This window comes from Microbacterium sp. MYb66 (genome assembly GCF_002979435.1).
Lineage (GTDB): Bacteria > Actinomycetota > Actinomycetes > Actinomycetales > Microbacteriaceae > Microbacterium.
In genome coordinates, this window is sequence record NZ_PCOV01000014.1 from 1 (window position 1) to 52,566 (window position 52,566).

Here is a 52,566-nt window from a genome sequence, read left to right on the forward strand (position 1 = left end):
TTGAGTTCTCAAGGATCGGATGCTCCCACGACCCAGCCATCACAGCCAGGCCCGCAGGGCAACTTCTCTATCTTACCCACCCTGTCTCGCTTGTCAAATCGGCGCGCGGCGCAGATCATGGATCCGCTGCGCAGCTGATGACAGCCGCAGAAGGGGTGGATCTCCCATCCTAGACGCAAGCATCTGATCTCTCAAGTGAGAGTGGATCGGGAGTGGTTCTCCGCTTGAGGGGGGTGAAGCTCTTGGCTCCTCCGCTTCCCTGTGGGGCGAACAAGTAATAAGTTACGCGGATCCCGGGGTTCTGGCAAATCGAGCCACACCACCCGGGCGTGTCGTCTGGGGTGCCCACGCGGTTTCCTCCGGATCAGGAGTGATTTCCTTCGGTCGAGGCCGTACGGAGTACGATCGCGCCATGCCCACACCCCCCGCGCCGCGGCACTCCTCCCGTGCGTCCGCACCCCGCCATGACAGGGACGACGCACGGGCGCGCGCCGCGACGGAACTGCTCGCACGCGTGCGGCGGGAGCTCGGCATGGGGTCGGATGACGACATCTCCGAGCCGACGCGACCATCCGCCGTCCCGCTGCCCTCGCGTCTCTCCGTCGGCGAACTCGCTTGGGCGAGCGTCGGCGCCGCGATGCTCGCCGCGGGCCGCTCCCCCGCGGACATCGATCCGCAGCGGGTCGCGACCGCCTACCGGAGCGACCGAGTTCTCACCATCGACGGTGCCACTCCCCCGGTGTGGTCGCCGTACTCCGGATTCTGGAGCACGAGCGACGGTTGGATCCGAACGCACGGCAACTATCCGCATCATGCGGCCGGACTCCGCAGGGGCCTTCGGCTGCACGATGACGCCGGTGCCGATGCCGTCGCATCCGCACTCGCCGAGCGCCCCGCCGCGGACGCCGTCTCCGACATCTCGACGGCCGGCGGCCTCGCCGTCCCGGTGTCCTCCGAGGCACCGGAGCTGGATCGTTCCCTGCGGCAGAGTCCGCTCGTCGACGTGCGCCGGGTCGAGGCCCCCGCGGATCCTCGTGCCCGGCCGTCTCATCATCGGCCTCCGGCGCAACTTCCGCTTCGGGGCATCCGCATCCTCGACCTCACCAGGGTCATCGCCGGTCCCGTCTGCACCCGCACGCTGGCACTGCTCGGTGCCGACGTGCTGCGTATCGACCCGCCGCAGCTTCCGGAGCCGGAGTGGCAGCACCTCGACACCGGGCACGGGAAGCGATCCGCGGTGATGGATGCTCGCACCGCACGACTGCACGAGCTGCTCGCGGAGGCGGACGCCGTGGTGCTGGGATACCGACCCGCCGCACTCATCCGCCTGGGGCTGGATCCGGACGTGCTCGTGCACCGGTATCCGGGCCTGGTCGTCGCCCAGCTCAGCGCCTGGGGCGCGGAGCACCCCGATCGCGCGGGATTCGACAGCCTCGTGCAGGCGGAGTCCGGGATCGCGCTCGTCGAGTCGTCGGACGGCGTGCGTCCGGGAGCACTGCCGGCGCAGGCCCTCGATCACAGTGCCGGGTACCTTCTCGCCGCCGCGGTCACCACGGTGCTGGAGCGCCGTGCCCGAGAGGGCGGGAGCTGGCGCGTCCGCGCATCGCTCCGACGCGTCGCCGCCGAGCTGCTCGGGATGCCGCGACGGCGAGAACCTCAGGTGCCGACCGAGTTCGACCCTGCGCCCCACGTCGCGCGGTTCGACGTCGACGGGCGGTCTCTCGTGACCTCTCGTCCCGCGCTGGCCGGCTTCGAGTTCGACGCGCCTCACACCTGGGGCTCTGATCAGCCCGTCTGGTGACGACGGCCCCGCACCGCCAGCACGATGCAGAGCGCGAAGGTGACGGCGCCCCAGAGCGCGCAGGCCGGGGGGAGCACACGATAGGCGAGATGCTGGACGGTGAACTCCGCGTCGAGGGGGCCGAACGCGATGATCCCCCAGACGAGCGCAGCGACCAGAATCACCGGAAGCGACACCCACCACGCGATGCGCACTCCCTGCGGCAGCGACTGCGTGGCGTCGGTCCGTGCTTCCCTCCGACGCAGCCAGAGCAGTGCCCAGACGCCGATGATGAGGAGGCCGATCACACTCGACCCGTGCTGGAGCCATTTGAATCCGGGCAGCGGACCCCACATCGCGTCGAGACCGGGGAGCAGCTCCACGCCGGCACGCCCCTCATGCGTGAAGAGATCCCAGAGGATGTGCGAGGCCACGCCGATCAGGAACGACACCGCGAGGAGCACCGGATACCAGCGCTTCTCCCCCACGCCGACGGCTCTTCCCGCAGCCTCGGCGCCGCCCGCACTCCAGTCCGTGGGAAGACGTCGCGCCAGCCACAGCGGAGCGAGTTCAGGAACCGCCGGGCGCAGCACGACCCGCCAGATCAGGAACAGCACGAAGGCGATCACCGCCGTCCACACCACATTGCCGAACGTGTGGGTGAACGAGTAGTCCAGCCCCACGCCCCGGACGAACAGCGGCAGGTCCGGCGTCATGGCGCCGATCGCGATCGCCGCCGGCACCAACGGCGTCCGGATGAACGGCAGCGCGACGAGGGCGTGACTCGGAGTGAAGGGCATTCGTCTCTGCTATCCGAAGGCCGATGACTCAGCCGAGGAAGACGCCGGCGAGGGTCTTCTTGCCGCGGCGGAGAACGGACACTCCCCCAGGCAGAGTTCCCTGGACCGTGGCCGCCTCATCTTCCACACGGACGCCGTCGAGTGAGACACCGCCCTGAGCGAGGGCACGCCTCGCCTCGGACAGGCTCGCCACGAGCCCGGTCGAGACCAGTGCCTCGAGCACCGGGGTCCCGGCGGCGGCCGTCGCGTTCGGAAGCTCCTCCAACGCGGTGCGGAGCGTGTCGGCATCGAGCGCGGTCAGGTCGCCCTGCCCGAACAGCGCCTCGGATGCCGCGATCACCGACGCCGTCGCATCGATGCCGTGCACCGTCGCGACGACCTCGAGCGCGAGTCGCTTCTGCGCGGCGCGACGGAACGGCTCCGTCGCCACGAGCTCGGCGTACTCCTCGATCTCGGACCTGCTGAGGAAGGTGAAGACCTTCAGGCGGTCGATGACGTCGGCATCCGTCGTGCTGAGCCAGAACTGGTACATCCGGTACGGGCTGCACATCTCGGCATCGAGCCAGATGGCGTTGCCCTCGCTCTTGCCGAACTTGGTGCCGTCGCTGTTGGTGATCAGCGGGGTGCCGATGGCGTGCACCGACGCTCCCTCGGCCCGCCGGATCAGGTCCGTGCCACTGGTGAGGTTGCCCCACTGGTCGGATCCGCCCGTCTGCAGCACGCAGTCGTACTGGCGGTACAACTCGAGGAAGTCCATCCCCTGCAGGATCTGGTAGCTGAACTCGGTGTAGCTGATGCCCTCGTCGGAGTTCAGCCGCGCGGCGACCGCATCCTTCTTCAGCATCGTGCCGACACGGAAGTACTTGCCGATCTCACGAAGGAAGTCGATCGCGCTCAGCGGCGCGGTCCAGTCGAGGTTGTTCACGATGCGTGCCGCGTTGTCGCCCTCGAAGCTGAGGTACCGCTCGACCTGGGTGCGCAGGCGACCCACCCAGTCCTCGACGGTCTCCCGGGTGTTCAGCGTGCGTTCGGCCGTGGGCCGGGGGTCGCCGATGAGTCCGGTCGATCCGCCGACGAGTCCGAGCGGCTTGTGGCCGGCCAGCTGGATACGGCGCAGAGTCAGCAGCTGCACGAGGTTGCCGAGGTGCAGGCTCGCTGCCGTCGGATCGAACCCGCAGTAATACGTGATGGGGTCTCCCGCGAGCAGGGCGCGCAGCGCCTCCTGGTCGGTGGACACATGGACCAGTCCACGCCACACGAGTTCGTCCCACACGTTCTCGAACGTGGGGTCGATCGCCTGGGGTGCGGTCGTCAGAGCGGGAGTTGACACGCGCTCCAGGCTATCAGCGCAGCGCACCGCCGAATCGCCTCACACGGGCCCGTCGAGGAGAGTGATCTCGTCGTCGGAAAGGGCGATCGATGCGGCGTCCATCGCGACATCCAGCTGATCGAGCTTGCTGCCGCCGAGGATGGGGCGGATGCCGCGCGCGAGCTGCCACGCCAGCACGACCTGCCCTCGTCCGAGCCCCCGCGCCGCCGCGATCTCGTCCAGCACCGCGAGCCGATGTGCGGTGCCGGGGTGGTCGTACACCTCGGGCACGGGCTTCGCCGGGTTGTCGTAGGCGCCGGAGAGCAGCGGGGTGTACGCCCAGATCTCGATGCCGTTCGCCAGGGCGAAGTCCCGCTGCTCGTCGCTCAGCACGCCGAAGGGATGCGCGACCCCGGGAGGAAGCGTCCCCGGTCGCGTGCGCAGGTACGTGCTGTTCAACTGGAACGCGTCGATGGGTACGCTTCCGATGGATCTCGCGTGCGCACGGGCGCGCTCGATGCGCCAGGCCGGGTGGTTCGAGGCGCCGACGCGGGTCACCGTGGCGTCCGCGGTGAGCGCCGCGAGGGCGTCCACCGTGTCCTCGATCGCGACCGTCCGATCCTCCTGGTGCAGCCAGAGCAGGTCGATCCTGTCGACGCCCAGGCGCTCGAGGCTCCCTTCGACGGCAGTGCGGATCGCACGAGGAGAGAGCCCTGCCCGGTGCTCGGGCCACGACCCGGGCCAGAGGGGCTCGGCACCGACCTTGGTCGAGATGCGGACCTGCGCACGAGCATGCGGTCGCGCCGCGAGCCAGCGTCCGAGCACCTCCTCGGACGCTCCTCCCTGCCCTGTCTCGCTCGTCCAGAAGCTGTAGCAGTCGGCGGTGTCGATCCAGATGCCGCCGCGGTCGACGAAGCGGTCGAGCAGGGCGAAGGAGGTCTCCTCGTCGACGAGCGTGCCGAAGGACATCGCTCCGAGGACGAGCGGGGATGCAGGGGTGTTCCGGTTGGTCATGACCTCACTGTGCAACCTGGAGCGCGCTCCAGGTCAAGTCCTATGCTCGGATCATGACCACGTACACGCCGGCGGAGGCCGCCGCTCGCTCCGGATTCAGCATCGACACGCTCCGGTACTACGAGCGCGAGGGCATCCTGCCCGCGGTGTCTCGTACAGCCGGCGGGCATCGCGCGTACACCGATACCGAGCTCGGACTCCTGGAGTTCCTCAAGTGCCTCCGCGAGACCGGCATGCCGGTGGAACGACTGCGCCGCTACGGCCAGCTCTGCCAGCGCGAAGACACGATCCCGGAGCGGATAGCGCTTCTCGAGGAGCACGCGGTGACGGTCGAGAAGCAGCTCGCCGACGTTCTCGCGCAGCAGCGTCGTCTCGTGGAGAAGCTGGACTGGTATCGGTCGTCGGACTGAACCGCCGTCAGCTGTGCGCTGCCCACCACACGAGGAAGGCGGCGCCGAGGGCGATGACCCAGCTGACGAGGCTGCCCACGAGGAAGTACTCGGCTCTGGCGCCGGTCTCGCCGTCACGGGAGATCTCCGGGAAGCGGACGATTCCCTTCGCCGCCAGCATCGCCGCGAGGATCGGGTATGCCGCGGCGAGCGTGAGGATCAGCACGAGGATGCGTTCCAGCGGGCCGATCAGTCGTCCGCCCTGGAAACCGGCCCGCGGATCAGGGGCGGTCGCCACCAGGCGCGGCTGATCTGCGGTCGGTTCGGCGGAGGCCTGACGCGCCTCCATGTCGACGGGTGTGGTCTCGGCGGCGGATGCGGTGCGTGATTCGGCGATCTGCTCCACAGGGCGCCAGGTATGTTCACCGTCGAGAGCGGCGCGCACCACGAGGTTCGCGGACTCGAGCAGGAACGCCGACACCCCGAGCACCAGCATCGCCAGGTCGAACGTGACCTCGCCGAACGGCGAACGCAACTGCCACACCTCGCCGATGAGCCCGGCCTGGGCGCGTGCGCCCATCGAGATCACGGCTCCGACGACGACGAGAGCGAGGATGACGGCGGGCCAGAAGCCCGCGCGTGACGACCGTCCGTCGGGCATGCACCAGATCCAGAGCGCTCCGGACACGAGCGCGGCGATCATCGGCAGAAGCGCGTCGCTGACGCTGCCGAGCAGCAGCAGCACGACGGCCGCGGCCAGGTATCCGATCCAACGCCGGGGGGCGAACTGCCGCACGAGGTCTGCGGCTCCGATGGCGAGCAGGATGAATCCGGCGACGATCATGCCAGCTCTCCTCTCAGAGCGGCGAGTCCTTCGATGAGCGCGGCGGATCCGGCGCGTCGCAGCGATTTCGAGACGCTCGGCTGCGAGATGCCCTCCTGCGCCGCGAGCTCCTGTTGCGAACGGCCGACCAGGCGCCCGTAGGTGAGTCGCCGCTCGCGCGCACTCATCGCACCCACGAGCTCGTCACGCGCGAGCAGGTAGGCATTGGAGACCGCGATCGTCGACGCCATGACCTCATCCTGCCCCGGGGCTCCGACAATCCAGGTGCGCGTTCGCGGCACGGCGCGCTGCTCACGGGAGTGCACCGTCTCGATCGCGGCCCGCGCGGCGTACCATCCCGGCCCGTCGGCGAGCTCGCCGTGCACGGAGGCGACGGCGCGCACCTCGCCCACGCCGATGCCGAATCGGAAGGCGATCCCGTCGGGCAGTCCCAGTTGGATCAGGAAGAGCGAACTGAGCGCATCGCCGAGCTCTCGGTAGACGCCCTGCTGCTCGTCCCCTACCGTGGGCGTCAACGGTTGCGCCGCCAGCGGGAGGTCGGTCTCCGCCTGCGCGATGGTCTCGTCCAGTACGCGCTGCGCTGCACCGCGGTCGCCGAGTTCACGGGAGCCCACGATGTCTGCGATCACAGCGATGACCATGCGATAACCTTATCACGAATATTCTTAGTTATATGCACTATTTGGTTATGGATTGGAAACATGCCTGATTCGAGCATCCTTGCCTGGTCCGAGGGAACCTGGACCCACGCCCCCGCCGCCGTGAACGACGCCGAGCACCTCGACGTCACCGCCGTCGAAGGCAGCGACGCCTGGCGGCACACCGCCTACGGGTTCGTGCACGACACCGAACACGCCCTGCTCGCACCCCTCGCCGTCGGCGAGGCGATGGAGGTGTCGTTCCGGGCGCCGTGGGACGGCCAGTTCGACCAGGCGGGGATCTTCGTGCGGATCGACGATGAGCACTGGGTGAAGACCGGCGTCGAGTTCGCCGACGACCATCTCGGGCTCGGCGCCGTGGTCACCGCCGGAGGGTCGGACTGGTCGGTCGGCTTCGTCGACGACTGGCACGACCGCGAGATCACGGTCAGGGTGAGCCGGTGGTCGGACGCCGTGATCGTGCGGGCGCGCGCCGACGACGAGCCGTGGCGGCTCGTGCGCGTCGCTCCGTTCGACGGCCACGCTGCGGCATCCGCCGGCCCGTTCCTCGCGGCACCGACGCGTGCGGGTCTGACCGTGCGGTTCACCCGGTGGGCGCGGTCCGCGGCCGACGCCGAACTGCACTGAGCCCTGCTCAGCACAGACGAAGGAGGGACGGGCCCGCGGGCCCGTCCCTCCTTCGATAGCACCGACTACAGGCCGAGAGCGTGCGCGGCGGCCTGAGCGCGCGCGACGAGTTCCGCCCGTTGCTCGGCGACCCGTACCGGGGCGGTCCCGCCGACACCGGTCCGGGAGGCGACAGAGCCCTCGATCGTGAGGACCTCGCGCACCTCCGGCACGAGATGCGGCGACACGGACTGCAGCAGCTGATCGGACGCGTCCTCCAGCCCGATGCCCTGTTCTTCACACGCGCGCACCAGCGCACCGGAGATCTCGTGGGCGTCCCGGAACGGCACCCGCCGCTTCACCAGCCACTCAGCGACATCGGTCGCGAGCGAGAAGCCCTGCGGCGCCAGCGCCGCCATCCGCTCGGTGTCGAAACGCAGTGTCGCGATCATGCCGGCGAACGCCGGGAGCACGACCTCGAGGGTCTGCACCGAGTCGAAGACCGGCTCTTTGTCCTCCTGCAGGTCGCGGTTGTATGCGAGCGGGAGCCCTTTGAGCGTCGCGAGGAGACCGGACAGGTTGCCGATGAGACGCCCCGACTTGCCTCGTGCGAGCTCCGCGATGTCCGGGTTCTTCTTCTGCGGCATGATGCTCGACCCGGTCGAATACCCGTCGTCGAGCGTGACGAAGCCGAACTCGCGCGTGTTCCAGAGGATGATCTCCTCGGACAGCCGCGACAGGTCGACGCCGGTCATGGCCGCGATGAACGCGAACTCCGCCACGACATCCCGCGCGGCCGTGCCGTCGAGCGAGTTCTCGGCGGGGCGGTCGAGTCCGAGCTCGGTCGCCACGAGCGCGGGGTCGAGACCGAGGGTGGAGCCGGCCAGTGCTCCCCCGCCGTACGGCGAGACCCCGGCCCGACGACGCCAGTCCACGAGACGCTCGAGCTCGCGCACCAGCGGCCAGCCGTGCGCCTGCAGGTGGTGGGCGAGCAGCACCGGCTGGGCGTGCTGCAGGTGCGTGCGCCCGGGGAGGATCGCATCAGGGTGCGCCTCGGCCTGGGCGACCAGCGCGTCGACGACCCGCAGGATGTCGCGGGCGATCACTCGCGCGTGGTCGATCAGGTACATGCGCACCAGAGTGGCGATCTGATCGTTCCGGCTGCGGCCGGCGCGCAGACGGCCCCCCAGCTCCGGTCCGAGCTCCGCGATCAGCGCCTGCTCGAGTGCGCCGTGCACGTCTTCGTCGGTCGGCACGGGGCGGAGGGTGCCGTCGGCCACGCGGCGGGCGACGGCGTCGAGTCCCTCGTGCATCCGCCGCGCTTCATCCGCCTCGAGATACCCCGCCGCCGCCAGCGCTGTGGCATGTGCATGCGAGCCGGCGATGTCGTAGGGAGCGAGGATCCAGTCGAAGTGGGTCGATCGGCTGAGCTCGACCAGCTCGGGCGACGGGCCGGTGGCGAAGCGCGCGCCCCAGAGCGCGCCTTCGTTGGTGCCTTCGTGCGTCGCGTCCGACATCATGCGTCCTTCTTGCCGAGGAGCCACACCAGCAGGGCCTTCTGCGCGTGCAGACGGTTCTCCGCCTCGTCCCAGACCACGCTCTGCGGACCGTCGATGACCGAGGAGTCGACCTCGTAGCCACGATCTGCGGGGAGGCAGTGGATGAAGATCGCCTCCGAGTCGGCGAGCGTCATCGTCTCCGGCGTCACCTTGTAGCCGCCCAGGTCGCGGATGCGCGCGAGCTTCTCCTCCTCCTTGCCCATCGACACCCAGGTGTCGGTGACCACGACGTCCGCGCCGGCTGCGGCCTCGACCGGGTCGGTGTACAGCGCGATCGACCCACCGGTCTCGGCGGCGCGACGATCCGCGGCCTCGATGACGTCCGCACGCGGCGCGTAGTCCGCCGGGGAGGCGATGCGCACATGCATTCCGGCGGTGACGCAGGCGAGCGCGTACGAGTGGGCCATGTTGCTCTGCCCGTCGCCGAAGAACGTGAGCGTGAGTCCCTTGAGGTCGCCCTTGTGCTCGCGGATCGTGAGCAGGTCGGCCAGCAGCTGGCACGGGTGGAAGTCGTCCGACAGGGCGTTGATCACGGGGACCCGGGTGCCCGCGGCCATCTCCTCGAGGCCCGACTGCGCGTACGTGCGCCACACGATGGCCGCGACCTGACGCTCGAGCACCCGTGCGGTGTCGGAGGGGGTCTCCTTGCCGCCGAGCTGGCTGTTCGCCGTCGAGATGATCAGAGGGGAACCACCGAGGTCGGCGATGCCCACCGCGAAGGAGACCCGGGTGCGCGTCGAGGACTTGTCGAAGATCACGGCGACGGTCTGCGGGCCGGCGAGGCTCTTGTCGGCCCAGCGGTCCTTCTTCAGCTCGAGGGCGAGATCGAGGATCTCGGCCTGCTCGGCGGGCGTCAGATCGTCGTCGCGCAGCAGGTGGCGGGTCATGCGGGTACCTTTCCGGAAGCAGAGGCCTGGACGTCGGCGAGGGATGCCGTGAACAGCTCGCGGAACTCCGCGAGCTCGGCGTCGCCGATGGTGAGCGCAGGTGCGATGCGCACCGTCTCGGGGTTTGCGGCATTGACGATGAGACCGCGCTCCTGGGCGGCCGCCACGACGTCTCCGGCGACCGGAGCGGACAGCGCCACGCCGACGAGAAGTCCGCGCCCGCGCACGCCGACGATCAGCGGGGAGTCGATGTCGAGGAGGATCTCGCGCAGCTCGGCACCACGTCGAGCAGCGTTCTCGACGAGGCCGGCGCTCTCGATCTCGGCGAGCACCGCATCGGCGACGGCCGTCGCCAGCGGGTTCCCGCCGAACGTGGAGCCGTGCGATCCAGGGGTGAAGAGGGAACTGGCCGCCCCGTAGGTGACGAGCGCGCCGATCGGGAATCCGCCGCCGATGCCCTTCGCCAGCGTGATGGCATCGGGCGTGATGCCCTCGTGACTGAAACCGAACCACTGGCCGGTACGACCGGCCCCGGTCTGGATCTCGTCCACGATCAGGAGCGCGCCATGGGTGAGGGTCAGCGAGCGAGCGGCCGCGAGGTACCCCTCGGGCAGCTCGACGACGCCGGCCTCGCCCTGGATAGGTTCGACGATCACGGCGGCCACGCGGTCGTCGATCGCTGCTTCGAGTGCCTCGATCGTGGCCGGGATGTGCTCGACACCGGCCGGCATCGGCTCGAACGGGGCGCGCATCGATGCCTTGGCGGTCATCGCGAGGGACCCCATCGTGCGGCCGTGGAAGCCGTTCTCGAGCGCGAGGATCCGCGGGCGCTCCGCGCCACCGTGCAGGCGGGCGAGCTTGAAGGCGGCCTCGTTGGCCTCGGCGCCGGAGTTCGAGAAGAACACCCGCCCGTCGATGCCGGCGCCGGCGAGGCGCTTGAGGCGTGCGGCGAGCGCGAGCTGGGGAGGCGTCGCGAAGTAGTTCGACACGTGGGCGAGCGTCGCCGCCTGCGTCGAGACCGCCGTGACGAATGCGGGATGCGCGTGACCGAGGGAGGTCACCGCGATGCCGGCGAGGAAGTCGAGGTGGCGTCGGCCGTCGGCATCCCACAGGTACGAGCCTTCACCGCGGACCAGCATCGCCAGCCGGTCCCCCGCGTTGAGCACCAGATCGCGTGCCGCATCGTCCTGCCAGACGGTCATGCCGTCACCTCCGTCTTTCCCAGAACCACTTCGGTTCCGATTCCCTTGCTGGTGAAAAGCTCGACGAGCACCGAGTGCGGCACCCGCCCGTCGATGATCGCGGCGGCGTCCACGCCGCCCTCGACCGCATCGAGGCAGGCGCGCATCTTCGGGATCATCCCTGACTCGAGCTTCGGCAGCATCCGGATGAGGTCCTCGGAGGTCAGATGCGAGACGAGCGAATCACGATTGGGCCAGTCGGCATAGAGCCCCGGCACATCCGTGAGGATCACGAGTTTGCGCGCGTTCAGCGACACGGCGAGGGCCGCGGCCGCAGCATCCGCGTTGACGTTCAGCGACTGACCGGGGTGGTCGAGGTCGGGCGCGATGCTCGACACGACCGGGATGCGACCGGCCGCGAGGTGGTCGAGCACCGGGGTCGGATCGACCTCGACGACATCGCCGACGCGACCGAGATCGACCTCTTCGCCGTCGATGACGACGCCGCGGCGGCGTCCGCCGAAGAGCCCGGCGTCCTCCCCGCTGAGACCTGTGGCTATCGGACCGTGCGAGTTGATCTTGGTCACGAGCTGCGGGTTGACCTGGCCGGTGAGCACCATGCGCACGACACTGATCGCCTCGGTGTTGGTGACGCGATAGCCGCCCTTGAACTCGCTGGGGATCTCGAGACGCTGCAGCATGTTCGAGATCTGGGGCCCTCCACCGTGGACGACCACCGGAAGCACTCCGACATAGCGGAGGTAGGCGATGTCCTGCGCGAAGGCATCCTGCAGCTCCTCCGACACCATCGCGTTCCCGCCGTACTTGATGACGACGATCTGGTCGCGGAACTTCTTCAGCCACGGCAGGGACTCGATGAGCGTGGTGGCCTTCTGCGCGGCGACTTCGGCCGGGGTGTCCTGGATGTCGGTCATGAGGCGTAGGCGCTGTTCTCGTGCACGTAATCGTGGGTGAGGTCGTTGGTGAGGACGGTCGCAGTCGATTCCCCGACCTTCAGGTCGATCACGAGGTGTGTGGCGCGCGGGGTGAGATCGACCTCTTCGCGAGGGCGGTCGGGGCCGCCTTCGGTGCAGACCCGGACGCCGTTCATCCAGACGTCCACGTCGTACGGGTCGAACTGCGCGGTGGTCGTGCCGATCGCCGCCAGCACCCGACCCCAGTTCGGGTCGTTGCCGAAGATCGCGGCCTTGAACAGGTTGTTGCGCGCGACGGAGCGGCCGACCTCGACCGCCTCCTGCTCGGACACCGCGTGCAGCACTTCGATCGTGATGTCGTGGCTCGCACCCTCGGCATCACCCTGGAGCTTGACCGCGAGCTGCTGGCAGAGCTCGGTGAGAGCAGCGGCGAAGTCGTCGAGGTCGGGCACGACCTCGGATGCGCCGTTGGCGAGAAGCGTGACCTGGTCGTTGGTCGACATGCAGCCGTCGGAGTCGAGACGATCGAACGTCTGCCCCGTCGCCCTGCGCAGCGCCTCATCGGCCTGCAGCGGCTCGAGCACGGCATCGGTCGTGATCACCACGAGCATCGTGGCGAGTCCCGGTGCGAGCATCCCCGCGCCCTTCGCCATGCCGCCGATCGTCCAGCCGTCACGGCTGATGACAGCCGTCTTCGCCACGGTGTCGGTGGTCATGATGGCCTGCGCCGCGTCCTCGCCGCCGGCGGCGCTGAGTTCGGCGATCGCCTGCTCGGTACCGCTGAGCACCCGCGCGCGGAACGTCTCGTCGCCGGTGCCGATGAGCCCCGTCGAGCAGATCAGCACGTCGCCGGCGCTGACCCCGAGGAGCTCGGCGGCCTTCTCGGCAGTCTGGTGCGTCGTCTGGAAGCCGAAGCTCCCGGTGAAGCAGTTCGCCCCACCGGAGTTGAGCACGACGGCCTCGACCACGCGATCGGCGACGGCCTGCTGCGACCAGATGATCGGGTTGGCTTTGGCGCGGTTGCTCGTGAAGACCGCAGCACCGACCTTGCGAGGTCCGCGGTTCACGACGACGGCGACATCGAGCTTTCCGGTGGACTTGAGTCCGGCGGCGACACCGGCCGCCTCGAATCCTGCGGGGGCGGTGACGCTCACGGCGCGACTCCGTTCAGTGAGAGGGCGCGGGCCTCGGGCAGCCCCAGCGCGATGTTCATGGATTGGATGGCTGCTCCCGCGGTGCCCTTGACGAGGTTGTCGACCGCGGCGACCACGGTCACACGGTTCGCGGCCCGGTCGATCGCCAGCCCGATCAGCGCGGTGTTGGCGCCCAGCACATCGGCTGTGCGCGGGAAGCGTCCCTCCGGCAGCAGCTGCACGAAGGTCTCATCGCCGTACGCGCCCTGCCACGCGTCGCGGATCTGCGCGTCGGTGGCACCCTCGACGATCGGGGCGGTCGAGGTGGCGAGGATCCCCCGCGACATCGGGACCAGAACCGGAGTGAAGGAGATCCGGATGCTGTCGGCATCCGCACCCGAAGCCGCGGCGAGCGCCTGACGGATCTCGGGGATGTGCCGGTGGGTCCCGCCGACGGCATAGGGGTTCGCCGTGCCGAGAATCTCGCTGCCGAGCAGATTGGTCTTGAGGCTCTTGCCCGCGCCGGACGGACCGACCGCGAGCACCGAGACAATGTCGGACGGGTCGATCACGCCGGCAGCGACGCCGGGAGCGAGGCTCAGGCTCACGGTCGAGGCGTTGCAACCGGGAGCGGCGATGCGGGTCGCACCCCTCAGCTGCTCGCGCTGCTTGCCGTTCCCGACCAGCAGCTCCGGGACGCCGTACGTCCACGGTTCGTGGAACCCGCCGCCGTAGAACGCATCCCACGCCGATGCCGAGGTGAGCCGATGGTCGGCACCCGCGTCGATCACGAGCGGAACGTCGCCCAGGGCGTCGGTGTACTGGCCTGACTGCCCATGAGGGAGCGCGAGGAACACGATGTCGTGGCCGGAGAGGATCGCGGGTGTCGTGTCCTGCAGGGTGAGATGCGCGAGTGAACGCAGATGCGGCTGGTGATCGACGAGAGGCTGCCCGGCGTTCGAATGCGCCGTCACGGTGCGGATCTCGATGTCGGGATGATCGGCCAGGAGGCGGAGGATCTCGCCGCCTGCGTAGCCGGATGCGCCGGAGACGGCGACGGAATACGTCATGCTTCTACCTTAACGGTCGGGCCCTCGAGGAAATCGGGACCGGGGACGGGGCCGGAGGCGGCGACACCGGCACTCGACCGCCGTGCGTGCACAGGCAGGAGGGCGGGGTCGCCTACAGTCGGCGGCCGCGGCGTCGGCGCACAGCGATGACGCTCGGAGCGAGCGTCGAAGAAGCGGTGGCGGCCGAAGGCATGACGTGACAGTAGCGCGGCCGCCACCGCATCCGCAAATCCGACGTTCATCCGCCGGGATGCGCCTCCGAGGGAGCGGCGAAGAAGGCGAGCTCGTGCGCGCTCGAGGTCTCGAACGCTCTCCGCATCCGCTCCCTGGTGCCGGCATCCGCCGCCGCCGCAGCCTCGGCTGCATAGCTGATCGCCGTCCTGGTGGCCTCGTCGAACGCCGGGTCGGCATATGTCGCGAGCCACGAGGCATAGGGATGCTGCGGGTCGCGCGCATGCGCACCGAACTCCCCCGCGTGCAGGCGTCGACCGAGGTCGGTGTAGAGCCAGAAGCACGGGAGGACGGCGGCGACGATCTCCGCATAGTCGCCGCCGAACGCGACGGAGCGCAGGTGATCGAGGTAGGCCGTGGTCGCGGGTCCCGGCTCGGCCGAGAACGTCGCGGTGCTCACCCCTTGCGAAGGGGTCAGCCAGGAGGCGTGCAGCTCGAGTTCACCGACGATGGAGCCGTGTGCAGACTCCGCCCAGAACGCCTGCTCACCCGATGTGGGCGCGAGCCGGGCTGCTTCGGCGAGAACGCGCGCGTACTCGCGCAGGTACAGCGCGTCCTGGGCGAGGTAGGACAGGAACGGCGCGCGCTCCAGCGTGCCGTCTGCGAGCTCCTGGATGAACGGCAGATCGTCGATCCCGGCGCGGATCCCGGCGATGCGCTGCCACCAGTCGGCGGTGATGTCGGGCGCTCCGGGTCGCGGCGTGGTGCCGCCGCGCTCCCACAGGCCGGCGAAATGGCTGATCGGGCCATGCCCCTGTCCCACGCGCAGGGATTCCCCCTCCCGCAACGACTCGCGGAGCCAGGTGCGGGCCGCGCGGACAGCATCCCCGGGCTCCTCGCCCCGCGCCAGCAGGGTGGCGAGGGCGGATGACAGCGAACAGCCGGTGCCGTGCGTGTTGTCCGTCGCGATGCGGGGTCCGGAGAACTCCTCCCGCCGTCCACGACGCCCGTCGAGCAGGGCGTCCGGAGCCTCGTCGCCGGTGAGGTGGCCGCCTTTGACGAGCACGGCGGCACCGATCTGCACCGACAGCTCCTCAGCAACGGAGATCGCGTCTTCCCAGTCGCTGATCTCTCGATTCGACAGCACCGCGAGTTCGGCGAGATTCGGCGTGATCAGGGTCGCGCGGTCGAGCAGGTCGTGCAGCGCCCGTTCGGCATCCCGATCCAGCAGCCGATCGCCGGACGTGGCCACCATGACCGGATCGAGCACGACGACGGGCGGTCGGACGTGGTCGAGCCACGCGCCCACCGTGCGGATGACCTCGGCATCGGCCAGCATCCCGATCTTCACCGCGTCGACCACGATGTCGTCCGAGATCGCGTCCAGCTGCGCACGGAGGAACTCCGCGGGCGGCACGTGCACGGCGCGTACACCCTGTGTGTTCTGCGCGGTCAGGGCGGTGAGGACGGCCATGCCGTAGCCGCCGTTCGCCGCGATGGATTTGAGGTCGGCCTGGATGCCGGCACCGCCCGACGGGTCGCTGCCGGCGATGGTGAGCACCCGGGGCACGGCGCGGGCGAGCCACCGGCGTCGGAAAGCACCGGCGGTCGCTGCGGGGTCGGCGGCGGCGCACAGCACCGAGACGACGGCGAGTCCGACCGCACCGGCATCGCGCAGCTCTTCGGTGTCGTCGATGCCGACTCCGCCGATCGCCACGCACGGGAGCGGGCTGCTCGCCACGAACGCGGCGAAGCCGTCGATGCCGAGCGGTTCCGGATGGTCGGGCTTGGTGGCGGTGGGGCGGATCACGCCGACACCCAAATAGTCGACGGTGCCGGCAGGAAGGGCCCGCAGCGCCTCGAGATGCGCGGGCGTATTGGCCGTGAGGCCGATCAGCGCGTCGGGGCCGAGCGCAGCCCGCGCGCGCAGCACCGACGCATCACCCTGTCCCAGATGCACTCCATCCACGCGCGCTCCGCGTCCGCGAGCGGCGACAGCGGCCTCCAGCCGATCGTTCACGACGAGGAGCGCGCGGCCGTCGATCGCTTCCGACAGGGCGACGAGCTGCTCGACGGTCTCGGCATCGGTCGCTTCCTTGTCACGGAGCTGCACGATGCGAACGCCACCGTCCACGGCCTGCCGGACGGTCTCGACGACGCCGCGCTCTCCGCAGAGCTCCGCGTCCGTGACGAGGTACAGGGAGAGGTCGGCGTTCACAGCGCGCCCTCCTCGACCCGGGCGCGGGCGATGGGCGCGTCCGCTCGAACCGCGGCGAGCGCGTCCAACAGTGCGACGGCGAAGCTGCCGGGGCCGGCCGAGGCCTCGGCAGCCTGCTCGGCCGCGATCGTGTAGACGAGGCTGGCGGAGGCGACGGCGGTGAGCGCGTCGTGCCCCGTCACGCTGGCAGCCCCGAGGAAGGCGGCCATCACGGCACCGAGTGCGCATCCCCCGCCGGTGACGCGGGTGAGGAGCTCATGGCCGTTCGCCAGGCGGAGCACCCGCTCGCCGTCGGTGATGAGGTCGATCGGACCGGACACGGCGACCACGGCACCCGTCCGACGCGCGAGCGTGGCCGCGGCATCCGCGGCGGCATCGGTGCTGTCCGTGGCATCGACGCCACGACCGCCGACGCTGAGTCCGGCGAGCGCGAGGATCTCCGAGGCGTTGCCGCGGATCGCCGTCGGTCGGAGCGCCACCAGCTCGTGGGCGAGGGCGGTGCGCACGGGGAGCGCGCCGATGGCGACCGGATCGAGCACCCACGGCGTACCGGATGCCGTGGCGCCGGCGACCGCCTCGAGACTCGCCGCCCGCTGTTCAGGTGTCGGCGTGCCCAGGTTGATCAGCAGCCCCGAGGCGACTCCGGCGAACATCTCGGCCTCGCCGACGATGTCGACCATGGCGGGAGCGGCCCCGACCGCGAGCAGCACGTTGGCCGTGAATCCCGTGACGACGGCGTTGGTGATGCAGTGCGTGAGCGGTGGCGCCTCGCGCACCACCCCCAGCAGGGTCGCGGCGGAGACCGCGAGGTCGATGGTGGAATCAGGACGCAGAAGATCGCTCATCGCGACATCCCTTCGCTAGTACGAACTAGATCAGGTTCGACGGGTCTGTTCTCAGCCGCGGATGCGGCACCCCGTGTCACTGCTCGAAGTCTACCGATCGGCCAGGAGAGCCAGCTCCTCCGCACGCGTCAGGCCGGCGCGACGCTCGCGGTCCACACCGCGCTCCCGCTCATCGGCGACGACGCGCTCGATCGTGCCGGTGAGGGAGCCGAGCCGCCCTCGGCTCGCGAGGAAGGCCCGGTTCGAGCGCGTCATGAACCCGGTCATCTCCGGCGGGAGCCACATCGGCAGCGACCGCGGCCCCGCCCAGTACTCGACCCCGTGGGCGACGAGCCACTCCTCCTCCGCGACGACAGCGTCGCCGGTATGTCCTGCCGCGTCGCGGACCGCGTGCAGCACATCGATGAGGGGATACTCATCGCCGATCGCGTTGACCGCACCTCCCCGAGTCGCCGTGACGACGAAGGACGCGAGGTCGTCGACATCGATGACCTGCGCGCTCCTTCCGCCGACCGGCGGCAGCAGTACGGACTCGGCACCCGCCCGGGCAAACGCCGCCGCCCAATAGCCGAACCGGTCGCTGGGGTCTCCGTCGCCGACGATGAGGCCAGGACGCACGACGAAGGCGCGGTCTCCCAGAGCCGTCACAGCGTCCTCCGCGGCTGCCTTCTGCGCGCCGTAGTCGTACTCGTCGCCGGGCCCGGCCGGCGGGTGCCGCGGTGCGGACTCGTCCGCTCCGACCGTCTCGTCGTCGGCGTACACAGACATCGAGGAGACGTACGTCCAGCGGGCGACACGATTGCCGAGCGTGGCGACGGCGGCCGCGACATGCGCAGCCCGGGAGGAGATGTCGACGACGTGGTCCCAGTCGCGCCGCGCGAGCTCGCTGTACGCCTCAGCGTGGTCGCGATCACCGCGCACGAGCACGGCCCCCTCCGGAGCCGGGCGCTCACCGCGGGCGAGGCACGTCACCGTCGCTCCGGCGTCCAGCCATCTCCGGGCGATCCGCCCGGAGAGCCACCCTGTTCCGCCGAGGATCAGCACATCCGTCATGGCTTCCATGTCACCAGGAACCGCTGACTCGCGGAAGCACTTCCGCTCAGAGCAGATCGTGCTTGCTGGCGAGCTGATCAAGGCCCGCCAGCACCGGAACGGTCCACGTGGGGTCGGGCCGCCAGCGCACCCACTCGGAGTCGAACGGCCAGTCGTCGGCCTCGAACGACGCGATCGCCGCATCCGCATGCCGCTCGATCTGGGCCGCCTGCTCGGGACTGAGCCGGCCCTGCTCGATCGCGGCGATGAGCTCGTCCTCGTCCTTGAGGTGGATGCCGCCCTCCGGATCGATCTCGACGTCGAGGATGTGGTCGGAGGAGAAGGTGTCGTGATCCGTACGCAGATGCGCGTTCTCGAGGTTCACGTACCATCCGGCGAACGCCCAGGCCGCGGCGGCGGTGTCGCTCCAGAAGAGCCGGACCGACCACGGCAGTCCGGCGGGCGCGATGCACAGCACCCCGTTGCCTCGCCAGGGCTCGACGATGCGTGTCCGCGGTTCGAGCCAACGCCGGGCGAGCGGTACCTCGCGCACGCGCTGTCCGTCCAGAGCCCCAGGCGCCTCCTGCAATGTTCCGGGGGCGAGCCATGCCACGAGTCCTCGCTCGTCGTCACGCACCACGCGCATCGGAGAGATCCTGGACGGCTCCCCCGGCTGCCATCCCGGCTTCCGGTAGTGCCAGTCGATCTGCGCACCGACGTCGAGGAACGGCCCCTCTCCGAGCGGTCGCGCGTCGTCCGGGACGGCGGCCTGAGTGCTCTGGGGGAGGATGCTCATCCCGCCACGCTACTCCGGCGCCGTCCCGGATCGTCCGAGGACGGACACGGTTTCGTACGATGTCCTTCTCAGTCGCGCAGCGCGGCTCCGAAGCGCTCCGTTGCCACCGCGACACCGGCGAGCTTCGCCTCGGTGGCCTCCGCTGCCGTGAGCGTGCGGTCATCGGCGCGGAACCGCAGTGCGAACGTCAGGCTCTTGGATCCCTCCGGCACGCCCTCTCCGCGGTAGTCGTCCACGAGACGCACCGACTCGAGCAGCGCACCGGCGCCTTCGGCGAGGGCCGCCTGCACATCGGCGGCGGGAACCTCTGCCGGCAGCATGAGTGAGACGTCCTGTGTGGCGGCGGGGAAGGTCGACAGTGAGGCGGCGACGACACGACCGCCGGCGAACGACAGGATGCGGTCGAGGTCGAGCTCGAACACGGTCGCACGGCCCGGGAGGTCTGCTCCCTCGGCCACGGCGGGATGCAGCTCGCCGACGTAGCCGACCTCGTGTCCGGCGACCCGCAGCGATCCGGTGCGGCCCGGATGCAGGGCAGCGCGCTCGGCCTGGACCACATCGATGTCGACGCCCGCGGCAGCCGCGATCACGCGGACGGCATCCAGCGCCTCGACCAGGCCGGCGGCCTCTGCGGGACGGCCGGGCTGGCGGGGTGCGACGTGGCCGGTGAGCAGCGCCGAGATGAACCGGTTCTGAGGCGGGATCGAGGCGTTCAACGCGGCGAGCGTCTCGTCGGAAGGACGCTCGCCCAGCGGCGGCACCTCCTCCGTGCCGTACTCCACGCCCTGCTCCGGCAGGAAGACGACGCCGGTCTCGAAGATCGCGAGATCCGTCAGACCGCGCGAGATGTTCCGGTGCGCGGTCTGGAGCAGTCCCGGGATCAGCGATCGACGCAGGTACGGAGCCTGTCCGTCGAGCGGATTCGCCAGGCGGATGCTGGGCAGGTGCTCGCCGGATGCCGAACCGTGCAGATCGTTCTGGACGTCCGTGGTGAACGGGAAGGACGGCGTCTCGACGAGCCCCGCAGCGGCCAGCGCATCGGCCACACGGCGGCGACCCTGCTGGTGCTCGGTGAGACCACGGCCGGACGGGGGCGTCGGCAGGACGGACGGGATGCGGTCGAGTCCGTGGATGCGGGCGACCTCCTCGGCGAGCGTCCACTTGTCGGTGAGGTCGGGGCGCCAGGTCGGCGGGATCACGGTCCAGCCGGATCCCCCTTCGGAAGCGGCGACTTCGGCGCCGATGGTGGTCAGCGCGCCGGTGATCTCGTCATCGGTGTAGTCGACGCCGATGAGCCCCTGCACGAAGCCCGCAGGCAGCTCGATCTCGCCGACGAAGACCTCGGTGAACAGCGCACCGCCCTCTTCCGTGAGCGTGCCACCGGCGAGCTCGACCATGAGGTCGGCGGCGCGGCGCGCGGCCACGAACGGGATCAGCGGGTCGACGCCGCGCTCGAAGCGCTTGGACGCCTCGCTGGGCAGCTTGTGCCGGCGCGCCGAACGGGCGATGGTCGTCGGGTCGAAGCTCGCGGCCTCGATGAGCACGTTCCGCGTGGTGTCGCTCATCTCGGTCGTGCCACCGCCCATGACGCCGGCGAGGCCGATGGGACCGGACTCGTCCGTGATGAGGAGGTCTTCGATGTGCAGCGCTCGCTCCACGCCGTCGAGTGTCGTCATCTTCTCGCCGGGCGTGGCCCGACGAACCGTGATTCCCCCGGCGAGCTTGTCGAGGTCGTAGCCGTGCAGCGGCTGCCCCAGCTCGAGCATGACGTAGTTGGTGATGTCGATGAGCACGCCCAGGGGGCGCATGCCGGCGAGGCTGAGCCGCGCGATCATCCACGGCGGCGTGGGACGTGAGGGGTCCACGCCCCGGACGACGCGGGTGACGAACTCGCTTGCTCCGACGCGGCCACGCACGGGGGCGATGTCGTCCACCACGGTGGTGTGACCGGTTCCCGGCTGGAGTTCGGCGAAGTCGCGCTCTGCGGGGTCGCGGAAGGCCGCCCCCGTGGCGTGCGCGTACTCGCGGGCGACACCGCGCAGGGAGAACGCGTAGCCGCGGTCGGGCGTGACGTTGATCTCCACCGCGACGTCGTCCAGGCCCAGCAGCGCGATCGCGTCGGTGCCGACGGGCGCGTCGATGCCGAGGTCGGACAGCACGACGATGCCGTTGTGCTCGTCGCCCAGGCCGAGTTCACGCGCGGAGGCGATCATCCCGTCCGAGACGTGTCCGTAGGTCTTGCGGGCGGCGATCGGGAACGGGCCGGGCAGCACGGCGCCGGGCAGCGTCACGACGACCTTGTCACCGACGACGAAGTTGTGCGCACCGCAGACGATCCCCCGCACGCCGCCGTTCGCCTCACCCACATCCACCTGGCACCAGTTGATGGTCTTGCCGTTGGACTGCGGCTCGGCCTCGATCGAGACGACCTGTCCGACGACCACGGGACCCGTGATCTCGAAGCGGTGCACGTCCTCCTCTTCGAAGCCGACGGTCACCAGCGCCGCGAGGACATCCTCGGGCGTGGCATCCGCTGCCAGATCGACGTACTCACGCAACCACGAAAGCGGGACGCGCATCACACCACCATCCCGAACTGCTCGCTGAAACGGACATCGCCCTCGGCCATGTCGCGCATGTCCTGCACATCGCTGCGGAACATCAGGCCCCGCTCGATGCCCATGCCGAACGCGAAGCCGCTGTACACCTCGGGGTCGATCCCGGCGGCGCGCAGCACGTTCGGGTTGACCATGCCGCATCCACCCCACTCGATCCAGCGCGCGCCGCCCTTGAAGGTCGGGTGCCACAGATCGAGCTCGGCGGAGGGCTCGGTGAAGGGGAAGTAGTTGGTGCGGAAGCGCGTCTCGGCCTCGGGCCCGAAGAGCTGCTTCGCGAAGTGGTCGAGCGTGCCCTTGAGGTGCGCCATCGTGATGCCCTTGTCGATCACGAGGCCCTCGAACTGCGTGAACACCGGCAGATGCGTGGCGTCGAACTCATCGGTGCGGTACACGCGCCCGGGGCAGAGCACGTAGATCGGCACCTCGCGGTCGAGCATCGAGCGCACCTGGACCGGGCTCGTGTGCGTGCGCATCACGAGGTGGCGCGAGGGCGGGTCGACGTAGAACGTGTCCTGCTCCTGGCGGGCGGGGTGGTCGACATCGAAGTTCAGCGCATCGAAGTTGAACCACTCGTGCTCGAGCTCCGGCCCCTCCGCGATCTCCCAGCCCATGCCGACGAAGATGTCGCAGACCTGGTCCTGGAGGAGCGTGAGCGGGTGCCGGGCGCCGACCCGCGTGCGCGACGGGACCGCGGTGATGTCGACCCGCTCGGCTTCCAGGCGCGCGGCGACCTCGGCGGCGGCGAGCTCGGCCTCCTTCGCGGCGAGAGCCTGGGCCACCTGCCCCCTGCCCTGGCCCACGAGCTTGCCGAAGGCGGCCTTGTTCTCGGGGGCGACCTGTCGCATCGAGGCGTTCAGGACCGCGAGCGGCGATCCGTCGGCGACGTGGGCGGCACGGGCCGCTTTCAGCTCGGCGGTGTCGGCGGCTGCGGCGATCGCCGCGAGGGCGTCGGCGACAGCGGCTTCGACCGCTTCCGGGGTGATTTCAGGAGACTCTGACACGAGAATCGAGTCTACCGGCGCGCCGTCATGCGAGCAGACGGCGCGACCGGGTCAGACTCACGGAGTCGGCGCTCCGCCGAACCCGCTCCCGCCGCGCTGCAGCGTGATCAGCTCGGTGTCGGTGCCGTCCTGGTGCGGCCGCGGATCCACTCCGCCGACCGGGATGCCTCCGCGACCACGCGGTGAGCGTCGGGTGCGGATCTCCAGGTACTTGGCGATGCCGGAGAGGATGAGGCACATGATGATGTAGATGCCGCCGATGACGAAGGCGGACTGCAGCACGGGGCGTCCCTGCTGCGACGTGAGCTGCTTCGCGAAGTAGAGCAGCTCGGGGTAGGTGATGATGAACCCGAGCGCGGTGTCCTTCATCGTCACGACGAGCTGAGCCACGATCACGGGAAGCATCGCACGGATCGCCTGGGGCAGCAGGATGAGCCGCATCACCCCGCTCTTGCGGAGACCGATCGCGTACCCGGCCTCCTTCTGCCCCCGCGGCAGCGACTCGACGCCGGCACGGAGCACCTCGGCCAGGACCGAGCCGTTGTAGACCGTGAGGGCGAGGACGACGGCCCAGTACGGGTCCATCCGCACGCCGACGACGGGGAGGCCGTAGTAGAGCAGCATCATGAAGACGAGCACCGGCACGGCCCGGAAGAACTCGGTGATCACCGTGACGGGGATGCGCACCCATGCGTGCTCCGACATCCGTCCGATCGCGAGCAGGAAGCCGAGCGCGATGCTCAGGACGGCGGCGAGCCCGAAGGCCGCGAGCGTCCTCCCGAGCGCCTCGAAGATCTGCTCCCAGACGGCGCTGAACGTGAAGACGTACCAGCGGGAGGCGTCGAACTGCCCGCTCTCGTAGAAGCGGTAGCCGATGAAGCCGAGCAGGGCGAGCACCACGACGACGGTCGCGACACCGATCAGCCGGTTGCGCAGGATCGCCTTGGGACCCGGGACGTCGTACAGGACGGAAGTCATCGCGCGATCCTCCACTTGTTCTCGAGATAGCGCTGGAGCGAGCTGAGGAGCAGGACGAGCACGACGAAGATCACGGCGACCCAGAGCAGGACGACGAGGGCGTTCTCGCCGCGCTCGCTGAGATACGACCGGACGGCGCCGAGTTCGAGGATCGAGAAGCCGGCCGCGACGGTCGTGTTCTTCAGCAGGGCGATGAACACGCTCATCATCGGCGGCACGACCGAGCGGAACGCCTGCGGGAGCACGACCAGGGTCATCACCTGCCCGAACGGGAGTCCGATCGCTCTGGCGGCCTCCGCCTGTCCGACGGGGACGGTGTTGATCCCGGCGCGCAGCACCTCCGCGACGTAGGTCGCGGTGTAGATGCCGATCGCGAGGATGCCGAGCACCGTGGTGCTGAGCTTCGGCAGCCCGAGCTGCGGGTAGCCGAAGATGAAGAAGAAGAAGACGAGGGTCAGTGGGGTGTTGCGGATGAGGTTCACGTACACCGTGCCGACACCGCGGGCGATCGGCACCGGTGAGACGCGTGCAGCGCCCACGATGATGCCGAGGATCAGCGCGAGCACGCCGCCCCCGAAGAAGATCATCAGCGTGTTGCTGAGTGCTCTGCCCCAGAGGTCGAGGTTTCCGAAGATGACGTCCACGCCACCCTCCCCTTCAGGATTCGGAGAGGGGGCGGCCGTGCAGCCGCCCCCTCTGGTCGATCAGTCGACGGCCGGCTGAGTGACTTCGATGCCGGACGATCCGAGGTTCTTGTCGAAGATCGCCTGCCAGATGTCGCCACCGTCGGTGAACAGCGTGTTGATGTGCTCCTGGAGGGCCGCGTCATCCTTCGCGAGGCCGACCCCGTAGCGCTCCTCGGTGAACGGCTCGCCGACGACCTTCAGGTTGTCCGGGTCCTGTGCCGCGTAGCCGATGAGGATCGCCTGGTCGGTCGTGACCGCCTGGACCTCGCCGGAGAGCAGCGCCTCGACGCATGCCGAGTACAGGTCGAACTCCTTGGTCGGGACATCCGGGAAGTTGTCGCGGATGTTCTGGATCGGGGTCGAACCGGTCGCCGAGCACACGGTGGTGTCGGCCGTCAGGTCGTCCTCGCTCTTGATGTCCTCGTTGTCGGCCGCGACCAGCAGTCCCTGACCCGTGATGAAGTACGGGCCGGCGAAGGCGATCTGCTCCTTGCGCTTGTCGGTGATCGAGTAGGTGCCGACGTAGTAGTCGACGTCGCCGTTCACGATGGCCTGCTCGCGGTTGGCGGAGGCGATCGGCTTGAACTCGATCTTGTCCTCGTCGTAGCCGAGCGAGGCGGCGATCCAGCGGGCGATGTCGATGTCGAACCCGGTGCGCTCGTCGGTGGTCACGTCGAGGTAGCCGAGACCGGGCTGGTCCTCCTTGACGCCGATGACGACCTTGTCGCGCTCCGTGATGGCATCGAACGTCGGGCTGCCCTCGAGCTGGACGTCCGTGGCGACCTCGAACCAGGTGCTGTCCTCGCCGGCGTCACCACCGTCGGTGCTGCCGGGGTTCGACGGGCTGCCGCTGTTGCAGGCCGTGAGCGCCAGCAGGGCTGTCGCCGCGATTCCGATGCCTGCCAGTGTCCGTGTGCGTCGCATGTGCGTCTCCTTCGTGTGCTGTGGGTGCAGGGTCTTGGGGTCGGGTGTCGGGGTCAGTGCGTCAAGAGCTTCGAGAGGAAGTCCTTGGCGCGGTCGCTCTTCGGGTGCGTGAAGAACTCCTCGGGAGTCGCCTCCTCCACGATCCGGCCGTCGGCCATGAACACCACGCGGTCTGCGGCCTTCCGCGCGAAGCCCATCTCGTGAGTGACGACGATCATCGTCATGCCCTCCTGGGCGAGACCGACCATGACGTCGAGGACCTCGTTGATCATCTCCGGGTCGAGCGCACTGGTCGGCTCGTCGAAGAGCATCACCTTCGGCTGCATTGCGAGAGCGCGGGCGATGGCGACGCGCTGCTGCTGGCCCCCGGAGAGCTGCGCGGGAAGCTTCGATGCCTGCTGCGCCACGCCGACGCGCTCGAGAAGGGTCATCGCCTCCTTCTCGGCATCCGCCTTCTTCATGCCGCGGACCTTGATCGGGCCGAGAGTGATGTTCTCGAGGATCGTGAGGTGGGCGAAGAGGTTGAACGACTGGAACACCATGCCCACGTCGGCACGCAGGTGCGCGAGCCCCTTGCCCTCGGCGGGGAGGGCCTTGCCGTCGATGCTGATGTTGCCGCTCGTGATCGTCTCCAGGCGGTTGATCGTGCGGCACAGCGTCGACTTGCCCGAGCCGGACGGGCCGATCACCACGACGACCTCTCCGGCGTTCACGGTCAGGTCGATATCGGTGAGCGCTTGGAAGTCGCCGTAGTGCTTCTGAACGTTCTCGACCACGACGAGGGGTGTAGCAGAGGTCATCATTTCTCCAAACTAGCCACGTCGTACCCCGTGCTCCAGGGACCTCGGTGAGATTTACACGTTCGTAATCACCTGATCACGGCACCGATGCTCCTTCGCATGGGTGCCCCACGGCCCGCCCCCGCGGGCCGTGGGATCGTCCTGCTGCTGCACTCCCCAACGACAGCGGAGCAGCGGGCCTCCGATCGTGCGCGATCGAGATCACACTGGCAGAGCGCCGAGGCGGTGTCAGACTTCTTGAGGATTTCTTGAGAAGCAGCAGCGGCCTTCCCGAGCACCGGCACGCCGGCTCACCTCAGCCGCGCAGATCCCGGTAATAGTCGGCCGCTCCCGGATGCAGCGGGACCGGACCGGTGAAGATCGCGGAGCGGCGATCCAGCAGCGCCGCCGCGGGGACGGCGGCCGCGATCCGCAACCGCGCATCGAACAGCCCCGCCAGGATGTCGCGCGCGACGCCGTCTGGAGTGGAAGATGCCGTGACGAGATAGTTCGGCACGGCCATCGTCGACGCCGACGTCGCGAGTCCGTAGGTGCCCGCGGGCACGTCGGCGGGGCGATAGGCATGCGAGTAGTGGTCGTTGACGTCGTTCACCCAGTCCTGCTCGATCGGAAGCAGGCGCACCGGTGTCTTCTCCGCGAGCTCGGCGATCCCCGGAGTGGGCAGTCCTCCGACCCAGAAGAAGCCGTCGATCTCGCCGCGCTCCATCGCCTGGATGGATGCGCTGAGATCGAGCTGCGGATTCCGCACGGACGCGTCGTCGACGCCCGCGGCATCCAGAACCCGTGTCGCGATGACGGTGACGCCGGAGTTCTCGGCACCGAGTGAGATGGTCCTCCCCGCCAGGTCGGGGATGTCCTCGATCTCCGAATCGCCGCGCACCACCACCTGCACGTACTCGTCGTAGAGGCGAGCGAGGGCCCGCACGTCCAGCGGTTCGTCGAAGGCACCCGTTCCCGAGACGGCATCCGCCGCGGCATCTCCCTGAGCGAAGCCGATCAGCGCATCGCCCGACTCGACCCGCAACAGGTTGTCGACGGAGCCTGCCGTCTCCTCGACGGCCATCGTGATGTCCAGCGAGTCGGAGAGCTCCTCGGCGAGGCGGCTCCCGTACTCGAAGTACACGCCGGTCGGCCCGCCTCCCGCGATCACGTACGCGTCATCCGTCCATTCGCTCGCGCGCTGACCGCACGCGGTCAGCGCGCACAGGACGGCGAGCGCGACGAACCCCGCCGCAGCGCGGCGTACCGCCACGATCATCGGGGCGTCCCGTCACGGAAGAGCAACTCGACCGCGAGGCCGCCGCCTTCGGCCGAAGCCACGGTCAACTCGCCACCGACCGTCGCGAGCAGGTCGGTCGCGATCGCGAGGCCGAGCCCGGAGCCGGGCACGTCTCCGCTGTCCGCGCTCCGCCAGAACCGATCCGTGGCCGCCGCTGCCTGCTCCTCGGTCAGGCCGGGCCCATGATCACGCACCGTGATGCGACAGACCTCTCCCGCGCGTCGCGCACCGACATCGATCCGTGCACCCTCCGGCGAGAACTTGACGGCGTTGTCGATCACGGCGTCCAACGCGCTCTCGACGATCGTCCGATCGGTGACGCTCATGACCGAGGACTCCCCCGTCGATCGCAACGCCACTCCCCGCTGTGCGGCCACATCGCGCCAGGCGTCGAGTCGACGCGCGGCGAGGGTCGCGAGGTCCACCGCGGAGATCGTGGAATCCCCTCGTCCCCCGCGGGCGAGTCCGAGCAGGGTCTCCAGGATCCGCGTCATCCGGCGCCCCTCCTCCCTCGTCTCCTCGACGTCGTCCCGCCACTCCTGCCCGAGCCCCGTCGCCAGATGCTCGACACGCAGAAGCAACGCGTTCAGCGGATTCCGCAGCTCGTGCGAGGCGTTCAGCGCGAACTCCTGCTGCCGCGTCATGACTCGCTCGATCTCGTCCGCCATCCCGTTGAACACCCGCGCCATCCGGCGCAGCTCCGGCGGCCCGGCATCTTCCGCGACCCTCGCATCCATCTCACCGCGCTCGATCGCCACCATGGCCTCGTCGAGACGCCTCACCGGGGAGAGCACCCAGCGAGCCAGCCGGAAGACGAGCAGCACGCCGAGCGCGATCAGCACCACGGCGATGGCGGAGAGGAGCAGGATCTGCTGCAGGATAGCGGTGCGCGGCGCCTCGACATCCGCGGACACCAACACCGCCCCGATGACGTCGCCGTCGTCGAAGACCGGTTCGGCCAGCGCGGCATCCGCCAGGGTCCAGGGGAACACGCCCGCAGGCTGCTCGGCCCTGCGACCGGAGAGGGCCAGACGCACCCTCTCGGCATCCTCCTCCGCGAGCACCGCCGAACCGTGGTCACCCGCTGCCCAGACGCTTCCGGCGAGGTCGAACACCGTGACCTCGATGCCGTAGACGTCCTGGAAGCGCATCACCTCGGCATCGATCACCGCCGGGCTCCCGGAGCGCAGCGCCTGTCGCGCACTGGTCACGAAATAACCGAGGTCTCCGAGCTGCTGGGTGTAGAACGCCTGCTGCACGCTGCGTGCCGCGCTCCATCCGGCCGCTCCGCCGAGCGACAGGAGGATCGCGATGAGCGGCACGAGGAACACCACGATCAGACGCCTGCGCATGGATCAGGCCCCCGCGAGGCGATAGCCGACGCCGCGGACGGTCTCGATGAACCTTCGATCGCTCGTCTTCTTGCGGATCGCTCCGACATGGACCTCCAGCGAGTGCCCGAAACCTCGCCAATCCGTGTTCCACACCTCGCGGATGAGCCGCTCCTTCGGCACCGCCACTCCCGGATAGCGTGCGAGCACCGCGACGATGTCGAACTCCTTCCGTGTGAGCTCGATCGGCACGCCGTCCACGAGCACCTGACGCGTGACGAGATCGATCCGCACGTCGCCGCCCCGCAGACGCACCTCGGCGTCGGACTCGGGGACGATCGGGCGGGAACGCCTCGTGACCGCCTCGATCCGCGCCAGAAGCTCATGCACGTCGTAGGGCTTCACGACGAAGTCGTCGGCCCCGGCCCGCAGGCCCTTGATCCGCTCCGCCACCTGATTCCGTGCTGTCACGATCACGATCGGGACCTCCGAGCGGCCCCGGATGCGACGGCACAGGTCGATGCCGTCGATGTCGGGCAGCCCGAGGTCGAGGAGGACGACCTCGGTGTCGGCACCCAGAAGCTCGAGGGCGGCGGTCCCGTCGCCAGCGCGCACGGTCGCATAACCCGAACGAGCGAGGAAGGCGTCGAGGGCGGCAGCGACCCGCTCGTCGTCTTCGACGATCAGAATCCTCATCGACTCCGCTTCCGTATCCGTCGTCGCGCAGCGTCTCAGCCGAGCGACGCAGCCCGCTGCGCGAACGCGCTCTCATAGAGGCACACGCTGGCGGCGGTCGCCAGGTTCAACGACTCGGCTCGGCCGAAGATCGGCAACCGCAGCACCCGGTCGGCCATCTCGAGTGCTTCGTCCTCGAGGCCGCGAGCCTCGTTCCCGAAGAGCCAGCCGGTCGGTTCGGCGAGCACGCCCTCCGCACGGGCCTGCAGCAGATCATCACCCTTCACATCCGCCGCAAGGATGCGCAGCCCTGCGGCATGGGCGCGTGTGACGACCTCGGCGAGGTCTCCCCCGACGGAGACCGGAAGGTGGAACAGCGAACCCGTCGTAGCGCGAACGACCTTCGGATTGTACGGGTCGACCGTGCGGCCGGTCAGGACGACGGCATCCGCGCCCGCCGCATCGGCCGCCCGGATGATCGTGCCGAGATTGCCCGGATCACGCACCTCCTCGCAGATCGCCACGAGACGCGGCGACGCGTCGAAGATGTCACGCACCGACGTCGGCGTCTGCTGGACGACGGCGACCAGACCCTGCGGCGTGACGGTGTCGGCCATCGCGTTCAGCACGTACTCGGTCACGTACTCGACGTCGATATCGGCGTCCGCCGCCTTCGCCCGGATGTCAGGGTGCTTCTCCCAGCCGGTGGGCGTGGCGAACAGCTCGACGATGGCCTCCGGTCGGTAGGTGAGCGCCTCACGAACCGACTGCGGACCCTCGAGAAGGAAGAGGCCCGTCTCGGTTCGCGCACTGCGCTTGGTCAGTTTCGCGACGGCACGGACTCGGGGCGAACGGGGGTTCTCCAGCACGATCACAGTCTAGGGTCCCGTCGGCCACCGAAAACGCGAAACGGGCGTCTTCCCGAAGGAAGACGCCCGTTTGGAAGCGAGATGCTTACGCAGCCGACTTCGGCGCGTTGACGTCGGAGGGCAGAGCCTTCTTCGCCGTCTCGACCAGCGTCGTGAACGTCGCCGCGTCGTTGACCGCGAGGTCGGCGAGCATACGACGGTCGACCGTGACACCCGCGAGGCCGAGGCCCTGGATGAGACGGTTGTACGTCATGCCGTTCTGGCGAGCCGCAGCGTTGATGCGCTGGATCCAGAGGCGACGGAAGTCACCCTTGCGCTTGCGACGGTCGCGGTACGAGTAGACCAGCGAGTGGATGACCTGCTCTTTGGCCTTGCGGTAGAGGCGCGAACGCTGACCGCGGTAACCCTTTGCGCGCTCGAGGATGACCCGGCGCTTCTTGTGGGCGTTTACTGCCCGCTTGACTCTTGCCATTTTCCTGTGTTCCTATTCGTGCGTTCGGGCGCGCGTCAGCGGCCGAGAAGCTTCTTCGCGACCTTGGTGTCAGCCTTCGAGAGCACCTGGTCCTGGTTCAGACGACGGGTGCGACGGCTCGACTTGTGCTCGAGGTTGTGGCGCATCCCGGCCTGCTGCTTCTTCAGCTTGCCGCTGCCGGTGATCTTGAAGCGCTTCTTAGCACCCGAGTGGGTCTTCTGCTTCGGCATCTTCTCTTCCTTCGTATGGCGCCTTCTCAGGCGACGGTGTCAACCCGCGGTGCGGGAGTTCTGGGGCGGGAATTACTCCGCCGGAGCCTCGGCCGGAACGTCCGCATCGCTCTTCGCTTCGCGGGCGGCCTGCTTGTTCGCGGCGCGCTGTGCGTCGCGAACGGCGTTCTGCTCCTGCTTCGCCTCGGACTTGCTCTTGAGCGGGGCAACGATCATGACCATGTTGCGACCGTCGATGGTCGGGTTCGACTCGACGGTTCCGAGCTCGGCCACGTCCTCTGCGAACTTGCGCAGCAGACGCACACCCTGCTCGGGGCGCGACTGCTCGCGACCGCGGAACAGGATCATGGCCTTGACCTTGTCGCCTGCCTTGAGGAAACCCTCGGCGCGCTTGAGCTTGGTCGTGTAGTCGTGCGCCTCGATCTTCAGACGGAAGCGGACTTCCTTGAGGATCGTGTTCGCCTGGTTGCGGCGAGCTTCCTTGTCCTTCTGGGCGGCCTCGTACTTGAACTTGCCGTAGTCCATGATCTTGACGACGGGCGGCTTCGAGTTGGGGGCGACCTCGACGAGGTCGAGATCGGCTTCCTGCGCGAGGCGCAGCGCTGCTTCGATGCGGACGACGCCGATCTGCTCACCCGCGGGGCCGACGAGGCGGACCTCGGGGACGCGGATGCGCTCATTGGTACGGGGATCGCTGATGCGGAGCTCCTTAGACGATGTGATTCGGCCACCGGGATGCTCTCTGCATCACGGGCGAATTCGGAATCGTCCCACCCACCGGCATTCAGACGCCGGCTCCGCACCCAGTCTGCCGGGGTCCGCTTTACGGACGGAGCCGGTGGAGTGCAAGACCCGGTAGCCTTGAACGGCAAGCGCGGGTGGGAAGTGAATCCTCTTTCGATCCGGAGCATGACGCTCCGAAGCCCGCCAAAGTCTAACAGAAAGCAAGGCGAAGTGACGAACCAGGCATCGGACGAGGCTGCACGAGAGCGCGAAGAGCGCTGGGCGCGTCAGGAGGAGGCCGCGTCGTCGGCCACCCGAGACATCGCCGACGTCCCCGCTGTCGAGGTGATCACCACCGCGGCCGTACACCTGATGAGCGCGGCGGCCGTCAAGCTCGGGCTTGCGGACGACCCCGACGCGTCGGCCCAGCTCGACCTCGACGAGGCACGCAAGCTCATCAACGCCCTCGCCGGACTCATCACCGCCGGCGCCCCCGAGATCAGCGACATGCACGCGCGCTCGCTGCGCGACGGGCTCCGCTCGCTGCAGCTCGCGTTCCGCGAGGCATCCTCGATCCCCGACCCGATCGGCAAGGGGCCGGGTGAGAAGTGGACGGGGCCGGTCAACTAAGACTGTCGTCGCCACGTACATGTCGGCGATGAAGCGCGCTCAGACGCTGCGGCGGAGCTTCACCGTGAGCGAATCCGCCAGTACGGCGATACGGTCGTCCGATGCCCAGCGCTGAGCCAGACGTGAGAGCACCGCATCGAGCACCTCGCGCTCGAGGCCGTCGACGAGTTCGAGGATCACGATCAGCTCCGGACCACGCAGGCGGGCATCCGGGTCGCCGGACGCTACAGCCACGTCGATCACGGCGAGCTCGTGCGCGACGCTCTCCTGGAGCGCGGTGTAGACCTCGACGGAGAGGAAGCTCGGCTCCCAGGCATGCTCCTGAGCGATGGCCCACACCGCGGGTCGACGGATGACGAACTCCGTCTCGGAGGTCGGATCCAGCACGATGAGGTCGGTGTCTTCGGCCGACGCCGCCAGAGCGGCCCGGAGTGCCTCCACGGGGATCGGACGCGCGGTGGGATCCCATTTCTGCATCGCCTCGACCGAGGAGAACACCGGCTGCACGCGCCGACCGTCCGGAGCGGCCACCGTCACGATCGACAGCTCCTGCGTCTTGTCCACGGCGAGCCCGCTCGGCGCGACGCCCTCCTCGCCCTTCTCAGCGATGAGCGGGATCAGCACGCGCGCAGCTCGGAACGCATCCACGACCTCGGCCTGACTTCCCTCGCCCGCGCGGAAGCGATGCAGGGCCGCGAGCAGGGCAGGGTCGGCAGAGCCGTCGTCCGACGCATGGGGGTTCGCCTCGAAGCTGCGTCCCTCCCACGGGACCCCGGCTGAATCGCCACGATCGTGCGATTCAGGCCCGCAGGCGTGCGCGTCAGTCTCCTGCGACATCCAGTGCCTCAGCCAGCGTGAACGCACCGGCATAGAGCGCCTTGCCGACGATCGCGCCCTCGACGCCCAGCGGCACGAGCTCGCGGAGTGCGGCGATGTCATCGAGGTTCGAGATCCCCCCGGACGCGACGACCGGCTTCGGCGTGCGCGAAGTCACCTCGCGCAGCAGCTCGAGGTTCGGACCGCGGAGCGTGCCGTCCTTCGTCACGTCCGTGACGACGTAGCGGCTACACCCCGCATCCTCGAGACGCTCGAGGACCTCCCAGAGGTCTCCACCCTCCTTGGTCCAACCGCGAGCGGCGAGGGTCGTGCCTCGCACGTCGAGGCCGACCGCGATCGCCTCGCCGTAACGGCCGATCACGTCGGCGGCCCACTCGGGGTTCTCCAGCGCGGCCGTGCCCAGGTTGATGCGCGTCGCGCCGCTCTCCAGCGCAGCCTCCAGGGTCGCGTCATCACGGATACCGCCGGACAGCTCGATGTTCACACCCTTGAACTGCTTGATGACCTTGCGCAGGATCGGCGCGTTGCTGCCGCGACCGAAGGCGGCGTCGAGGTCGACGAGGTGAATCCACTTCGCTCCCTGCGCGGCCCATTCTCCTGCGGCATCCAGCGGGTCGCCGTAGCTCGTCTCTGTTCCCGCCTCACCCTGGGTCAGGCGGACGGCCTTGCCCCCGGCGACGTCGACCGCGGGAAGGAGCGTGAGCGAGGGAGACTGCGCGAAGTCGTTCATGGGTTCCTTGGATCGGGAAGCTCTGCGGCCCGGAGCGGGCACGAGAACCGAGGGTAGTCCGCCGACGGGCGGCTGACAAAACGGGTGCTGCGGGTCACAGACTCCCGACCCAGTTGCGCAGCAGCTGGATGCCTGCATCCCCCGACTTCTCCGGGTGGAACTGGGTCGCGGACAAGGGGCCGTTCTCGACCGCGGCGAGGAACGGATCGCCGTACGTGGTCCAGGTCAGCACGGGCTCCGGGAACGGTGGGATGACGTCGAGTTCCCAGGACTGTGCGGCGTAGGAGTGCACGAAGTAGAAGCGCTCCTCCTCGATGCCTCGGAAGAGGATGCTGTCCACGCCCGGCTCTACGGTGTTCCACCCCATGTGCGGGAGCACGGGAGCGTTGAGCTCGGTGACCGCTCCGGGCCATTCGCCGAGACCAGCGGTGTCATGCCCGCGCTCCACACCGTGCTCGAACAGCACCTGCATGCCCACGCAGATTCCCAGAACAGGTCGTCCACCGGCGAGGCGACGATCGATGATCTCGTCGCCTCCGTGGGCGTGAAGTGCGTCGCGCACTGCTTGGAACGCCCCGACACCGGGAACGACCAGCCCATCCGCTTCGAGCGCGGTGGTGCGATCTCGCGTGAGGACGGCGTCGGCTCCGGCCGCGACGAGCGCCTTGACCGCAGAGTGGACGTTCCCCGACTCGTAGTCGAAGACCGCGATACGCGGAGTCCTGCTCACAGTGCGCCCTTGGTGGAGGGGATCCCGTCGACGAGCGGATCCAGCGCCTTCGCCTGACGGAACGCCCGGGCGAATGCCTTGTACTCCGCCTCGGCGATGTGGTGCGGGTCACGTCCGCCGAGCACACGCACGTGCACGGTCAGCGCGGCGTTGAAAGTGATCGCCTCGAAGGAGTGCCGCACCAGGGAACCGGTGAAGTGCCCTCCGATGAGGTGGTGCTCGAAACCGGCCGGCTCTCCCTCGTGCACGAGGTAAGGACGGCCGGAGATGTCGACGACCGCCTGGGCGAGAGCCTCATCGAGCGGCACGAGGGCGTCGCCGTAGCGCGAGATGCCCGACTTCTCCCCCAGTGCTTCCAGGATCGCCTGACCGAGCACGATCGATACGTCTTCGACGGTGTGGTGCGCGTCGATGTTCGTATCACCGGAAGCGCGCACCGTCAGGTCGGTCAGCGAGTGCTTCGCGAACGCGGTGAGCATGTGATCGAAGAACGGCACCGAGGTGTCGATGCGGCTGGCACCGGTGCCGTCGAGGTTCAACTCGAGTTCCACGGTGGACTCCGACGTGCTGCGGACGCGGCTCGCGGTGCGCGGGGTCGGTGCAGGGGTGCTCATGAACCCGATCCTATCGAGGCCAGGGCGTCGAGGAATGCGGTGGTCTCGGCCTCGGTGCCCGCGCTCACCCTGAGGTGGCCGGGGATGCCGACATCACGCACCAGCACGCCGCGATCGTACAGCTGCTGCCAAGTCGCACGGGGATCGGCCACACCGCCGAACAGGACGAAGTTCGACCACGATTCATGCGGCGCGTAGCCGAGTGCTTCGAGTGTCGCGGTGATGCGGTCCCGCTGCTCGACGATCTCCTCGACCATGCCGAGCATCACGTCCGCGTTGCGCAGCGCGGCAACGGCCGCCGCCTGCGTGAGAGCGCTCAGGTGGTAGGGCAGACGCACCAGACGAAGCGCGTCGATGAACGTCGGATCGGCTGCGAGGTAGCCGATGCGGGCGCCCGCGAAAGCGAATGCCTTGCTCATCGTGCGGGATACCGCGAGTCGGGGGCGCCCCTCCAGCAGCGTCAGAGCCGACGGCGCCTCCCGCGGAGCGAACTCCTGGTAGGCCTCGTCGACGATCACGATACCTCGCGCCGCCTCATAGACGGCCTCGACGACGTCGAGGCCGAGCGGCGTGCCCGTCGGGTTGTTGGGCGAGCACAGGATGACGACGTCGGGGTCGGCATCCCGCACCTGCTCCGCCGCTTCCTCGGGGGTGATCGTGTAGTCCGGCTGCCGGGTCCCGGCGATCCACCGGGCGCCTGTGCCCTGCGCGATCAGCGGGTACATCGAGTACGTCGGCGCGAAACCGAACGCAGTGCGCCCCGGCCCGCCGAAGGCCTGCAGGATGTGCTGGAGCACCTCGTTCGACCCGTTACCCGCCCAGATCTGCTCCGGTACGAGACCGTGCCCCAGGTACTCCGCGAACGACTCGCGCAGCGTCGTGAACTCCCGATCGGGGTAGCGGTTGACGTCGCGGATCGCCACCGCGATGTCGTCGAGGATGTCGCTCGCGACCGCGTCCGGAATCGGATGCGTGTTCTCGTTCACGTTGAGCGCGATCGGAAGCGGCGCCTGCGGAGCACCGTACGGAGTAAGTCCGCGCAGATCGTCACGAAGCGGGAGATCGTTGAGGGAGAGGGTCACCCTTCCCATGTTAAGCCGAGCGCCGATGAGATGACGCAACGTCGCTGCCGCGCGATCAGCTGGTGTACTGCGCGGGGATCGCGAGCTTCTGGCCGATCTGGAGCTCGCCGCCACGAAGCAGGTTCATCCGGCTGATCTCGCCGATGACCTCACGCGGATCGGCATCGGGCGCGACCTCGGTCGCGATCGACCAGAGCGTCTCTCCCGGCATGACGGTGACGGTCTCGACACTCACCACAGCCGCGTCTTCACCGGAGGCGACGGCACTGCCTCCGCTGATCGCGGCGAACGCGATGCCGACCGCGAGCGGCACCGAGGCGAAGGCGAGCAGCACACCGCGTCCACGCGCCGTCAACCGGAGCCGCGTCGCCGGACGGGCCGACGTCGGGATGACCGCTGCGGTGCTGAAGCTGATGCTGCTCATGTCGTGCTCCTTAGCCTGTCCCGGAGCCCTGAGGCGGCCGGGGAAGTTGGCGTAGCGTTCGCATTCGCGTCTCGGCCGGGAGCCGTGAATGCGAAGCTACGTACCGAAGATATCTTCGAGTTCGAACATCTGTCAAGTATTCTTCGAAACCACACCGGGAAATCAGCCGACACGCTCGAACAGATCTTCCAGATCGGACCGATTCTCGGATACGGTTTCGATAAGGACACCCCACCACGGGCCTCCGACATTCGAAGAAGGACGTCGGATCACGCACTTAAGGAGCACCATGAGCGAGAACTCTGCCCCCGAGTCGGAGGTACCGCGCACGCGTCGCCGCAAGAGCCTCAGCCCCAAGCAGATGGCGATCCTCGAGGTCATCCAGAACTCCATCGCGCACCACGGCTACCCGCCGAGCATGCGGGAGATCGGCGACGCCGTCGGATTGAAGTCGCTCTCCAGCGTGACCCACCAGCTCGGACAGCTCGAGCTCAGCGGATACCTGCGGCGCGACCCCGGTAAGACCAGGGCGATGGAAGTGCTCATCGACCTGCCCGGCACCAGCGCTGAGAATCCTGCAGACGTCGCGACCCCGGTGGGCGACGCCGCTCTCGTCCCCCTCGTCGGGCGCATCGCGGCCGGCGTGCCGATCACCGCGGATCAGCAGGTCGAGGAGATCTTCCCTCTGCCCCGCCAGCTGGTGGGCAAGGGCGACCTGTTCATGCTCAAGGTCTCCGGCGAGTCGATGATCGACGCCGCCATCTGCGACGGCGACTGGGTCGTCGTCCGCTCCCAGAGCAGCGCCGAGAACGGCGAGATCGTCGCAGCGATGCTCGACGGTGAGGCCACGGTCAAGGTGTTGCGGCGCCGCGACGGCCACACCTGGCTGCTTCCCCGCAACTCGGCGTTCGAGCCCATCCTGGGTGACGAAGCCGTGGTGCTCGGCAAGATCGTGGCGGTACTGCGCGCGGTCTGACGCACAGCCTGGAACACCGCGGACGGGGTCCGCACACGTGAGCGGGTCGCCCGTAGGCTCGAGGCATGTCCTCTCCGTTCGGTTCCTGGTGTTCGCCCTTCTCCCCTGCCTCGGTCGCCGCATCCTCCCCGCGCATCGACGGCGCGCGGTTCGTCGGCTCCGAGATCTGGTGGGGCGAGTCGGTGCCATCCGAGAAGGGCCGTGTGACGGTGCGGAGTTCTTCCGGTGACGAGTTGCTTCCCGCGCCATGGAGCGCCCGCTCGCGGGTGCATGAGTACGGTGGTGGCGCCTGGACGGCCGACGCACACGGCACTCTCTATTTCGTGGACGCCGCCGATCAGCGGGTCCGCCGGATGGCCGCAGGCTCCGAACCTGTCGTGCTCACCCCGCCAGGCCCGTCCCACGGCGGGTTGCGTGTGCAGGGCGGACGGCTGTTGGCCGTGCGCGAAGACCTCTCGACGACCCCGCACACCCGTTCGATCGTGGAGATCCCGATCGACGGCTCCGCCGCCGACGATGCCTCGGCCATCCGGGTGATCGCGGAGGGAGCGGGATTCTTCGCCCATCCGGCCCTCTCGCCCGACGGAACGCGGGTCGCATGGGTCACCTGGAACAGCGGACGGATGCCCTGGGATGAGGCGCACGTGCAGGTTGCCGAGGTCGATGGCGGGAGCCCGCAGACGATTCCGTCGAGGGCGGCGCTGCAGCCGGAGTGGATCTCCGACTCGGAGATGGTCTTCGCCGACGCCCCCGAGGACCGCTGGGGCCTGTATCGCCTCGCCATCGACGGTGTCGTGCCTGTCCGGGCGCCTGAGCCGATCTCTCCTGCGGACGCCGACACCGGCTACGGGCTCTGGGTGCTCGGCAACCGGTGGTACCGACCTCTCGCCGACGGTCGGATCGTCGCGGTCCGCACGAACGGACGCGATGCCGTCGTCGTCATCGACGCCGACGGCCGAGTGCTCCCGATCGACGTCCCCGGAGACGGACATGTGAGCGTGGACGACGTGGACGGCGCCCGCGTGCTCCTGTCCGGCAACGGCTCGCGCGTGGCCCCCGGGCTCTGGTGCGTCGACGTCGATTCCGGAGAGGTCATCGCGGTGCGCGGCGGGGAGTCCGTGGATCCGGAGTGGATGCCGTCAGCGATGTCGATCGAAGTCGACGGGCCGCACGGCGCTGTGCACGCGTTCGCCTATCCCCCGACGCATCCGGAGACCGCAGGACCCGTCGACGAGCTCCCGCCCTACGTCGTGCTCGTGCACGGCGGGCCCACGGCGCACGTCACGGGGGCGTCCTCCGCATCGATCGCCTTCTACACGAGCCGGGGCATCGGTGTGCTCGATGTGAACTACGGAGGCTCCACCGGCTACGGCCGTGCCTACCGCGAGCGTCTCGACGGCCAGTGGGGCATCGTCGATGTCGACGACGTGATCGCCGCCGCGCGGGGGCTCGCGGGCGCCGGGCTCGCGGATCCCGCTCGTATCGCGATCCGCGGCGGATCAGCCGGCGGGTGGACCGTGCTGTCGGCGCTGGTGCGCGGTGGCGCATTCGCCGCGGGCATCAGCCGGTACGGCGTAGCCGACCTGCGATCCCTCGTCGCCGAGACGCACGACTTCGAGGCCTCGTACATCGACGGACTGGTCGGGCCCCTCCCCGAGTACGAGCACGTCTACGTGGAGCGCTCACCCCTCACGCATGCCGATCGCATCGACGTCCCGGTTCTGCTGCTGCAGGGCGGCGAGGACCGCGTGGTGCCGCCGTCGCAGTCCGAGGCGATCCGCGATGCGCTCGCTGCGCGTGGCGTCGATCACGAATACGTGCTGTACCCGTCGGAGGGCCACGGCTTCCGCAGCGCCGACACGATCATCGACGCGCTCGAGCGGGAGCTGATCTTCCTCGGACGCGTGTTCGGCTTCGAGCCGCGCCTGTGAGGACCGGCGATCACTCCCCGACGCGGTTGCGCAGACGCATCGCGCGATCCGCCTCGCGGGTGTCCTGCCGCTCGCGGAGGGTCTGACGCTTGTCGTACTCGCGCTTTCCCTTGGCGAGTGCGATCTCGATCTTCGCGCGCCCGTCGGAGAAGTAGAGCTTCAGCGGAATCAGGGTGTACCCGCCGGCCGACACCGCGTGCGCGATCTTCGCGATCTCCTCGCGGTGCAGCAGCAGCTTGCGGATGCGCTTCGCGGAGTGGTTCGTCCAGTGCCCCTGCGAGTACTCGGGGATGTGCACGGAGTCGAGGAAGACCTCGTTGCCCTTGACGAACGCGTATCCGTCGCTGAGGTTGGCGCGTCCCTGACGCAGCGACTTGACTTCGGTGCCGGTGAGCACCATCCCCGCCTCGTACGACTTCTCGATCGTGTAGTCGTGACGTGCGCGACGATTGGTCGCGACGACCTTCTCCCCGCGTTCCCTGGGCATGATGCTCTCCTGTTGCCGTGATGAGTCCGACCTTCCGGTACCGGTCGAACAGCCTTTCAGCCTATCAGGTACGGAGCCAGCGCCTGATCGCGAAGCCGGCCGACAGCGCGGCGAGCACGACGCCGATCCCGATCAGCACGGGCACCACGAACACGGCATCCTGCATCGTCACCCACGTCGTCATGAACGGGACCCGCCCACGCAGGTATCCGTTCACGCCGAAGTGCACACCGGCCACGACCGCGGCACTGGCCAGCGCCGAGCCGAGGAACGCCGCGAAGACGCCTTCGAGGACGAACGGCGTCTGGATGAAGCGGTTCGATGCGCCGACCAGGCGCATGATGCCGATCTCCTTGCGCCTCGCGTACGCCGACAATCGGATGGTGGTGCCGATGAGCAGAGTCGCGGCGATGAGCATGAGCACGGCGATGCCGACGGCGATATAGGTTGCGACGGTCAAGGCTGAGAACAGCGGCTCGAGGTATTGGAGCTGGTCCTTGACCTGTTCCACACCGGCCTGCCCGCTGAAGGCCTCGGCGAGCACCTGCGACTGCCCCGGGTCCTTCATCGTGACGAAGAACACCTCGAACGCCTGGTCGGCCGTGAGCACGCTCGCCTGGTCTTCACCGAGCTGCGCGACGAGCTTGGCGTAGGTCTCCTCCTTGGTGTCGAAGGTCATCGAGCTGATGAGGGGTGCGAGCGCATCCCCTTCGAGCTGTGCCCGGACGGCGGCCACCTGCTCCTCGCTCGCCGCACCGTCGATGCAGGTCTCGGATTCGGAGACGGCGGAGCACATGTACACCGCGACCTGGGCGCGTTCCGCCCAGTAACCGCGCATGACGCCGATCTGCCCCTGCATCAGGATCGCCGCACCCACGAAGGTCAGCGACACGAACGTGACCAGCACGACGGAGATCACCATCGAGATGTTTCGCCGCAGCCCACCCAGGGCCTCGGTCAGGATCAGGCCGATTCTCATGAGGTCGGACCCACTTCTTCATCGTCTTCATCGGACAGCCCGAGGCGATCCGCGACCCCGAGCTCGGCGACGTCCACCGTCGGCAGCGTGATCGGATGCGTACGGGGCCGGACGACCGCGGGCGGCTCCACGACAGCGGGAGGCTCCACGACGGCAGGCGGCTCGACGACGTTCGCGGCGGCAGCGACCTCCGGCGAACGGGCGGGCTCCGGAGGCTCGACCGTCTGCGGGGCCGGTGCGACCACGGTCTCGACGGGCTTCTCCATGGAAGCGGCAGCCGCGCGCTGCGTGCTCAGCTCCTCGGCGAGAGCGGCGCGGACCACCGAGAGGTCGGCTGTCTGCCGCTGCACCTCTTGCACGGCGGTGAGTGCGGCCGCCGCAGCGGCGCCGCGCACCTCCTCCGGTACGAGGCGGGGGATATTCGAGGTGTCGCCGTACCCGCCGTGCACCTCGTCGCGAACCATCTCGCCGTCGCTCAGCTCGATCACGCGACGCTGCATCTGATCGACGAAGCCCGCTTCGTGGGTTGCCATCAGGACGGTCGTACCACCCGCGTTGATGCGGGCGAGAAGCTGCATGATGTCGACGGAGGTCGCGGGGTCGAGGTTTCCCGTCGGCTCGTCGGCGAGGAGCACCTGCGGGCGATTGACGAGGGCGCGCGCGATCGCGACGCGCTGCTGCTCGCCGCCGGACAGCTCATGCGGCATCCGCTTCTGCTTGCCGTCGAGCCCCACCAGGGCGAGTGCCTCCGGGACGGCCTGCTGGATGAAACCGCGCGAGGAGCCGGTCACCTGAAGCGTGAAGGCCACGTTCTGATACACCGTCTTGGACGGCAGCAGACGGAAGTCCTGGAACACCGAGCCGATGTGGCGCCGGAAGTAGGGCACCTTGCGGTTGGCGAGCGACCGCAGGTCTCGGCCGAGCACGGCCACCCTCCCCGCCGTCGGCACGTCTTCACGCAGGATCAGGCGCAGACAGGAGGACTTGCCGGAGCCGGAGGCACCGACGAGGAAGACGAACTCCCCGCGTTGCACTTCGAAGTCGACACCGGAGAGGGCGGGCTTCGACGTCCCGCGGTAGCGTTTCGTGACGTTCTCGAACCGAATCATGGCGCTACGAGCCTAAGCGCGGCCCTTCGGCTGGCGGCGAGCGACACCCCGCACTGCGCGTCCGTCTCCGGATCGGATGGGGATTGCTCCCCATCCGGATGCTCCTGGCACGTCACCGCCCACTGCTATACATGAAGTTGCCATTGCGCCGACAGCTTCGGCGATTTCTTCGAGGGGGACTCATGACGACACCTGCAGGTTGGTACGACGACGGATCCGGCCGCCAGCGCTGGTGGGACGGCGAACAGTGGACCGAGCACTTCGCTCCGCAGACCCCTGACACCCCGGAGGCCTCCGCCGCCGACGCTCCGGCGGTCACCGAGGCCCCGGCCTCCGCAGACCCCGCCGTTCCCGAGGCCCCGTCGGTCGACGACACCGTGATCCGCCCGTCCGACGAGCCCGAGGCCTCCGCCACGGGTCAGGACTGGTCCGCGTCGCCGGCCGTGCCCGGCGACTCCTCCGACCCGAGCGCGTCCGCCGTGAACGGCGAGACCGCAGCGACCACCCCGCTCGGCGACGACCTCGCCGGGTACTCCGCGCCTGCCGCGCCGGTCTACCCCGTTGCCGCGGCGGGACAGCCCGCCTCGGGATACCCGGGTGCGGCGCCGGCCTACGGCGATGCCTACTCCGGCTCGCCCTCCGGCTATCCGGCCGCCGCTCCGTACCCGCAGCCGGGTGCAGAGGCTCCGAAGAAGATCTCGGTCCTGGGATTGGTCGGACTCGGCCTGTCCGCGCTGGGAACCATCCTGGCGTTCATCCCGCTCATCGGCTTCGTCGGCTTCATCCTGCTCGGTGCAGGATTCATCGTCTCCCTCATCTCGCTCTTCCTCAAGGGGAAGAAGTGGCCAGGAATCGCGGGCCTGATCCTCTCCGTGATCGGCGGCATCATCAGCGCCGTCATGTTCTTCGTCTTCTTCCTCGCGATCGCCCACGACGCGAGTGAGGAGCTGAACAACCAGCCCAGCTCCTCCCCCTCGATCGAGGCGACCGAGCCCAGCGACACGGATGAGGGGACGACCGGCACCGGTCGACCGACCGTCGAGGAACTCGAGGTCGGGATCGCGGCGATCATCGAAGAGACCGGCGCGGAGGGCTACACGCCGGCGCACATCACGTGCTTCGCCGAGGCGTTCGCCGCGTCGGACATCGACGACGAGACGCTGCGTGTCATCGCCTCCGGCGACGATGCGACCTTCAGCGACCCGGATGTGGCGCTGGCGTTCACCGACACGTTCTCCGAGGCGCTGCCGACCTGCCTCGTCCCCTGACCGCGACGAACACACGAGGACGCGTGATGACGACACCTGCCGGCTGGTACGACGACGGCTCGGGGAACCGACGATGGTGGGATGGACTGCAGTGGACGGAGCACGTCGTCACGACACCGCAACCTGCCGCCGCGGCACCGGCTTCCCCTTCGACGGAAGCCGCTGAGCCGGCTGCCGAGTCGGCGACCCCGGGCACACCCGCCGGGGTCGCCGCGCAGGAGTCCGCACCGTTCGCTCCCGCTCGCGAATCCGTTCCGGAGCCCGCGCCCTTCGCCCCGCCGTACATGATGGCGTCTGCAGCACCGGCCGAGTCCGCGTACGCGCCTGGTCCGGCCGGCGTCGCGTACCCGGGTGCCGCCGGTGTCCCGGGCGCACCGTGGGCTGCCCCGGCCGCACAGCCGCCGGCGACCGGCGTATCGGTGCTGGGGGTCATCGGCCTGGCGGTCGTGGTCATCGGCATCGTGTGCGCCTGCATCCCGGTGATCGCTATCGCCGGCTGGGGCCTCCTCGGCATCGGCTTCGTGCTGTCCCTGGTCTCCCTGTTCCTCCGGGGGCGGAAGTGGCCGGGGATCACGGGCATGGCGGTGGCGGCGGTCGGCGCGATCCTGGCGGTCTCCGTGTCCTTGATCGTGCTCGGCGCGACCTCGACCAGGGAGGGCGAGAGCACCCCGCTCAGCGCTCCGAGCGAGCGACCGCCGGCGGATGACGGCTCGACGTCCGGAGAAGGCGAAGACCCGTCCGACATCGAGGGAGCCGAGATGGTGACCTTCGAAGAACTCGAGGTGGGCGACTGCCTGCCCTTGGTCGACTACGGAGACGAGGGTGAGATCTACGAGCTGCCGGTGGTCCCCTGCGAGCAGCCGCACACCGACGAGGTCTACTTCATCTTCGACGTCGAGGACGGCGAGTTCCCCGGTGACGACGCCCTCACCCAGGCTGCCTCGGACGGCTGCCTGGCCGAGTTCGAGTCGTTCGCCGGCATCCCCTACGACGTCTCCATACTCGACTTCTACAGCTATCAGCCCACGAAGACGTCCTGGATCCGCGCGGGCGACCGCACCGTCCAATGCATCATGTACAGCTACGAAGACGTGACGGGTACGCTCCGAGGCGCGAACTACTGACCGCTCTCGCAGGAACGGAGAAGGCCCCGGATCGCTCCGGGGCCTTCTTCGTGGACTCAGTCCTCGATCTTGCGCTTGCGCCAGCGGATGCCCGCCGAGATGAAGTCGTCGAGGTCGCCGTCGAACACAGCGGCCGGGTTGCCCGACTCCTGGCCGGTGCGCAGGTCCTTCACCAGCTGCTGGCCGTAGAGGAAGTAGGAGCGCATCTGGTCGCCCCAGCTCGCGGTGATGTTGCCCGCCAGCTCCTTCTTCTTCGCCGCTTCCTGCTCCTTCTGCAGCAGCAGGAGTCGAGTCTGCAGCACGCGCATGGCGGCGGCACGGTTCTGGATCTGCGACTTCTCGTTCTGCATCGACACGACGATGCCGGTCGGAAGGTGCGTGAGGCGCACCGCGGAGTCGGTCGTATTGACGGACTGCCCCCCGGGACCGGACGAGCGGAACACGTCGACGCGGATGTCGTTCTCGGGGATGTCGACCTCGGTGGCCTCTTCCATCAGCGGGATGACCTCGACGGCGGCGAACGACGTCTGGCGCTTGTCGGCCGAGCCGAACGGGCTGATGCGGGCGAGGCGGTGGGTGCCGGCCTCGACCGAGATGGTGCCGAAAGCGTAGGGTGCGTCGATCTCGAAGGTCGCGGACTTGATGCCGGCGCCTTCCGCGTAGGAGGTGTCCATGACCTTCACGGGGTACTTGTGCCGCTCTGCCCAGCGGAGGTACATGCGCATGAGCATCTCGGCGAAGTCCGTGGCGTCGTCGCCGCCGGCGCCGGAGCGGATCGTGATGATCGCCGAGCGCTCGTCATACTCCCCGTCGAGAAGCGTCTGCACCTCGAGCTGGTTGATGAGGTCGGTGAGGGACGCGAGCTCGGTGCGCGCCTCCTGAGCGGACTCTTCGTCGCCCATCTCATTGGCGAGGCCGATGAGCACCTCGAGGTCGTCGAGGCGCTGGGCGATGCCGGTGATCCGCGCGAGCTCGGATTGACGGTGACTGAGCGCGCTGGTCACCTTCTGCGCGTTCTCGGTGTCGTCCCAGAGGTCGGGGGCACCGGCCTCTTCGCTGAGACGCGCGATGTCGTCGCGGAGACGGGAGACATCGACGACCTCGCTGATGTCGCCGAAGGTGTGCCTGAGCGCCTGGATTTCGGCGGAGAGATCTAGTTCGAGCATGACACCTCAGCCTAACGTGCCGCCTGCCCGCGCGGGGACCTCGTCGTCTTCACGGCCGATCGACGGGGAGTAGCGTGAAGGCGTGAGCAGTGCATCGACGGTCCTTCGCCAGTTCGGACCGATGGTGTATCTGCCGACGATCCTGTTCGCGCTCGGCGAGGGCGCCGTGATCCCGCTCATTCCCGTCATCGCCGCATCCATGGGTGCGGATGTCGCGTTCGCCGCGCTCGTGGCCTCCGCTCTCGTCATCGGTCAGCTGTGCGGCAATCTCCCCGCCGGATGGGCGGTGGGCAAGATCGGCGAACGGTTCACGATGGTGATCGCCGGTGTGATCGCGATCGTCGCCGGGGTGGGGATGGTGCTCGCGCCGACCCTGGGTGTTCTGGCGGCTTCCGTCTTCCTCCTCGGGATCTGCGCGGCGGCCTTCGGCCTCGCACGACACGCCTTCATGACCACTCGGGTTCCGGTCGCCTTCCGTGCGCGCTCGCTCTCCCTGCTCGGCGGCAGCTTCCGCCTCGGGATCTTCATCGGCCCCTTCGTCGCCGCAGGGCTTCTGCAGCTCTTCGGCAGCGAGAGCGCGGCGATCTGGTTCTTCCTCGGCTGCCTGGTCGTCATGGTGCTTCTCGTCCTGTTCGGCCCCGACCCCGAGAAGATGATCCCGCCCGTCCCCCCGACCACTCACGAGCGCTTCGTCGAAGACTCCGGCGAGGCGGTGAGCGGATCGATCCCGACGATCGAGCGTGCCGGCATCTTCCAGACGATGTGGCGTCAGCGCGCGGTGCTCGGCCGACTCGGGCTCGCCGCGGCCTCCCTGTCGGCCGTCCGTTCGGCGCGGCAGGTCGTCCTCCCCCTCTGGGGCCTCTCTCTCGGGCTGGACGCCTCGACGATCGCCCTCGTCGTCGGCGTCTCGGGCGCGATCGACTTCGCGCTCTTCTATGCCAGCGGCCAGGTGATGGATCGCTTCGGGCGCCTGTGGGCGGCGATGCCCGCGATGGTGCTGATGGGCGCGGGCTTCCTCGCTCTGTCGTTCACGCACGATCTCGATGCGGCCGTGCTCTGGTTCGGCATGTTCGCCGCCGTGCTCGGCGTCGGGAACGGTCTGTCCAGCGGCATCCTGCTGACCCTCGGCGCCGACGTCGCTCCGAAACGGGAACCCGCAGCCTTCCTCGGATCCTGGCGAACGCTGACGGATGCCGGCGGCGCGGTCGCCCCGCTGCTGGTATCGGCCATCACCGCCGTGGCCGCCCTGCCGTTCGCGGCAGCTGCGATGGGCGTCATCGGTCTCGTCGGCGCCGCAGGGTTCCTGCGCTGGATACCGAAGTTCGTGCCGCGGGAGCGGCCGGGGGCCGGCGATGACCCCTCCGAGGGCGAACAGCAGTGATTTCGAGTGTGGCGGCCGATGCACACCGCCTGGTCTCGACCTTCGTGCCGCGCTCGGAACGCGACCGGGCGGCACAGTCGGACTTCGCCGCGTTCTTCGGGGACGATGACGGCCCGGTGCGTCGCGAGTCGGGGCCGGACCATCTCACCGCGTCGTGTGTGGTGTTCGACGCGTCGCTCCAGCACACGCTGCTCGTCTTCCATCGCAAAGGGCAGTTCTGGGTGCAGCCGGGGGGTCACGTCGAGGACGGGGATGAATCGGTGGTGAGTGCGGCGCTGCGGGAGCTGCGCGAGGAGACGGGGATCGCGACGGCCCCACCGGCCGCTCCCCTCGCGTACGACCTCGACCACCACGCTCTCTCCTCCCGTTTCGGTGCCTGCGCCTCGCACCTCGACATCGGGATCGCCGTCCTGATCGACCGCGGCACCGCGCTCATCGTGAGCGACGAGTCGGAGGACCTGCGCTGGTGGCCGGTCGATGCCCTCCCCTCCGAGGTACCGCCGCAGCTCGTGCCACGGCTCGGCGGGCTGCTCGCGCGGCTGCAAGAGACCCGCTGAACCGACGCCTTCTCTACCGCAGCGCCGTGCGACTGGTGGCGGTCGACTCGAGCGGCAGTCCCTCGGGCACGAAGGCGGACAGCAGCGGCGGATGCCACTCGGTGGCGAGCGTGACCCTCGCAGAGACCCCATCGGGTGTGATCGCGGCGGCGACCGACGCCTCCCCGGGCAACGCACCCACCAGAGCCGCCGCCTGCTCCTCGACAACGGGATCCGTCAATTCGGCACGGACGCTGCCGTCACTCACCACCAGCGTGAACCCGTCCGCCCCGGCGAGCGCAGCCGCGTCTGCGAGCGCGTCCAATCGCTTCTGGGCGATGTAGAGGTCCGTGGCGCACACGCACACGAAGATCACCGCGAGCGCGAGCAGCACGTAGCCGAGGGTGAGCAGTAGCACGCTCCCCTCTTCCCGCTCGCAGACAGCGCGCCCCACGGCCGGACTCCGCGCGCTCATTCCGCACCCCACGACCGCGACATCTTCTGCACCGCTTCGGCCTGCACAGGCACCGCCGCCGACCGGTCGAGGCCGAGCAGTTCCGGCACCAGGGGGAGCCGCACCCGCGTGGCGACCGTGACGACGATCGTCGCGCCCGGCGCGGGACATGCCTTCGTCGCCGGCGTGCAGGCGAGCGTCAGATCGACGGACTCCTCATCGAGGCCGTACTCAGCCACGATCCCCGTGAGCACCGCATCGCTTCCCTCGGCGGCTGTCGGGGCGTCGGGAGCCCGCGCGAGGACTCGTGCGACGTGTCGCGCCGCCGCCTCCGCCCCCAGCGTCTGCTCCTGGATCGCGCCGAGCGCGATCACGAGATAGATCAGTGGGACCAGGAGGATGACTCCCACCACGATGAACTCGAGTGCTGCCGAGCCCTCTTCATCCGACGTCGAACGTCTCAGCGGGTGCATGAGCCTCCACCTCCATCGCGAATGGGACGCCGATCAGCCCGAGCAGCGGGAAGGTCGTGCGAACGCGCACGACGACGATCTCGTGCGGTGGAACGCCGGAAGCACCGACCCGGATGTCCTCGGCGTAGGCCGCGCCGATCGCGCGGGAGATGACATCCCGGGTGCGCTGCACTCCCTCCTCCGGAGTCGTGTCGGCGAGAGCTGCGTGATACGCGCCTTCGACGGCCGCGTCGTGGGCCACGTTCCGCACGTACACGGCGAACGCCAGTTGGAGGACCGCGAACGTCAGCGCAGTGAGCAGCGTCCCCACCAGAACGAACTCCACAGGGCTGGATCCGCGGTCCCCGCCGAGACGCCCCTGGTCGAGCACCTCAGAGCCCCGACACCCGCTGGATCGCCTGCTCGAAGAGAGACGTCAGCGCGGGTCCTGCGACAGCCCAGATGAGCACCACCAGCCCGGCCGTCATGAGTGTCACGAGTACCCAGCCGGGTACATCCCCCGTGTCGTCGGCGGCGATGTCGCGCAAGCGCATCCCGAGTTCGTGTGCCGGGCGTGGCCGTGGGCCCTGGGATCGTGCAGTCATGATGGTCCTTTCGTGGGATGGTCAGCCGAGGCCGAGCCGGAGGATGAAGAGTCCCGGATACACGGCGAAGAGCACCGAGAGCGGGAGGATGAGGAAGACGAGCGGGAGGAGCATGAGGATCTCCTTGCGCCCCGCCTGTTCGATGAGGACGCGCTTCGCGTCTTCTCGTGCGTCCCCCGCCTGCGCATGCAGGACCGCAGCCAGCGGGGCGCCGTGCTCGAGGGCGGCGACAACCTGGTCGACCGCACGCGACAAGCCGGGCAGCTGGAGACGGCCGGCCATCTCGCCCAGCGCATCGGCGAGCGGCGATCCGGTCCCCACCGCGAGGACCACCCGACGGAGTTCGACGGTGAGCTCACCTGAGCCGATGGCAGCTACCCGACGCAGGGAATCGAGAAACCCTTCGCCGGCGGACAGGCAGAGTGCCAGGAACTCGAGAGTCGTCGGAAGCTCGTCCGTGAGACGGACGCGTCGCGCCTTCGCGCGCGCCGAGAGCTGCATGTCATAGGCCGCGGCGGCGACGGCACCGCAGAGCAAGGGCATCACCGCGGTCGGCACGGACAGTCGGCCGGTCAAGGCGAGCACGGTCAGCGCGATCGCCCCCGCTCCTATCCCGACGAGTCCCCATCCGAGCTGGCGACCGCGAAACGACCCGGGGTCCGTCCCCACACCGGCCTGGGCGAGGCGCTGGCGGAGTGACTCATCCCCGCCCAGCATCCGCTCGAATCCGCTCCGGACGCCGCGCCACAGCGTGCGGCCAGTCGCCGGAAGCACCCCGGCTGCGGGAAGGACACCGCGGGGAAGGCTCTCATCGGCCACGACATCCCGCACGTAGGGACCGATGCGCACGGTGAGAGACACTGCCCGCCAACGCGGAAGCGTCGAGAGGATGGCCAAGGTCCCGGCAGCGAAGCCACCGCCGATGAGCACAGCCGTTGCCACGGCGGAGAGCGCGTTCACCCGAACCACCGTCGGGGCTCGGGAAGCCGACCGATGCGGACCATGATGTCGAAGGCGAGGACCGACACCGCAGCGCCCAGGCAGATCACGAGCACGCCCTCTGCAGTGCCGTACGCCTCCGCGCCCTCCGGTCGCATCACGAGCAGGCCGAGGATGATCCACGGAGCGATCGCACCCAGAACAGCAGCCCCGCGGATCCATGACTGCCGCGCCTCGACCTCTCCCCGCAGCGCCGCATCCGCTCGCACCGAGCTCGACAGCGCGCGAAGCACGCTGATCAGCTCCGTCCCACCGACCTGACGCGCCATCCGAAGCGTCTCGGCGATTCGATCGCCGATGGGATCCGCCAGAGCAGACTTGAGCCGATCGAGGCTCGCCTCGAACCGACCGCTGGCCCGGAGATCTCTCGCGAACACGACGAAAGCCGGCCTCAGCGCCGCCGGAGCGGACTCCGCCAGGCTCGCCACCGCGTCGGGGAGCGAGAGCCCGACCCGGATCGATGCGATCAGCAGATCGCACACGTCGGGCCAGAGCTGACGCCGTGACCGCCGCAGCCGAAGTCGCCGTCCCCGCAGGAACACGACAGGAGCCACCGCGCCCGCCGCACCCGCCAGCACCGCGAGCGCCCAGAGCCCCGTCACGAGCCAGACTGTCGATGCCGCGACCGATCCGACCGCGAAGATCACGGCTGCGACCGTGCGTTGCGAGAGGCCGGCGAGCCCCGCCTCATCGATCAGTCGGAGCAGTCGCCCCTGCTTCGCCGTCGGCGCCGGATCCGCCCTCAGCGGCCACATCCACGGCGACAGGCACAGCAGGACGCCCGCCGCGAGGACGGCGCCGATGAAGACGGTCACGAGACGACCTCGACGCGGCGACGATCTCGCCGTTCGATGCCCCTCGCGTCGACGGACGACGAGCTCGCGACGTAAACGGGCCTGGTGCGGATGCGCCCTTCCTCGACGTCACCGGTGGGCGCGATGATCTCCTGCACCCTCCTCTGGCCGGTGCGGTCGCGGACGCAATGCACGACCATATGGACCGATGCGGCGAGCGCGGGCGCGATGAAGGTGCGGTCGATGTTCCGCCCGGCCAGAAGGGGAAGGATGCTCAGCTTCTCGAGTGCCTCGGTCGCAGAGTTCGCGTGGACGGTGCACGCTCCCGGAACGCCGGTGTTGAGAGCGAGAACCAGGTCGAGCGCCTCGGCGTCGCGTACCTCGCCGACCACCAGACGGTCGGGGCGCATTCGCAGTGCTTCCTTCACCAGCCGACGCAGGGTGATCTCCCCCGTCCCCTCGAGACTGGCCTGGCGCCCCTGCAACGCCACCAGGTCGGGGCCGTCGACGGCCAACTCGAAGGTCTCCTCCACCGTGACGATGCGCTGTGAATCGGAGCATGAGGCGAGAAGCGCGCCGAGCATCGTCGTCTTGCCCGCATGCGTCGCCCCGGAGACGATCACGCTGCGGCCGTCCCTCATGGCGTCGCGCAGCATCTCCGCGGTCGCCGCCGGCAGCATGCCCTGCCCGCTCAGTGCCTCGAGCGACCGGTACTTCGGAAGGAATTTGCGGATGTTGACGGCCCAGGATCCCCGAACCACGTCGGCGATCGCGACGTGCAGACGCGAACCATCGGGCAGGGAGGCATCGACGAAGGGTTGGCTGATGTCGACACGTCTTCCCGTGGACTGGAGCATGCGTTCGACGAGATCGCGCACCGAGGTCTCGTCGAGGCGGAGACCCGTTCGTTCCGCCACCCCTTCTCGTGCCACGTGCACGTGTCCGGTTCCATTCAGCCAGATCTCCTCGACCTCCGGGTCGTCCAGCAACGGCTGGAGCTGACCGAATCCGCTGAGCGAGGCCAGTACCTCCCGCACGCACGCCCCTTCGTCCTCGATCAGGGCATCGCCGCGCGCGAGAGCGAGATCGTCGTGGCGGCGCACCTCGGAGTGCGTGATCCTCCAGGCGGCATCCGGATCGATCGACGGGTCGATGCCTTCGGCGCGCAGACGCGTGCGTACGCGCTCGGCGACCAGGGCAGACGGATGACTCACTCCGGCATCCTCGCAACTATCCGCGCGGTGCCTCCGAAGTTATCCACAGCCGCCTGCGCCGCCGGTTCGGAAGAGGCAGACCACCCGCCATCCCCTGGCATCGCGGCACCACATCCGTCGGCGAAGCGCAAGGGTGAAGACGTCGGACCCGCTTCCTGCTGGACTGCGGTAACCATCCCGACACCACGAAGGAAACTGAGATGACCGACACCTCCCCGTCAGCGTCGACC

The 52,566-nt window shown here is 69.0% G+C and carries 55 protein-coding genes and 1 riboswitch; of the genes, 10 read left to right on the forward strand and 45 right to left on the reverse strand.

Annotated features, from left to right (window positions below):
• Nucleotides 1-412: 412 nt before the first annotated feature.
• Nucleotides 413-1,801 carry a CoA transferase gene (locus tag CQ045_RS17770; protein ID WP_105726196.1) on the forward strand — a complete coding sequence of 463 codons (1,389 nt, stop codon included), beginning with the start codon at nucleotides 413-415 and terminating at the stop codon, nucleotides 1,799-1,801.
• On the opposite strand, the gene CQ045_RS17775 is transcribed toward CQ045_RS17770, so the two are convergent.
• From CQ045_RS17775 to CQ045_RS17785, 3 genes are read right to left on the reverse strand one after another with little or no spacing between them, the layout of a single operon-like run.
• Nucleotides 1,786-2,580 carry a DUF4184 family protein gene (locus CQ045_RS17775; RefSeq protein ID WP_105726198.1) on the reverse strand — a complete coding sequence of 265 codons (795 nt, stop codon included), beginning with the start codon at nucleotides 2,578-2,580 and terminating at the stop codon, nucleotides 1,786-1,788. The genes CQ045_RS17770 and CQ045_RS17775 overlap by 16 nt on opposite strands.
• A 28-nt stretch (nucleotides 2,581-2,608) precedes the next feature.
• The gene (gene tyrS, locus CQ045_RS17780) at nucleotides 2,609-3,910 is read right to left on the reverse strand and encodes a tyrosine--tRNA ligase (protein WP_105726200.1); all 1,302 of its coding nucleotides are present in this window, start codon (nucleotides 3,908-3,910) and stop codon (nucleotides 2,609-2,611) included.
• Between the two features lie 39 nt (nucleotides 3,911-3,949).
• Nucleotides 3,950-4,903 carry an aldo/keto reductase gene (locus tag CQ045_RS17785; RefSeq protein ID WP_105726202.1) on the reverse strand — a complete coding sequence of 318 codons (954 nt, stop codon included), beginning with the start codon at nucleotides 4,901-4,903 and terminating at the stop codon, nucleotides 3,950-3,952.
• 53 nt (nucleotides 4,904-4,956) lie between these two features.
• On the opposite strand from CQ045_RS17785, the gene CQ045_RS17790 reads away from it, so the two are divergent.
• Nucleotides 4,957-5,313, forward strand: a complete 357-nt coding sequence (locus tag CQ045_RS17790; RefSeq protein WP_105726204.1) for a MerR family transcriptional regulator — start codon at nucleotides 4,957-4,959, stop codon at nucleotides 5,311-5,313.
• A 7-nt stretch (nucleotides 5,314-5,320) separates the two neighbouring features.
• Here the strand turns inward: CQ045_RS17790 and CQ045_RS17795 are convergent, their stop codons facing one another.
• Both CQ045_RS17795 and CQ045_RS17800 read right to left on the reverse strand, forming a co-directional pair.
• Nucleotides 5,321-6,136 carry a hypothetical protein gene (locus CQ045_RS17795; protein WP_105726206.1) on the reverse strand — a complete coding sequence of 272 codons (816 nt, stop codon included), beginning with the start codon at nucleotides 6,134-6,136 and terminating at the stop codon, nucleotides 5,321-5,323.
• Nucleotides 6,133-6,777, reverse strand: coding sequence for a SatD family protein (locus CQ045_RS17800; RefSeq protein WP_105726208.1), 645 nt, complete (start codon nucleotides 6,775-6,777; stop codon nucleotides 6,133-6,135). Before CQ045_RS17800 ends, CQ045_RS17795 begins: the two co-directional genes overlap by 4 nt.
• A gap of 60 nt (nucleotides 6,778-6,837) precedes the next feature.
• Here CQ045_RS17800 and CQ045_RS17805 point away from each other — a divergent pair, with 60 nt between their 5' ends.
• Nucleotides 6,838-7,422 carry a DUF1349 domain-containing protein gene (locus CQ045_RS17805; RefSeq protein ID WP_105726210.1) on the forward strand — a complete coding sequence of 195 codons (585 nt, stop codon included), beginning with the start codon at nucleotides 6,838-6,840 and terminating at the stop codon, nucleotides 7,420-7,422.
• 65 nt (nucleotides 7,423-7,487) lie between these two features.
• Here the strand turns inward: CQ045_RS17805 and argH are convergent, their stop codons facing one another.
• The 23 genes from argH to infC form a co-directional block, all read right to left on the reverse strand.
• Nucleotides 7,488-8,918, reverse strand: coding sequence for an argininosuccinate lyase (gene argH / locus CQ045_RS17810; protein ID WP_105726212.1), 1,431 nt, complete (start codon nucleotides 8,916-8,918; stop codon nucleotides 7,488-7,490).
• Nucleotides 8,918-9,847, reverse strand: coding sequence for an ornithine carbamoyltransferase (gene argF, locus CQ045_RS17815; protein ID WP_105726214.1), 930 nt, complete (start codon nucleotides 9,845-9,847; stop codon nucleotides 8,918-8,920). Before argF ends, argH begins: the two co-directional genes overlap by 1 nt.
• Nucleotides 9,844-11,049 carry an acetylornithine transaminase gene (locus tag CQ045_RS17820; RefSeq protein WP_105726216.1) on the reverse strand — a complete coding sequence of 402 codons (1,206 nt, stop codon included), beginning with the start codon at nucleotides 11,047-11,049 and terminating at the stop codon, nucleotides 9,844-9,846. Before CQ045_RS17820 ends, argF begins: the two co-directional genes overlap by 4 nt.
• Nucleotides 11,046-11,963, reverse strand: coding sequence for an acetylglutamate kinase (argB, locus tag CQ045_RS17825; RefSeq protein WP_105726218.1), 918 nt, complete (start codon nucleotides 11,961-11,963; stop codon nucleotides 11,046-11,048). The genes CQ045_RS17820 and argB overlap by 4 nt, the downstream gene beginning before the upstream one ends.
• Nucleotides 11,960-13,117 (reverse strand): bifunctional glutamate N-acetyltransferase/amino-acid acetyltransferase ArgJ, encoded by a 1,158-nt coding sequence (gene argJ / locus CQ045_RS17830; protein ID WP_105726220.1) that lies wholly within the window; start codon nucleotides 13,115-13,117, stop codon nucleotides 11,960-11,962. The genes argB and argJ overlap by 4 nt, the downstream gene beginning before the upstream one ends.
• Nucleotides 13,114-14,166, reverse strand: coding sequence for an N-acetyl-gamma-glutamyl-phosphate reductase (argC, locus tag CQ045_RS17835; RefSeq protein ID WP_105726222.1), 1,053 nt, complete (start codon nucleotides 14,164-14,166; stop codon nucleotides 13,114-13,116). Before argC ends, argJ begins: the two co-directional genes overlap by 4 nt.
• Before the next feature lie 238 nt (nucleotides 14,167-14,404).
• The gene (locus CQ045_RS17840) at nucleotides 14,405-16,555 is read right to left on the reverse strand and encodes a bifunctional hydroxymethylpyrimidine kinase/phosphomethylpyrimidine kinase (protein WP_105726224.1); all 2,151 of its coding nucleotides are present in this window, start codon (nucleotides 16,553-16,555) and stop codon (nucleotides 14,405-14,407) included.
• Nucleotides 16,552-17,400 (reverse strand): hydroxyethylthiazole kinase, encoded by an 849-nt coding sequence (gene thiM, locus CQ045_RS17845; RefSeq protein ID WP_105726283.1) that lies wholly within the window; start codon nucleotides 17,398-17,400, stop codon nucleotides 16,552-16,554. Before thiM ends, CQ045_RS17840 begins: the two co-directional genes overlap by 4 nt.
• A riboswitch (TPP riboswitch) is annotated at nucleotides 17,391-17,484 on the reverse strand. (Overlaps the previous gene by 10 nt.)
• A gap of 6 nt (nucleotides 17,485-17,490) precedes the next feature.
• On the reverse strand, nucleotides 17,491-18,453 hold the full coding sequence (locus CQ045_RS17850; protein ID WP_105726285.1) for an NAD-dependent epimerase/dehydratase family protein: 963 nt from the start codon (nucleotides 18,451-18,453) through the stop codon (nucleotides 17,491-17,493).
• Nucleotides 18,454-18,499: 46 nt separating this feature from the next.
• Entirely contained in the window at nucleotides 18,500-19,228 is a 729-nt protein-coding gene (locus CQ045_RS17855) for a DUF402 domain-containing protein (RefSeq protein WP_105726226.1), read from the reverse strand.
• A 68-nt stretch (nucleotides 19,229-19,296) separates the two neighbouring features.
• A complete protein-coding gene (pheT, locus tag CQ045_RS17860) occupies nucleotides 19,297-21,807 on the reverse strand; it encodes a phenylalanine--tRNA ligase subunit beta (protein WP_105726228.1) in 2,511 nt (836 codons plus the stop codon).
• Nucleotides 21,807-22,847 (reverse strand): phenylalanine--tRNA ligase subunit alpha, encoded by a 1,041-nt coding sequence (gene pheS / locus CQ045_RS17865; RefSeq protein WP_105726230.1) that lies wholly within the window; start codon nucleotides 22,845-22,847, stop codon nucleotides 21,807-21,809. Before pheS ends, pheT begins: the two co-directional genes overlap by 1 nt.
• 57 nt (nucleotides 22,848-22,904) lie before the next feature.
• Nucleotides 22,905-23,825 carry an amino acid ABC transporter permease gene (locus tag CQ045_RS17870; RefSeq protein ID WP_105726287.1) on the reverse strand — a complete coding sequence of 307 codons (921 nt, stop codon included), beginning with the start codon at nucleotides 23,823-23,825 and terminating at the stop codon, nucleotides 22,905-22,907.
• Entirely contained in the window at nucleotides 23,822-24,469 is a 648-nt protein-coding gene (locus CQ045_RS17875) for an amino acid ABC transporter permease (protein WP_105726232.1), read from the reverse strand. The genes CQ045_RS17870 and CQ045_RS17875 overlap by 4 nt, the downstream gene beginning before the upstream one ends.
• A 60-nt stretch (nucleotides 24,470-24,529) precedes the next feature.
• On the reverse strand, nucleotides 24,530-25,435 hold the full coding sequence (locus tag CQ045_RS17880) for a glutamate ABC transporter substrate-binding protein (protein WP_105726234.1): 906 nt from the start codon (nucleotides 25,433-25,435) through the stop codon (nucleotides 24,530-24,532).
• Between the two features lie 53 nt (nucleotides 25,436-25,488).
• Nucleotides 25,489-26,238, reverse strand: a complete 750-nt coding sequence (locus tag CQ045_RS17885) for an amino acid ABC transporter ATP-binding protein (protein ID WP_374955035.1) — start codon at nucleotides 26,236-26,238, stop codon at nucleotides 25,489-25,491.
• 292 nt (nucleotides 26,239-26,530) lie between these two features.
• Nucleotides 26,531-27,493 carry a TAXI family TRAP transporter solute-binding subunit gene (locus tag CQ045_RS17890; RefSeq protein ID WP_105726237.1) on the reverse strand — a complete coding sequence of 321 codons (963 nt, stop codon included), beginning with the start codon at nucleotides 27,491-27,493 and terminating at the stop codon, nucleotides 26,531-26,533.
• Complete coding sequence (locus tag CQ045_RS17895) at nucleotides 27,490-28,866, reverse strand: HAMP domain-containing sensor histidine kinase (protein WP_105726239.1); 1,377 nt, start codon at nucleotides 28,864-28,866, stop codon at nucleotides 27,490-27,492. The genes CQ045_RS17890 and CQ045_RS17895 overlap by 4 nt, the downstream gene beginning before the upstream one ends.
• A 3-nt stretch (nucleotides 28,867-28,869) precedes the next feature.
• Entirely contained in the window at nucleotides 28,870-29,541 is a 672-nt protein-coding gene (locus CQ045_RS17900; protein ID WP_105726241.1) for a response regulator transcription factor, read from the reverse strand.
• A 35-nt stretch (nucleotides 29,542-29,576) separates the two neighbouring features.
• Nucleotides 29,577-30,389 carry an RNA methyltransferase gene (locus tag CQ045_RS17905; protein ID WP_105726292.1) on the reverse strand — a complete coding sequence of 271 codons (813 nt, stop codon included), beginning with the start codon at nucleotides 30,387-30,389 and terminating at the stop codon, nucleotides 29,577-29,579.
• Nucleotides 30,390-30,474: 85 nt separating this feature from the next.
• On the reverse strand, nucleotides 30,475-30,861 hold the full coding sequence (gene rplT / locus CQ045_RS17910; RefSeq protein ID WP_028503579.1) for a 50S ribosomal protein L20: 387 nt from the start codon (nucleotides 30,859-30,861) through the stop codon (nucleotides 30,475-30,477).
• Between the two features lie 35 nt (nucleotides 30,862-30,896).
• Nucleotides 30,897-31,091: a 50S ribosomal protein L35 gene (rpmI, locus tag CQ045_RS17915; protein WP_017828564.1), complete on the reverse strand. Its 195-nt coding sequence runs from the start codon at nucleotides 31,089-31,091 to the stop codon at nucleotides 30,897-30,899.
• A gap of 72 nt (nucleotides 31,092-31,163) precedes the next feature.
• Complete coding sequence (gene infC / locus CQ045_RS17920) at nucleotides 31,164-31,814, reverse strand: translation initiation factor IF-3 (protein ID WP_308737025.1); 651 nt, start codon at nucleotides 31,812-31,814, stop codon at nucleotides 31,164-31,166.
• A gap of 231 nt (nucleotides 31,815-32,045) precedes the next feature.
• On the opposite strand from infC, the gene CQ045_RS17925 reads away from it, so the two are divergent.
• Nucleotides 32,046-32,444, forward strand: coding sequence for a DUF1844 domain-containing protein (locus CQ045_RS17925; protein ID WP_105726245.1), 399 nt, complete (start codon nucleotides 32,046-32,048; stop codon nucleotides 32,442-32,444).
• Between the two features lie 39 nt (nucleotides 32,445-32,483).
• Here the strand turns inward: CQ045_RS17925 and CQ045_RS17930 are convergent, their stop codons facing one another.
• From CQ045_RS17930 to CQ045_RS17955, 6 genes are all read right to left on the reverse strand, one after another.
• Complete coding sequence (locus CQ045_RS17930; RefSeq protein WP_105726247.1) at nucleotides 32,484-33,281, reverse strand: SseB family protein; 798 nt, start codon at nucleotides 33,279-33,281, stop codon at nucleotides 32,484-32,486.
• The gene (gene priA / locus CQ045_RS17935; RefSeq protein ID WP_105726249.1) at nucleotides 33,265-34,011 is read right to left on the reverse strand and encodes a bifunctional 1-(5-phosphoribosyl)-5-((5-phosphoribosylamino)methylideneamino)imidazole-4-carboxamide isomerase/phosphoribosylanthranilate isomerase PriA; all 747 of its coding nucleotides are present in this window, start codon (nucleotides 34,009-34,011) and stop codon (nucleotides 33,265-33,267) included. The genes CQ045_RS17930 and priA overlap by 17 nt, the downstream gene beginning before the upstream one ends.
• 94 nt (nucleotides 34,012-34,105) lie before the next feature.
• Nucleotides 34,106-34,741 carry an imidazole glycerol phosphate synthase subunit HisH gene (hisH, locus tag CQ045_RS17940; protein ID WP_105726251.1) on the reverse strand — a complete coding sequence of 212 codons (636 nt, stop codon included), beginning with the start codon at nucleotides 34,739-34,741 and terminating at the stop codon, nucleotides 34,106-34,108.
• Nucleotides 34,738-35,355, reverse strand: a complete 618-nt coding sequence (gene hisB, locus CQ045_RS17945) for an imidazoleglycerol-phosphate dehydratase HisB (protein ID WP_105726253.1) — start codon at nucleotides 35,353-35,355, stop codon at nucleotides 34,738-34,740. The genes hisH and hisB overlap by 4 nt, the downstream gene beginning before the upstream one ends.
• Nucleotides 35,352-36,437, reverse strand: coding sequence for a histidinol-phosphate transaminase (locus CQ045_RS17950; RefSeq protein WP_105726255.1), 1,086 nt, complete (start codon nucleotides 36,435-36,437; stop codon nucleotides 35,352-35,354). Before CQ045_RS17950 ends, hisB begins: the two co-directional genes overlap by 4 nt.
• 55 nt (nucleotides 36,438-36,492) lie before the next feature.
• On the reverse strand, nucleotides 36,493-36,861 hold the full coding sequence (locus tag CQ045_RS17955) for a LysM peptidoglycan-binding domain-containing protein (RefSeq protein WP_105726257.1): 369 nt from the start codon (nucleotides 36,859-36,861) through the stop codon (nucleotides 36,493-36,495).
• A 289-nt stretch (nucleotides 36,862-37,150) separates the two neighbouring features.
• Here CQ045_RS17955 and lexA point away from each other — a divergent pair, with 289 nt between their 5' ends.
• Both lexA and CQ045_RS17965 read left to right on the forward strand, forming a co-directional pair.
• A complete protein-coding gene (gene lexA, locus CQ045_RS17960; RefSeq protein WP_105726259.1) occupies nucleotides 37,151-37,837 on the forward strand; it encodes a transcriptional repressor LexA in 687 nt (228 codons plus the stop codon).
• A gap of 65 nt (nucleotides 37,838-37,902) precedes the next feature.
• Entirely contained in the window at nucleotides 37,903-39,768 is a 1,866-nt protein-coding gene (locus tag CQ045_RS17965) for a prolyl oligopeptidase family serine peptidase (protein ID WP_105726261.1), read from the forward strand.
• Between the two features lie 10 nt (nucleotides 39,769-39,778).
• On the opposite strand, the gene smpB is transcribed toward CQ045_RS17965, so the two are convergent.
• The 3 genes from smpB to ftsE all read right to left on the reverse strand — a co-directional run bounded on the left by smpB (nucleotide 39,779) and on the right by ftsE (nucleotide 42,343).
• Nucleotides 39,779-40,255 (reverse strand): SsrA-binding protein SmpB, encoded by a 477-nt coding sequence (gene smpB / locus CQ045_RS17970; RefSeq protein ID WP_105726263.1) that lies wholly within the window; start codon nucleotides 40,253-40,255, stop codon nucleotides 39,779-39,781.
• A 64-nt stretch (nucleotides 40,256-40,319) separates the two neighbouring features.
• Nucleotides 40,320-41,234, reverse strand: coding sequence for a permease-like cell division protein FtsX (gene ftsX, locus CQ045_RS17975; RefSeq protein WP_105726265.1), 915 nt, complete (start codon nucleotides 41,232-41,234; stop codon nucleotides 40,320-40,322).
• The gene (gene ftsE / locus CQ045_RS17980) at nucleotides 41,231-42,343 is read right to left on the reverse strand and encodes a cell division ATP-binding protein FtsE (RefSeq protein WP_105726267.1); all 1,113 of its coding nucleotides are present in this window, start codon (nucleotides 42,341-42,343) and stop codon (nucleotides 41,231-41,233) included. The genes ftsX and ftsE overlap by 4 nt, the downstream gene beginning before the upstream one ends.
• A 182-nt stretch (nucleotides 42,344-42,525) precedes the next feature.
• Between ftsE and CQ045_RS17985 the strand changes: the two genes are divergently transcribed.
• On the forward strand, nucleotides 42,526-43,611 hold the full coding sequence (locus CQ045_RS17985) for a DUF2510 domain-containing protein (RefSeq protein WP_105726269.1): 1,086 nt from the start codon (nucleotides 42,526-42,528) through the stop codon (nucleotides 43,609-43,611).
• Nucleotides 43,612-43,637: 26 nt separating this feature from the next.
• Nucleotides 43,638-44,735, forward strand: a complete 1,098-nt coding sequence (locus tag CQ045_RS17990) for a DUF2510 domain-containing protein (RefSeq protein WP_105726271.1) — start codon at nucleotides 43,638-43,640, stop codon at nucleotides 44,733-44,735.
• 56 nt (nucleotides 44,736-44,791) lie between these two features.
• Here the strand turns inward: CQ045_RS17990 and prfB are convergent, their stop codons facing one another.
• The gene (gene prfB / locus CQ045_RS17995) at nucleotides 44,792-45,901 is read right to left on the reverse strand and encodes a peptide chain release factor 2 (RefSeq protein WP_091030353.1); all 1,110 of its coding nucleotides are present in this window, start codon (nucleotides 45,899-45,901) and stop codon (nucleotides 44,792-44,794) included.
• 121 nt (nucleotides 45,902-46,022) lie between these two features.
• Here prfB and CQ045_RS18000 point away from each other — a divergent pair, with 121 nt between their 5' ends.
• Together CQ045_RS18000 and CQ045_RS18005 are read left to right on the forward strand one after the other, a co-directional pair.
• Nucleotides 46,023-47,282, forward strand: coding sequence for an MFS transporter (locus tag CQ045_RS18000; RefSeq protein WP_105726294.1), 1,260 nt, complete (start codon nucleotides 46,023-46,025; stop codon nucleotides 47,280-47,282).
• 8 nt (nucleotides 47,283-47,290) lie between these two features.
• On the forward strand, nucleotides 47,291-47,839 hold the full coding sequence (locus CQ045_RS18005) for an NUDIX hydrolase (protein ID WP_181156635.1): 549 nt from the start codon (nucleotides 47,291-47,293) through the stop codon (nucleotides 47,837-47,839).
• A 13-nt stretch (nucleotides 47,840-47,852) separates the two neighbouring features.
• Here CQ045_RS18005 and CQ045_RS18010 read toward each other — a convergent pair whose 3' ends face one another.
• Genes CQ045_RS18010 through CQ045_RS18035 form a run of 7 tightly spaced genes read right to left on the reverse strand, consistent with a single transcriptional unit; the run spans nucleotide 47,853 to nucleotide 52,336 of the window.
• Nucleotides 47,853-48,236, reverse strand: coding sequence for a hypothetical protein (locus CQ045_RS18010; RefSeq protein WP_308737024.1), 384 nt, complete (start codon nucleotides 48,234-48,236; stop codon nucleotides 47,853-47,855).
• A 53-nt stretch (nucleotides 48,237-48,289) separates the two neighbouring features.
• Complete coding sequence (locus CQ045_RS18015) at nucleotides 48,290-48,745, reverse strand: TadE/TadG family type IV pilus assembly protein (protein ID WP_105726277.1); 456 nt, start codon at nucleotides 48,743-48,745, stop codon at nucleotides 48,290-48,292.
• Complete coding sequence (locus tag CQ045_RS18020) at nucleotides 48,714-49,070, reverse strand: TadE family protein (protein ID WP_105726296.1); 357 nt, start codon at nucleotides 49,068-49,070, stop codon at nucleotides 48,714-48,716. Before CQ045_RS18020 ends, CQ045_RS18015 begins: the two co-directional genes overlap by 32 nt.
• 46 nt (nucleotides 49,071-49,116) lie before the next feature.
• A complete protein-coding gene (locus CQ045_RS18700; RefSeq protein ID WP_146115271.1) occupies nucleotides 49,117-49,329 on the reverse strand; it encodes a hypothetical protein in 213 nt (70 codons plus the stop codon).
• A gap of 21 nt (nucleotides 49,330-49,350) precedes the next feature.
• Nucleotides 49,351-50,289, reverse strand: a complete 939-nt coding sequence (locus tag CQ045_RS18025; protein ID WP_105726298.1) for a type II secretion system F family protein — start codon at nucleotides 50,287-50,289, stop codon at nucleotides 49,351-49,353.
• Complete coding sequence (locus CQ045_RS18030) at nucleotides 50,286-51,143, reverse strand: type II secretion system F family protein (protein WP_105726279.1); 858 nt, start codon at nucleotides 51,141-51,143, stop codon at nucleotides 50,286-50,288. The genes CQ045_RS18025 and CQ045_RS18030 overlap by 4 nt, the downstream gene beginning before the upstream one ends.
• Entirely contained in the window at nucleotides 51,140-52,336 is a 1,197-nt protein-coding gene (locus CQ045_RS18035) for a CpaF family protein (protein ID WP_105726281.1), read from the reverse strand. The genes CQ045_RS18030 and CQ045_RS18035 overlap by 4 nt, the downstream gene beginning before the upstream one ends.
• Between the last annotated feature and the right edge of the window lie 230 nt (nucleotides 52,337-52,566).

What these genes read in the sequence shown, in the direction of transcription:
- CQ045_RS17900 (WP_105726241.1), bottom strand. Translation starts at nt 29,541, where the DNA reads ATGAGGATTCTGATCGTCGAAGACGACGAGCGGGTCGCTGCCGCCCTC.
- hisB (WP_105726253.1), bottom strand. Translation starts at nt 35,355, where the DNA reads ATGAGCACCCCTGCACCGACCCCGCGCACCGCGAGCCGCGTCCGCAGC.
- CQ045_RS17930 (WP_105726247.1), bottom strand. Translation starts at nt 33,281, where the DNA reads ATGTCGCAGGAGACTGACGCGCACGCCTGCGGGCCTGAATCGCACGAT.
- CQ045_RS17965 (WP_105726261.1), top strand. Translation starts at nt 37,903, where the DNA reads ATGTCCTCTCCGTTCGGTTCCTGGTGTTCGCCCTTCTCCCCTGCCTCG.
- CQ045_RS17800 (WP_105726208.1), bottom strand. Translation starts at nt 6,777, where the DNA reads ATGGTCATCGCTGTGATCGCAGACATCGTGGGCTCCCGTGAACTCGGC.
- CQ045_RS18700 (WP_146115271.1), bottom strand. Translation starts at nt 49,329, where the DNA reads ATGACTGCACGATCCCAGGGCCCACGGCCACGCCCGGCACACGAACTC.
- lexA (WP_105726259.1), top strand. Translation starts at nt 37,151, where the DNA reads ATGAGCGAGAACTCTGCCCCCGAGTCGGAGGTACCGCGCACGCGTCGC.
- CQ045_RS17785 (WP_105726202.1), bottom strand. Translation starts at nt 4,903, where the DNA reads ATGACCAACCGGAACACCCCTGCATCCCCGCTCGTCCTCGGAGCGATG.
- CQ045_RS17890 (WP_105726237.1), bottom strand. Translation starts at nt 27,493, where the DNA reads ATGATCGTGGCGGTACGCCGCGCTGCGGCGGGGTTCGTCGCGCTCGCC.
- CQ045_RS17850 (WP_105726285.1), bottom strand. Translation starts at nt 18,453, where the DNA reads ATGACGGATGTGCTGATCCTCGGCGGAACAGGGTGGCTCTCCGGGCGG.
- argC (WP_105726222.1), bottom strand. Translation starts at nt 14,166, where the DNA reads ATGACGTATTCCGTCGCCGTCTCCGGCGCATCCGGCTACGCAGGCGGC.
- CQ045_RS17985 (WP_105726269.1), top strand. Translation starts at nt 42,526, where the DNA reads ATGACGACACCTGCAGGTTGGTACGACGACGGATCCGGCCGCCAGCGC.
- smpB (WP_105726263.1), bottom strand. Translation starts at nt 40,255, where the DNA reads ATGCCCAGGGAACGCGGGGAGAAGGTCGTCGCGACCAATCGTCGCGCA.
- argH (WP_105726212.1), bottom strand. Translation starts at nt 8,918, where the DNA reads ATGTCGGACGCGACGCACGAAGGCACCAACGAAGGCGCGCTCTGGGGC.
- CQ045_RS17820 (WP_105726216.1), bottom strand. Translation starts at nt 11,049, where the DNA reads ATGACCGTCTGGCAGGACGATGCGGCACGCGATCTGGTGCTCAACGCG.
- CQ045_RS17805 (WP_105726210.1), top strand. Translation starts at nt 6,838, where the DNA reads ATGCCTGATTCGAGCATCCTTGCCTGGTCCGAGGGAACCTGGACCCAC.
- CQ045_RS17955 (WP_105726257.1), bottom strand. Translation starts at nt 36,861, where the DNA reads ATGAGCAGCATCAGCTTCAGCACCGCAGCGGTCATCCCGACGTCGGCC.
- CQ045_RS17795 (WP_105726206.1), bottom strand. Translation starts at nt 6,136, where the DNA reads ATGATCGTCGCCGGATTCATCCTGCTCGCCATCGGAGCCGCAGACCTC.
- CQ045_RS17770 (WP_105726196.1), top strand. Translation starts at nt 413, where the DNA reads ATGCCCACACCCCCCGCGCCGCGGCACTCCTCCCGTGCGTCCGCACCC.
- argF (WP_105726214.1), bottom strand. Translation starts at nt 9,847, where the DNA reads ATGACCCGCCACCTGCTGCGCGACGACGATCTGACGCCCGCCGAGCAG.
- CQ045_RS17790 (WP_105726204.1), top strand. Translation starts at nt 4,957, where the DNA reads ATGACCACGTACACGCCGGCGGAGGCCGCCGCTCGCTCCGGATTCAGC.
- CQ045_RS17855 (WP_105726226.1), bottom strand. Translation starts at nt 19,228, where the DNA reads ATGAGCATCCTCCCCCAGAGCACTCAGGCCGCCGTCCCGGACGACGCG.
- ftsX (WP_105726265.1), bottom strand. Translation starts at nt 41,234, where the DNA reads ATGAGAATCGGCCTGATCCTGACCGAGGCCCTGGGTGGGCTGCGGCGA.
- rplT (WP_028503579.1), bottom strand. Translation starts at nt 30,861, where the DNA reads ATGGCAAGAGTCAAGCGGGCAGTAAACGCCCACAAGAAGCGCCGGGTC.
- pheT (WP_105726228.1), bottom strand. Translation starts at nt 21,807, where the DNA reads ATGCGCGTCCCGCTTTCGTGGTTGCGTGAGTACGTCGATCTGGCAGCG.
- ftsE (WP_105726267.1), bottom strand. Translation starts at nt 42,343, where the DNA reads ATGATTCGGTTCGAGAACGTCACGAAACGCTACCGCGGGACGTCGAAG.
- CQ045_RS17885 (WP_374955035.1), bottom strand. Translation starts at nt 26,238, where the DNA reads ATGATGACCTCTGCTACACCCCTCGTCGTGGTCGAGAACGTTCAGAAG.
- CQ045_RS17990 (WP_105726271.1), top strand. Translation starts at nt 43,638, where the DNA reads ATGACGACACCTGCCGGCTGGTACGACGACGGCTCGGGGAACCGACGA.
- CQ045_RS18000 (WP_105726294.1), top strand. Translation starts at nt 46,023, where the DNA reads ATGGTGTATCTGCCGACGATCCTGTTCGCGCTCGGCGAGGGCGCCGTG.
- CQ045_RS17775 (WP_105726198.1), bottom strand. Translation starts at nt 2,580, where the DNA reads ATGCCCTTCACTCCGAGTCACGCCCTCGTCGCGCTGCCGTTCATCCGG.
- CQ045_RS17895 (WP_105726239.1), bottom strand. Translation starts at nt 28,866, where the DNA reads ATGCGCAGGCGTCTGATCGTGGTGTTCCTCGTGCCGCTCATCGCGATC.
- CQ045_RS17880 (WP_105726234.1), bottom strand. Translation starts at nt 25,435, where the DNA reads ATGCGACGCACACGGACACTGGCAGGCATCGGAATCGCGGCGACAGCC.
- rpmI (WP_017828564.1), bottom strand. Translation starts at nt 31,091, where the DNA reads ATGCCGAAGCAGAAGACCCACTCGGGTGCTAAGAAGCGCTTCAAGATC.
- argB (WP_105726218.1), bottom strand. Translation starts at nt 11,963, where the DNA reads ATGACCGACATCCAGGACACCCCGGCCGAAGTCGCCGCGCAGAAGGCC.
- CQ045_RS17870 (WP_105726287.1), bottom strand. Translation starts at nt 23,825, where the DNA reads ATGACTTCCGTCCTGTACGACGTCCCGGGTCCCAAGGCGATCCTGCGC.
- thiM (WP_105726283.1), bottom strand. Translation starts at nt 17,400, where the DNA reads ATGAGCGATCTTCTGCGTCCTGATTCCACCATCGACCTCGCGGTCTCC.
- priA (WP_105726249.1), bottom strand. Translation starts at nt 34,011, where the DNA reads ATGAACGACTTCGCGCAGTCTCCCTCGCTCACGCTCCTTCCCGCGGTC.
- CQ045_RS18015 (WP_105726277.1), bottom strand. Translation starts at nt 48,745, where the DNA reads ATGCACCCGCTGAGACGTTCGACGTCGGATGAAGAGGGCTCGGCAGCA.
- prfB (WP_091030353.1), bottom strand. Translation starts at nt 45,901, where the DNA reads ATGCTCGAACTAGATCTCTCCGCCGAAATCCAGGCGCTCAGGCACACC.